The following is a 55,240-nucleotide window of genomic DNA, read 5'->3' on the forward strand; positions in this document are numbered from 1 at the left end:
ACCGGCATGACCGGGACATTGTAGCGCACGGCAAGGCCGGCCGGTGCGCCGGTGGTCATGGCACGGCGGCCGAAGAGCTGCGCCTCCAAGCCGTCATTCATTTTCTGGTCGGTCAACATCGCAACGAAGCGGTTCTCCCGCATCAGACGGACAATGGCGCGCGCGCCGGTGCCGCCTTTCGGGATCTGCATCGCGCCGCCCGTGGCGCTGTGGCGCAACGACACCATCCATTCGTTGACGAAGGGATTGTTGGCATGGCGATAGACATCGCCGCCTTCGAACCCTTCGAGATGCATGACCAGCGGCAAGAGCTCCCAATTGGCGAAATGACCCGATACAAGAACGCCGCCAAAGCCTGCCGCCGCCATCGCGCGCAGGGCCTCGGCATTGACGACTTCGATGCGATGTCGCTGATCGGCCTCGCCGAAGCGTTGCAGATGTGCATATTCGCCGATGGTGCGGCCGAGATTTTCCCACATATCGACGACGATACGCTCGACCTCCTCCGCCGGCCGTTCCGGCATCGCGCGGCGGATGTTGGCGCGGGCCCGGTTGGAAATACCGAGCTTCGGCCCGACAAAGCGGGCGAACCTGCCGCCGGCCGTCGAGGCACGGTCAAGGCCCATCGCGCCGAAAACCGCCAACGAGGCTTTCAGTCCCGCATATTCCAGCAGGTGTATGAGCGTGTTCTTCCTGGCCATGCTTCCTAAAATACCATCTCAGCTTCGACGACGGCGCGCACGTCTCGTGGCGTCGTCGACCAGTGCCATCAGCGTGTCGATGTTGGCGATCAATGCCCGAACAGGCAATTGCAGCGCCGCATCGCGAAGCCGCGCGCGGGTGCTACCGGCGGGCGCATGGGTCAGGCGCGCAGCATCCTTCTCGGTCGTTATCAGACGCGCGCCGCGTTCACGCGCCCGCACAAGGAGGCGCAACGCGTCGTTCTCGGTATAGATATGATGATCGGCGAAATCGACCGTCTCCACCACCTCGGCGCCCAGATCGGCGAGCGTCCGGTAGAATTTCTCAGGCCGTCCGATGCCGGCAAAGGCCAGAAGCGGCGTGCCACCAAGATCGGGCGGGGTTGCCGGTCTTGTGACAGCGCTGAAAACCGGCAAGCCGCGCGCACGCGCGCGCGCCGCGATCCCGTCCGCCGCATGACCGCGGCCGTTGATGACGATGGCATGCGCGCGTTCGAGGGCGTCGTCAATGCGCTCGCGCAAGGGTCCGGCCGGCAACAAACAGCCATTGCCGACACCGGTCGCCGCGTCGACGACCAGTATCGAGAAATCCTTTGCCAGATGCGGGTTCTGAAATCCGTCGTCCATGACAATGAGCTGTGCGCCACCGCGCACCGCGGCGGCGGCGCCTTCGGGACGCCGCGCCGAGACCCAGGTCGGCGCCACCGCGGCAAGGAGCAGCGGCTCGTCGCCGACATCCGCCGCGCCATGCCGCGCCGGATCGACGCGGATCGGGCCGCGCTCGCGTCCGCCATAGCCGCGTGTCAGGAAGTGAACTTTCTCGCCCGAACCGATGAGGCACTCGGCGACGGTCATGGCCACCGGCGTCTTGCCGGCGCCACCCACCGTCAGATTGCCGATGCAAATGACGGGCACGGCCGCCCGCTCCGGCGTCGCGCGGCGACGCCTGATGTGTCCGGCAAGACCGTAGAGCCAGCCCATGGGCGCGAGCAGGCGCGAGGGCAAAAGCGGCGTTGCACCGCGTCGCGAGGGATACCAGAAGCGCGGCTCACGCATGGGGGCCATCTCCCCGAGCGTGCAGAAGCGGCAGCAGCGCATCGAAAACACGCGATGTCGCGCCGCTATCCGCACTTGCGGTCGCCTGCGCTGCCGTGCCCATCCGCCGCCGCTCCCTGTCATCGGCAAGGAGCTCCCCGACCGCCGCGGCCAATTGCACCGGATCGGCAATGCGCCGCATCGCCCCTGCTGTCTCGAATGCCGCATAAGCTTCCGCGAAATTGAAATCGGACGGCCCCGCGATCAATGCGGTGGTCAGGCGTGCCGCTTCGAACGGGTTATGCCCGCCCGCCGGAATTAGCGTGCCGCCGACAAAGGCGATCTCGGCCAGCATGTAATAGAGGCCCATCTCGCCCAATGTGTCACCGAGATAGATATCGGTGGTCGCTTCGATCCTGCCGCTGTGGCTGCGACGCGCGACGTCGAGACCCAGCGCCTGGCATTCTTTCCCGATCGACGCGCCCCGCGACGGGTGACGCGGCACAATGATCGTCAGGAGTCCGGGATGGGCAGGTGCAAGCCGGCGATGGACCTCGGCGGCCGCCGATTCCTCTCCCTCATGCGTATTGCTGGCAAGCCATACCGGGCGGGCGCCGATCTCGGCACGCAAACGTGCAAGCTCGGCGGCATCGTGCGGGAGCGCCGGCGCATCGTGTTTGAGATTGCCGGGACACTGCGCCGAAGACGCGCCGAGGGCGCGCAAGCGATCGGCGCTGGCGGCGTCCTGCGCCATCAACACCGAAAAGCGCGCCAGCAAGCCGGAGATCAACCGCGGCGCGCGGCGCCACTTCCGGAAAGAGTGTTCGGTGATGCGCGCATTCACCAGCGCCAGCGGCAATCCATGCCGATGGGCGGCGACAACGAGATTCGGCCAGAATTCGGACTCGACCCAGATCGCAAGATCCGGCCGCCAATGGCGGAGGAACCGTTCGCAATAGTCGGGGTGATCGAGTGGCACGAACTGGTGAACGGCGCGCGGGGGCAATCGTTCGGCCATCAGCTTGGCTGACGTGACGGTGCCGGTTGTGACCAGAACCGACATATCCGGCGCCACACCCAGCAAGCGCTCGATCAGCGGCAGAATGGACAGGGATTCGCCGATGCTTGCTGCATGGAACCAGACGAGCCGTCCCGGCTGCCGCTGTCGCGACGCCAGGCCGAAGCGCTCGCCGAGCCTTGCGGGATCTTCCTTGCCGTTTGCAATCCGGCGCCGCAGCAACAGGGGGGCAACAGGCGCCACCGCGCGCGTCAACAAGCGGTAGAGAAGGAGGCCAGGCGATGCCGGGAACGACGTCATGGTCGAAAGGCGCCGTTCAACGCACCACCGCCTCTGTATCCTGCAGAGGCGGCGCGCGGCCGACCAGCCGTTCGGCTTCGGCGGCCACCGCATTGAGGCCGTCTTCGACGCGCTGCCGCGCCGCCTCAATTTCTTCGGGGCTTGCGTCACGTTCGACATATATCGGCTCGCCCCATACCAGCGCCCCTTTCGAGAAGGGGAGATTGATGGTGAACCGGTCCCAGTTGTCGAGTTTGATGCGTGCGCGGGTCGTTGCCGCAACCGGCACGATCGGCCGACCGGACAGACGGGCCAGCATGACGATACCTTCTCCGGCCCGCCGTGCAGGGCCCGGCGGGAGATCGGCTGTCAGGCCGATTGAAATATTCTCGCCCAGCGCGCGCACCATGGCCCGCAAGGCGCCGGCGCCGCCTTTTCCCTTGTGCTTGTAACTGCGCTCCTCCCCCTTCGGTACGCCCGCACCGCGGATCGTGCTCACGCCCAGATGGTGCATGACGCCGTCGACAATTTCTCCGTCGCCATGCTTCGATACGAGGATGCGCCACTCCCGCCAGTTGTGCCAGAAGGGCGGCAGGATCAGGTTCTGGCCATGCCAGGTGGCAGCGACAAACGGCTTGTCGACATTCCAGAAGCTCGCGGCAATGTCGCCGCGTCTGATCTCGAAACGGCAGGTGCGCCGTACCAGACGAATGTACAGCGCGATCAAAAAGGCGATCGTTCCCGTCAGCGCCGCGCTTTTGAATATCTTCTTCCCGAGCGACATCGACCCTTTACTCTCCCGCCAGCGCCGGTTGTGGCGTCTCATCGTTCACGGGAGCGCGCGTATCCGCCGTGTCCTCTATGAATTGCGAGCGCGACAGCTCTGCATAGAGCCCGCCTTGAGCCACAAGCTCTGCATGGGTGCCGTGCTCCACAACGCGACCGCCATCGATGACATAGATGTTGTGGGCGTGCTTGATGGTGGACAGGCGGTGCGCAATGACAAGCGTCGTCCGGCCCTCCATAAGCCGCACCAGTGCCTTCTGCACCTGCATCTCGGAGGCTGTATCAAGCGCCGATGTCGCTTCGTCGAGCAACAAGATCGCTGCGTCCTTCAGCATCGCACGGGCGATGGCGATGCGCTGGCGCTGGCCGCCCGACAGCTTGAAGCCGGCTTCGCCGACCCGCGTCTCGTATCCAGCCGGCAGGGCCGAAATAAAATCATGCGCCGCCGCGTCGCGGGCTGCCTGCTCGATTTCGGCATTGCCGGCTTGCGGCGACCCATATGCGATATTGGCGCGGATCGTGTCATCGAAGAGAAACGGCTCCTGGGTGACCAGCGAACTTGCACTTCGGAGTGAAGTCAACGTGACCTGCGACACGTCCTGTCCGTCGATCAGGACGCGCCCGGAATTCGGGTCATAGAAGCGAGTCACCAGGTTGAGGATGGTGCTCTTGCCGGCGCCGGACGGGCCGACAAGGGCCACTGTATGCCCTTTTGGCACCTCGATCGAAATGCCGTTGAGGGCCGGTGTGCCGTCGCCATAACGGAAATGCACATCCTCAAAACGAATAGCTCCATCGCTGACCTTGATCGGCCCCGCGCCGGCCGGCGCACGAATACCGGGCTCGATGTCAAGAATCGGGAACACGCGAATGGCGGCCGCAATGCCCTCCTGCATCAGCGTCTGGGTGCTGGCGAGTTTCTTCAAGGGTTCGTAGGCGAGCATCATCGCCGAGAGGAATCCGCCAAGGTCGCCGATGGTGAGGAGCCCGGTCTGCACACTGCGTCCGCCGAAATAGATCACGGCGGCAATGCCGAAGCCGGACAAGACTCCCGTGACCGGGCTCGCTGCCGCGCGGCTCTTCAGTGCCCGCAACGAATGCCGCAATACCTCGTCGATCGCGCGCGTCGCGCGCGCGATCTCGGTGGCTTCCTGATCATAGGCCTTGACGACGCGAATGCCGCCAAGCGCCTCGGAAATAACCGCCGACAGATCGCCCGACCCCCGCATGGTCTGTTTGGCCGCCTTTCGCGAGCGGCGGCCGAGCTGGCGCACCAGGATGGCGACGAAGGGAATGACCGCTGTGCCCATCAGCGCAAGCTGCCAGTTGAGATAGAACATGGCGCCAATCAGCGCGATCACCGTCAGCAGATTCTGTCCGAGATCAATGACCGTCGTGGTGATCGAGTCGCGAACGCGACTTGCGTCGTAGAGAAAGCCGGAAATAAAGCGGCCCGAATGCGTGCGCCCGATCCATGCAAGATCGGCGTGCATTATGCGGGCGAACATGCGTCGCTGGATTGTCGAGACGATATATTGCCCGATCGTGCTCATGTTCACTTTGGCGAAATATGCAGCGACCGCCTGTACCGAGGTTGCAACGATTGCGCCCACGGCAACCAGCAACAGCATCCGCGCATCCGACCCGACAATGTTGTCGAGCGCCTGTTTGATGAGAAGCGGCAATACGCCGGTCGCCGCCGCGACAACCACGCTTGCGAGGAGCGCGGTGGCGGCGAGACGCCAATGCGGCCGCAAATATTCGCGCGCCATCCGGCCCACGACCTGACCGGTGGTGAGCTCTGCCGGCTGGGCCGGGCCGTTGAGGCGGGACGAATCCGGGCGGGCGCCCGGTTCCCCCGTGCCGGGATCGGCGGCGGATTTCTGGCTTGGCATCTGGCCTGTCTCGTTCGGGCCCGTCTGTCTGGTCCGGGATCGCCCGGACCATATCACGGCACGCTATTGGCCGCCATAAAGGCGGCAAATGGTAAATGCTTCATTCAATTGACCTTTTGACCGATTTGCCGACCGCTCGTCAATTCAACAGCGCGATGCCAATCGTCAGATATGTGGCAAATAACGTCCAGGCGAGATAGGGCAAAAGCAACAGCCCGGCGAGCCGATCGACTTTCAGAAACGCCATGAACGTCAGAAGGATCGCTCCGTCGAGCGCCAGAACCACCAAGACGGCGAGAGCCGGACTTTTCAGCCCGAAGAACACGATGCTCCAGGACAGGTTCAACGCAAGCTGAATGCCGAACAGTGCGAGCTGTCCTCCGGCCTTGTCGAAACTTCCGACCGCCCGCCAGACAAGCCATGCCGAAATTGCCATCAGGAAAAAAAGGAAATTCCAGACTACTGGAAATATCCATTTGTCCGGGTTGAGCGGCGGCTTGGCGAGCGCCTCGTACCAGTCGCCGACGCTCGTTGCGGTTACCGCGCCGCCGGCCCAGCCGACAGCAAATATGACAATCAGAAAGCCAAAAAGGCCGGCCAGTGACAGCAGCGCACCTGGACCGGGCGACACTTTTGCGACAGTGCGGGGCGTCCGGCTTTCAGTGGTCATGGTCACCCTCCTCATCGGGATCGAGAAACCGATGCAGATGCACAATGAAATAGCGCATATGCGCATTGTCGACCGTTCGCTGAGCCGCGGCCTTCCATGCCCGATGCGCTTCGGCGTAGCCGGGGAATATGCCGACAACATCAAGGGCGGTCGTATCCTTGAACTCCTTGCCTTCCAGATGTGTCAGCTCGCCGCCGAACACGAGATGGAGGAGCTGCTTTGACATATTGGCCTCTGGGGGGAAGGAGCGTCGAACGTGGGGCGAATCCTAGCACGGCGGCAGGGCCCAGCGAAGAAGCGGACGTCATTCGGGCAGCCGTATGGCGCCCAACTTGGCATATAATGCGCTGTAGAGAGCCGGACCGGCGACGAGCAGGCTCCTGTGGCGCGTATTTTCGCGATTGTAGATAAATGGCTTGCCATCATGGCTCGTCATCCGGCCTCGCGCCTCATGGACGATGAGATCGGCCGCCGCAAGGTCCCAGTCGCTCTTGCCATTGAGCGCCAGCGCAGCGTCGGCTGCGCCGCAGGCCACAAGTGCGATTCGGTATGCGACCGAATTGCGCTCCAGAATTTCCATTTCAGGCCAGGGCGCGATGCCGGCACGGGCCCAGCCGGAATGTTTGAACATCGGCGCAAAGGCAGCAATCCGGCACCCCTCGATCTGAGCGCAATCGCTGACGCGGATCGGAGCGTCGTTGAGCCGCGCGCCGCCGCCCGACGCGGCTTCGAAGAACTCGTCGGTTGCGGGATTGAAGAGCGCCGCGAGTACCGGCCGCCCTTCCGCCACCAGAGCGACCGATATGACAAAATGGGGCTTGCCCTGAGCGAAGGCACGCGTGCCGTCGATCGGGTCGACCACCCAGGTCAACGGGCACAAAAGACGCGCCGGGTCATCTTCGGTTTCTTCCGATAGCCAGCCATAGCCGGGCCGCGCACCACTCAATCGCGCCTGCAGGAGGTCGTTGACGGCGATGTCGGCCTCGGTGACCGGGCTGTTGTCGGAACCTTTCGACCACGCCCTGATGTCGGTCCCGAAATAGCGCATGGCGAGAACGCCGGCCTCCCTGACAGCCTCTATCAGCAGGGCGCGATCGCCGTCAGGTGCCTGCAACGATCATCCCCTCGACGCGAACGGTCGGCGCGTTGGTACCGTGACGGAATTCGAGGTCATCCGCCGGCGTCATATTCAGGAACATATCCTTGAGATTCCCCGCGACGGTGATTTCGCTCACGGGATAAGCGATTTCTCCGTTCTCGATCCAGAAGCCTGATGCGCCGCGGCTGTAGTCACCCGTTACGCCGTTGATGCCCATGCCGATCAATTCGGTGACATAGAGCCCCTGTTTGATGTCTGCGATCAGTTCCTTCACGCCGAGGCACCCGGCTTCCATATAGAGGTTGGTCGATGCGGGCGACGGCGGTCCGCCGGTGCCACGCGCCGCATGGCCGGTCGAAACAAGCCCGAGTTGGCGCGCCGTCGCGCTGTCGAGCAACCAGGTCGTCAGGCGGCCGTCATCGATCAGCATCATGCGCCCGTTCTTGACGCCTTCGCCATCAAAGGGTTTCGAGCGCAGGCCGCGTTTCATATGCGGATCGTCCACGATTGAAATGCCGGGTGCGAAAACAGAGCGACCCATATCGTTCTTGAGAAAGCTGGTGCCGCGTGCGATCGACGCTCCGGAAATCGCACCGGCGAAATGGCCGACAAGGCCACCCGAGACACGCGGATCGTACACGACAGGAACAGCTTGCGACCGAACCTTGCGCGGATGCAAGCGTCGCACAGCCTTCTCGCCTGCCCGCCGGCCGATGGCGGTTGCGCCTTCGAGATCGTGCCCGTGTCGCGCGGTCGTGTAATCGTAGTCGCGCTCCATTGCCGTCCCTTCGCCGGCCAGCACCGAACAGGAGATGGAACAAGATGTGCCCGCATAGCTGCCGGCAAATCCGCCGCCAGCGGATGGACGGGTGACGAGCGCCACGCCCGAGCGCCCCCAGCCAGCACCTGCGCCGCTCGAATTGGAGACACCTTTTACGGCAAGCGCCGCTTCCTCAGCCTCGGCGGCGAGGCCGGCAAGCTGTTCAGCGGTCGGCGGTACACCCGTGTCCTCAATATCGAGATCCGGCCAGTCCCGTGCCAGCAGCGTCGCATCGGCCAGCCCACAATACGGGTCTTCCGGCGCGGCGCGCGCCATCGCCACCACACGTTCGATCATCGGCGCGAGCGACGCCTCCGACAAATCGGTGGTGGAAACGCTTGCCTGATGCTTGCCGATAAAGACACGCAAGCCGACATCGCAACCTTCGGAGCGCTCGACATCCTCGAGCTTGCCCAGCCGCCACGAGACGCCAAGCGAAATGCCTTCCATGGCGATCGCTTCGGCAGCCTCTGCGCCTGCCCGCAAGGCGCGGTCGACCAAGGACGCAGCCATATCGAGCGTCGACAATCGCTTATCGGCCTCCGCCGGTCTTGTCATGATTGTCGTTCCCGCAATCGAGTTACCAACTAGATGAACACATAGTAGAGGCAGGCGACGCCGGCAACGAGCTGCCCGATCCATGTCAACAATGTCCCGACAAGCCGGGGCGGCGTCGAAGCGCCGGTGCGCGAGACGCCGATTGCATGCAGCACGCGACCGATCGTGAGCGCGAGGCCAACAAAATGCAGCACATAGATCGAGGCCGACAGCATATGCAGCACGACGAGGCCGATCAGCCCGATCGGCGTGTACTCGACATTCGTCACATGAGCACGGCTGGCGTTGTACAGCTTCTCGTCGTCACCGGTGCCGGTCATTACATTGGTGCGCACGCGATTGGCCGAGACGCGATAGGCCAGAAACAGGTTGATGAGAATGTTGAGGCCGGCATAGACGCCGACGATCGCCAGCGAGATTGAATAGAATGTCATCGGGGCACCCTCCCTTTGGCCTGACATGGCATGATTCTTCGTGTCAGCCGCAAAGCTAGCACGGGCGGCATCCTGCATGACAGCACAGGAAAGACATCTTTACAGTGGAAATCCTATCTCAATCGTCGGTCGATGGGCGCCCGCCGCGAAGCCGCTTGGTTGTGCCGCGCTTGACCTTTTCCTCGACGCGCTTCTGCCTGGCCGCACGGCTCGGCTTTGTCGGCACCCGAAACTTCGGCTGATGCGCCGCCGCCGCGATCATCTCGACAAGCCGCTCGATGGCGTCGCGGCGGTTTGCCTCCTGGGTGCGGAATCTGCTGGCCGTTATGACGATGACACCATCCTTGGTCAGCTTCGCGCCAGCGATGCGTTCGAGCCGCGCCTTGACGCGCGCATTCAGCGACGGCGTGTTACGTACGTCGAAGCGGAGCTGCGCTGCCGTCGACACCTTGTTGACGTTCTGGCCGCCTGGCCCGCCCGCGCGAATGAAGCTGATCGAGATTTCACCTTCCTCGATGACAAGCTTGTCGGTGACGGGGATCATGAACTCACTTCCAGATCGGCTTGCCCGTGCCCGGCAGGCCGAGCTTCGACCATTTCTTCGTCACCGTGTCGATCACGTCCTGGTCCATGCGGATCTGACGGCCCCATTCGCGCTTCGTTTCCGGCGGCCATTTGTTGGTGGCATCGAGGCCGATCTTGCCGCCGAGGCCCGACTCCGGCGAGGCGAAGTCGAGATAGTCGATCGGCGTGTTCTCGATCAGCGTCACGTCGCGCACCGGGTCCATCCGTGTGCTGATCGCCCACATGACGTCTTTCCAGTCGCGCGCGTCGATGTCGTCATCGACCACGATCACCCATTTCGTGTACATGAACTGGCGCAGATAGGACCACGCCCCCATCATCACGCGCTTGGCGTGGCCGGGATAGGCCTTCTTCATCGAGATGACAGCGATGCGATAGGAGCAGCCCTCAGGCGGCAGCCAGAAATCGACGATCTCGGGGAATTGCTGCTGCAGCAGCGGAATGAAGACTTCGTTGAGCGCTTCGCCCAGCACAGAGGGCTCGTCGGGCGGGCGGCCGGTGAAGGTCGAGAGATAAATCGGGTCCTTGCGCATGGTGATGGCGCTGACGGTGAAGACCGGGAACTTTTCGACCGAGTTGTAGTAGCCGGTGTGATCGCCGTATGGGCCTTCGTCCACGTAGTCTTCCAGCGAGACATGGCCCTCGATGACGATTTCGGCTTCGGCCGGCACTTTCAGCGGCACGGTCTTGCAATCGACAAGCTCGACCTTCTGTCCGCGCAGCAGGCCGGCGAACTGATATTCCGAAAGCGTGTCGGGAACCGGCGTCACCGCGGCAAGAATGGTGCCGGGATCGGCGCCGATGACGCATGCCGCCGGCAGCGGCTCGCGCTTCTCGGCTTTCCAGCGCTGGTGGTGCTGCGCGCCGCCGCGATGCGCGAGCCAGCGCATGATCGTCTTGTCGCGGCCCAGCACCTGCATCCGGTAGATGCCGAGATTGAAATCGTCCTCGCGTCTCGTGCCCGGCCCCTTGGTGACCACGAGCGGCCAGGTGATCAGCGGCGCGGGCTCGCCCGGCCAGCAGGTCTGGATCGGCAGATCGTGGAGATTGATGTCGCTGCCTTTCAGCACGACTTCCTGGCAAGGCGCGGACGAGAGCGTCTTGGGCTTCATCGCCATCACGGTCTTCAGCAGCGGGAGCATTTCAAACGCTTCACGGAAGCCGCCCGGCGGTTCCGGCTGCCGGAGGAACGCCAATGCTTCGCCAACCTCGCGCAGGTCTTTCGCGTGGCGACGCTCCACGCCCCCCATCGTGACCGCCTGCGCCACCCGTTCCACGGTGCCGAAGAGATTGACCAGAACAGGCATCGGCGAGGCCCGGCCGTCGGCCATCAGCGCCTGCTCAAAGAGCACTGCCGGGCCCTGCTCGGCCAGAAGCCGGGTCTGGATTTCGGTCATCTCCAATACGGTCGAGACCGGCTCCCGGACGCGCGCCAGGTCGCCGGACGCATCCAATTTCGACAAAAATTCGCGCAGCGAGGCGTAGGACATCGGTTTTCCGGGCTTTTTCGCGGTTTTCCGGGGCGGAGGCGTCCGGGCGCGCAGAATGCCGCATTCCCGCATTCCTGCCAAATTGGCCCGATCCGTTAACAGGGCGCCAACCGTTCGGCGCTTACGCTCAATGCCGGAAGCCAAGGCAGGAGTGAGTTGTTTGATTACGGACGGAACAGCATCCCGGCGACACGCCCCGCGCATCTGGCGCGGCGGCGAGATCGACGCCGACCCGTTTCACCTGCCTCAGTATGTCGCCGTCGCGGCAACGGAATTTTTGCCGCGTGCCTTCGGTTTCATCCGCTTTGCGACCATCCATGCCGATGCCGTGACCGCAAATGACTCGTCGCCCATTCTCGGCGTCTTCGAGTGGTCCGAACCGATCAATGCCTATGAGGGCGTCGCGCTGCGGGTCGTGGCGCGCGATCGGCGCGGCGCCGACAAGGTCCTTCTGGTCGAGCTCACCCACGCCACGAATGCAAAGCGCAATCTTGTCGTTCATGCCTCGCATGACGGTCTCGATGCTCCGGCGCGCTGGCGGTCATGGGGGCGGGTGCTCCACCTGCCGCTGCTGATCGAGGACCGCGAAGGAACGCTCCATCCGGCCGAACGCCGGCTTGGCGCGCTCCATGTCGGCGATCCACATCCCCATTCGGGCGCCAATCCGCTTTCGGCTCGCCGACCGCTTTCCTTCGGTCAGTCAGGCCAGCCGCGCCTGTGGGGCGAGCGCCTCGTCGGCGGCGCACGTCCGCCGGCCTATTGAGCCTCAGCCGACCTTCGAGAAATCCGGCGCGCGCTTTTCAAAAAAAGCGCTGATCGCTTCTTTTACTTCGTCGGAACGAAGCTGCGCCCCGAAGACGCGGGCCTCGGCCTCACGCGCTTCGCCGACCCGCGGACGATCATTGTCCTTCAGCAGCGCCTTGGTTGCCCGCACCGCATTGGGTGCCTTCGCGGCAAGCGCCTTGGCGCGCGCAAGCGCTTCCACGGGCAATTCGTTGTCAGGGAAGACATCGGCGACGAGTCCGATGGCTTCTGCTTTTTCCGCGCCAATCTTCTTGCCGGTGAGGAAAAGATCGGCCGCCTTTTGAAGACCGATCTGACGCTGCAGCAGGAAGGTTGAGCCCGCTTCCGGCACGAGGCCGAGATTGACGAACGGCATCTGGAAGGTCGCGCTCGCGCCCGCATAAACGAGATCGCAATGCAGCAGCATGGTGACGCCGACGCCGACGGCAAGCCCGTTCACCGCCGCCACGACGGGCTTTTCGGCATTGGCGAGGTTTTCGAGGAAGCGCGTCACATGCGGCTTTTCCTTCGGCTGTTCGCTCACGGGCGTCGTGCCCGCCTTGGCGAAGTCGGCAAGATCGTTGCCCGCCGTGAAGGAGCCGCCGGTGCCGGTGTAGTAGGTGACGCGGATTTTCGGATCGGCATCGGCCGTCTCGATCGCGTCGGCCAGTACCTTGTACATCTCCGCCGTCAGCGCGTTTTTCTTGTCCGGGCGGTTGATGGTGACGATCTGGACACCGTCTTCGACGGTCACGAGTACATGATCGGTCATCGGGCGATCCTTCGATTGAGCGTTGCAATTATGTCAGTAAGTTCTTTTTCGGAATTTACGGCCCGGCGCCACCGCGCGCAAAGCCAATCCACGCAAATCGCTGTGCGCAGGACAAGGGTCGTCTGAACCAATTTGAACAGCCTCAATCGGCCAGCACCCGCCATACACTGGTGTTGCGGACGTCGGTATCCTCAAGCTCCCGTGTCGTTTTCACCGCATAGGAGACCAGTTTTTCCATCCCCGTTTTCGGCAAGTAGGTGCGCCCCGGATCGCCGATCAGCACCGGCAATTCCTCGCCGGCAAGCGTACGAAGCCACGCTTCGATGCGCGCCGAAAGCGGCCCTTCGTAGCACACATCGCCGACAAGAACGATGTCCCAGCCGCGATTGCCGACGCCGATGAGATCGTCCATTGTCACCGCAATAACGACACCATTCGTCGCCGCGTTGAGTGCAATTGCAGCGGCCGCGAAGGCGTCGATATCGGCGGCAAGCACCGAAGCCGCACCCGCCTTCATCGCAGCGATGCCGACAAGCCCCGAACCGGCGCCGAAATCGAGCACGTGACGGCCATGCACGATCTCGGGATTGTCGAGAATATAGCGCGCCAGCGCCTGTCCACCCGCCCAGGCAAAGGCCCAGAAGGGCGGCGGCAAGCCGCTCTTTTCGAGTTCCGCCTCGGTCATCTGCCAGATCGGCACGATCTCGCTGGCGAGGTGCAGCCTGATTTCGGGAATGAGTGGCGGCTCGAGAAGCCCGGTGTTCTCGCGAATGAAGCGCGCGGGATCGTTCATTCGCCGGCGGAGAGCGCCGCGAGAACCGCGCGCGCTCTTTCGCTGTCCTTCGCGATCTGCGCCTTCAGGCTGTCGAGGCCGTCGAACTTCTGTTCCGGACGCAGATATTCGATGAAAGACACCGCCGCGTGCACACCATAAATGTCGCCATCGAAATCGAAAATATGGGCCTCAAGCAAGACATCCTGCTTGTCGAAGGTCGGACGCCGGCCGACATTCGCGACGCCGTCATAGAGGCCTTTGTGCTCTCCGTCCTCGATCTCGACTCTCACCGCATAAACGCCAAGTGCCGGTTCCACATGATCTTCGAGCGGCAGATTCGCGGTCGGAAAGCCGATCGTGCGGCCCCGCCGATCGCCCGGCTGAACATGCGTTTCGACCGTCCACCAGTGGCCCAGCAGCTTGGCCGCACCACGCGGGTCGCCGCTGGCGAGAAGTTCGCGGATGCGCGTCGATGAATAGGCCTCGCTGCCATCACGCACCTCCTCAACGATGCTGACGCCCAGGCCTTCCATCTCGCCCATATAGGAAAGCGTTGCCGCGTCGCCGCCGCGCCCCTTGCCAAAGCGGAAATCATACCCGGCCACCACATGAACCACACGAAGTCCATCGACCAGCACGTCGAGAACGAATTCCGGCGCGAGTTTCTGCGACATGCGCTGGTCGAATGGCAGCGCTGCCAGAATGTCGACGCCCAGTTTCTCCAGCAGCCGTGCCTTGGCGCGGAAGGGAGTCAGCCGGAAGAAGGGACGGTCGGGGAAAAAGAATTGCTGCGGATGCGGTTCGAAGACGAGCACGCCAATTGGCACGCCGAGCTCATTCGCCACCCGTGCCGCTTCGCCGATCACCTTCCGGTGGCCGAGATGCACGCCGTCGAAATTGCCGAGCGCGTAGACGCCGCCTTGCAGGCCGGGCGGCACTTGCTCGTGATGGCGGATGATCTGCATCTCAGGGGGTCGAAGCTCCGGGGTATCCGTTTGGATAAAGGTGATGGCGGATCGGTCCCCATGCGTCAAGTGCGGGGGCAGACAGGCGCCTTGTGCATTACCAGACAAGCCGCGGCATGGCGCTGACCGCCGTCACGCCGGCCCGTGCCAGAACGACGGCGACGCGAGGGGCTTCCGGCGTTTCGGGCGTGGGCCCGCAATCTGCGGCGGTGATACCGCCGGTGATGAAAAGCGCGTCGACCCCGGCGTCATTGGCCCCCATGATGTCGGTCATCGGACCATCGCCGACGGCCAGAATGCGCGCATCGGCGACGGGCGTACCGGCAATTTCCGCCAGACGGCGGCGCGCCACCTCGTAGATCGGCCGGTGCGGCTTGCCGAAATAGACGACCTCGCCACCCAGTTCCTCGTAAAGCGCCGCCAGCGCACCGGCGCAATAAATGTGTTTCGTGCCGCGCTCGACAATGATGTCAGGATTGGCGCAGATCAGCGGCAACTTGCGCGCGACGAGTCTTTCGAATTGCGCGCGGTAGTCTTCCGGTCCCTCCGTTTCGTCGTCGAACGGTCCCGTCACCAGAATGAATTCGCCATCCGCTTCGCCAACACACACAACGCCCGTTCCGTCGAAGAGGTTCAGATCGCGGTCGGGTCCGATGTAGTAACAGGCCGCGCCCAGCGTCTTGCTCGCCAGATAGGTGCGCGCCGCGTCGCCCGATGTCAGAATGCCGTCATAGACATCGTGGGGGATGCCCATGCGTTCGAACATCTGCGGCAGCGCTGTCGACGGGCGCGGTGCGTTGGAGAGCAACAGTACATGCCCGCCCTTCGCCTGGAAATTCGCCAGCGCCTCGGCGACACCGGGGTACGCCTCGCGTCCGTTGTGAAGCACGCCCCAGACATCGCAAAGCAGCGCGTCGTATTTGTCGGCAATGGCGGAGAGACCGGAAATCAGCAACGGCACGTTCCTTCGGCAACGAATGAGTGTCAGGTGGGCGCCCGCATGAAAACGATCTCGGTGACGCCATAGCGGCGACGGTCGAGTTCCTCGAAGCCATCGGGTGCGACGAAATCGGAGGTCACGGCTTCTTCGACAACGCAAAGCGCACCGGGTTCCAGCCAGTCGCCGTCATGTGCCGATGCGAGCGCCGCTTCACCGAGCTTCCGCCCATAGGGCGGATCGGCGAAAACAAGCGAGAAGGCGGGGCCGACGCTGCCCGGCCGCGGGCCGAGCACGATCGCGTCGCGCTTGTAGAGCTTCGCGTGGCCATTGAGGCCGAGATGCTCGAGATTTTCGCGAATGGCGGCACGGCTTTCGGCGTGGTCATCGACAAAGAGCGCAAAAGATGCGCCACGCGACAAGGCTTCGAGCCCCAGCGCGCCCGAACCGGCGAAGAGATCGAGCACGCGCGCGTCCTGGAGTTCGAACTGGCCGAAATCGGCATGGGCGAGAATGTTGAACAGCGCCTCGCGCTGGCGTTCTCCGGTCGGGCGTACGCGGTCGCCTTTCGGCGCGGCGATGGCCCGGCCCTTATGGGCGCCGCCGACGATCCGCATGGCGCGCCTTTCCCTTGCCGGCCGCGTCGGCCTTTTTTGTCCGGAAGGTTTTCAGCCTCGGCTTCGTGCCACCCGGTTTTCCTGCGGTCTTTCCGTCCTGTTTCTTGACGGGGCCTGCGGCGGGCTTCTTCTCCGCTGCCCGGGCGGGTGACGCTTCGGCTGATGTGAACTTGTCGGCATGCGCGCCGAGTTGGTCCATCAGCACCCGGTTCGGCACTTGGGCGACCTCACCCTCGGCAAGATCGCCGACCTGAAACGGTCCGAAGGAAAGCCGGATCAGCCGATTGACCTTGAGGCCGAGTGCGCCAAGCACACGCTTTACCTCGCGATGTTTACCTTCCTTCAAACCGACCGTCAGCCAGACGTTAGAGCCCTGTACCTTGTCGAGCTTGGCCTCGATCGCGCCGTAGCGAACGCCATCAACGGTAATGCCGTCTTTCAGCTTGTCGAGATCGGCCTGCGTGATCGCGCCCCAGGCGCGCACGCGATAGCGCCGCGTCCAACCGGTGGCCGGCAATTCGAGCAGCCGCGCCAGCTCGCCGTCATTTGTCAGCAGAAGAAGCCCCTCGGTATTGATATCGAGGCGGCCGACCGAGACGACGCGCGGCATGCCGGCGGGCAGGCGCTCGAAAACGGTGGTGCGGCCCTCGGGGTCTTTTGCCGTCGTCACGAGGCCGGCCGGCTTGTGGTAGCGCCAGAGCCGCGTCGGCTCCTGCTTCGGCAATGCCTTGCCGTCGACGACGATCGCTTCGCGGCCGGTCACGTTGAGCGCCGGACTTTGCAGCACCTTTCCGTCAACCGTCACGCGACCGTCGACGATCAGTTGTTCTGCCTCGCGGCGCGAGCAGATACCTGCCCGCGCGATCACTTTGGCGATGCGTTCGCCCTGGGGCGTTGTCTCGGAAGCTGGAGCTTTGGGGCGAGCGTTCATGCCCCCTCTTTATCAGGCGCTTTGCCGAACCGAAAGCCACTGCTTGACGGAACCGCCGCCGCGCGGGCAGGGTCCCGCCCATGACTGCCGATGCGACCACCCAGCCCCCGCCGCGCCCCATGGATATGGCATTTGCCGAGGCCGAGGCCGCGGCCGCGCGCGGCGAGGTGCCGGTGGGCGCGGTGGTGGTCGATGCGGCCGGCATGATCCTCGCCCGAGCCGGCAACCGGACGCTGGAACTGAAAGATCCAACCGCCCATGCCGAAATGCTGGCGATCCGCGCGGCCTGCGCGGCTCTCGGCTCCGAGCGGCTCATCGGCTGCGATCTCTATGTAACGCTGGAACCCTGCCCGATGTGTGCAGCAGCGATCTCGTTTGCGCGATTGCGCCGGCTTTACTACGGGGCAGCTGACGAAAAGGGCGGCGGCGTCGACCACGGTCCACGCATTTTCGAGCATCCGACCTGCCACCATCGGCCGGATGTCTATGGCGGCATAGGCGAAATGCGGGCAGCCGCGCTTTTGCGTGTGTTTTTTGCGGCGCGGCGAGATTGAAAGGCCTTAGCGGCCCTCGCGGCTTTCCGCGTGATTTGCGCGCGCCAACCCGTTAGAGTGCCTCCATTCGTCATTGAGATGGAGGCCCAAAGCCTCCAACCCACAAGAAATACGAAGGGGAGACCTCATGAATTTCGAACATACAGACAAGGTCAAGGAACTGCTCGCCCGGCTGGAGCGGTTCATGGACAAGCACATCTATCCGAACGAAAAGACCTATGACGACCAGATGAAGGCATTCCGCGATGCCGGCAATCCCTGGCAGGTGCCGCAGATCCTCGAGGACCTGAAGCCGAAAGCCCAGGAAGAAGGCCTGTGGAACCTGTTTCTGCCGGAATCCGAGCGTGGTGGCGGGCTCACCAACCTCGAATATTCGTCGGCCTGCGAAATCATGGGCCGCGTCGGCTGGGCGTCGGAAGTCTTCAACTGCTCCGCGCCCGACACCGGCAACATGGAAGTGCTGGAGCGTTACGGCAACGAACGTCACAAGAAGGAATATCTGGAGCCGCTGTTGCAGGGCAAGATTCGCTCCGCCTTCCTGATGACCGAGCCGGACGTTGCATCCTCGGACGCCACGAACATCGCGACGCGGATCGAACGCGACGGCGACGAATATGTCATCAACGGCCGCAAGTGGTGGTCGTCGGGCGTCGGCGACCCGCGCTGCAAGATCGCGATCGTCATGGGCAAGACCGACCCAAAGGCCGACACCTATCGCCAACAGTCGCAGATTCTCGTGCCGCTCGATGCCAAGGGCGTCAAAGTCGTGCGCATGCTGCCGGTCTTTGGCTATGACGATGCGCCGCACGGACACGCTGAAGTCATTCTCGACAATGTTCGTGTGCCCGCCGAAAACCTGTTGCTCGGCGAAGGCCGCGGCTTCGAGATCAGCCAGGGCCGCCTCGGGCCTGGCCGCATTCATCACTGCATGCGCACGATCGGCGTTGCCGAGCGCGCGCTTGAGAAAATGTGCCAGCGCCTGCTGACGCGCGAAGCCTTCGGCAAGAAGATCGCCGATCACTCCGTGTGGGAGCAGCGCGTCGCCGAAGCACGCACAGAGATCGAGATGTGCCGCCTGCTGACACTGAAGGCCGCCTACATGATGGACACGGTCGGCAACAAGGTTGCCCGCACCGAGATCGCCATGATCAAGGTTGCCGCGCCCCGCATGGCTTTGAAGATCATCGACGATGCCATTCAGGCCCATGGCGGCGGCGGCGTTACCACCGATTTCGGTCTTGCCAAGATGTATTCGGGTATTCGCACTCTGCGTCTGGCCGACGGTCCCGACGAGGTCCACAACCGGACCATCGCGAGACTCGAGTTCAAGAAGTACCAGGAAAAACTTCGCGCGGCGGCCGAGTGATCGCGACGCGCGCAAATATCGCTCGCGGGTACTGCGCCTGCGGCTGATATAAATCCGGAACGGCCGGCCCTGTAAAACGGGGCCGGCCGTTTTCGCGACCGCCCGGCGGGCGAGATCGAAAAACGAAGAGTAGCGGAACGCAGCCCATGACGTCTTCCCCGATGAAACTATACAACGCGCAGCTCTCGCCTTTCGCGGCACGGTGTCGCCTGTCGATCTATGCAAAAGGTGTCGACGTCGAGATGATCGATGTCGGACCGGGCGCCGTGCCGCCTGAGCTCGATACGCTGACGCCAATGCACAAGGTGCCGTTGCTGGTGCATGGCGATGTGGTGGTTCCGGAGTCGGAAACGATTTGCGAATACCTGGAAGATCTCAACCTGGGCGCATCACTGCGCCCGGAAGGCGCGGCCGCAATGGCACATATGCGGCTGCTTGCGCGTATCGGCGATCTCTACATCATGGAGCCGATGGGCGAGCTGTTCGGGCAAATCAACCCGCAAGGCCGCGATCAGGCACTCGTCGATCGCGAAATGGCCGAGCTGGTGAAGGGCATCGGCTGGCTGGAGCACTATCTCGATGGTTCGCCCTTCGCTGTCGGCGACCGTCTGAGCCTTGCCGATTGCGCTTTGGTGCCGATGCTGTTTTTTTTCGATCGGATCGGTCCGATGTTCGGCGAGGCGAGCCCGCTGAAGAAGTTTCCTTCGACGAACGCTTACTACCAAGGCATCCAGAACCATCCGGCAGCAGCAAGAGTCATCGCCGAGCTTGACGCAGCTTTGCGCCGCATGATGGGAAGCTAGCGCTCAACCGCCAGCCAGATTAGCGAGAGCGCGATTGCTCAGCGGGTCGTTTGTCGGGCGTTCGTCCGGATCCATGTGTGGCACCGGCACGATGCAATGCGGTGTGAGCGGCAGCGTCACGGTCACGACCGTGCCCCGATCGACCTCGCTTTCGATCACCATGGCCCCGCCGTGGAGTTCAGCCAGCGAACGCACCAGCGCAAGGCCAAGGCCGGTGCCTTGCTTGCTCAAGGCAGCATTTGTCGCCACCTGCTCGAAGGGTTTCCCCAATCGCGCGATCTGGTCGTGCGGAATGCCGCGTCCGTTGTCTGACACGGCGATGCTTATTCCGATTGTTGTTTCCTTCACCGACACCGACACCTTGCCGCCCGAAGGCGTAAACTTGATCGAGTTCGAGAGCAGATTGAGCATGATCTGCTTCAGTGCACGCTCGTCGGCAACAATCTCGTCGACCATCAGATCGGGTGCCACATTCATAGTGAGCCCGATGCCGTTCTCCTCGGCGCGACCGCGCACAAGGCGCAGGCTCGAATCCAGCAGGGAACGCAAGTTCACAGGCTCCAGATGGAGGTTGTATTTTCCAGCCTCAATCTTGGACATGTCCAGAATGTCGCTGATGAGATCGAGAAGCAGCGCGCCGCTTTCATTGATGAGTTGCGCATATTCGAGATAACGCGCATGGCCAAGCTGGCCGAACATCTGCATCCGCAGAATTTCCGAGAAGCCGATAATCGCGTTGAGCGGCGTCCGGAGTTCATGGCTCATATTGGCGAGAAAGCGCGATTTGGTGCGATTGGCCGCTTCGGCGTGCTCACGCGCGTCCATCAGCTCCTTTTCATGCCGCTTGCGTTCGCCGACATTGCGGCTGATGCCAACGATCTCGGTCGTTCGTTGACCGGCCGCGTCGCGCGCGGCGCTCATCGTCGTTTCAAGCCACACGTAGGTGCCATCCGCGTGCAGGAAACGATAGTCGAACTGTACCTGGCGACCCTTGACGGCACACTCGATGAAGGCAGACCGGACGCGCGGAAAATCGTCCGGATGAATCATTGCCTCTTCGATGGGATTGCCGATGAATTCCTCAGGGGCCCGGCCCAGGATCGACTCGACGACCGGCGAAATGAAAATGACGCGCGCCTCCGTGTCGTAATGCGCGACGATGTCCGATGCTTGCTCGGTCATCAAGCGGTACCTGGCTTCGTTGGCTCTCAGCGCGAGCTCGGCTTCGATTTCCTCCGTCACATCTTCCGCAAGTCCTACCAACGCGCCGATCTCACTGTGGGCGTCGCCCTCGGCATAGGCATGGGTCTTGATATAGCGATAGTCGCCGTCGTCGGCGCGGAACCGCGTGACGCAGTTGACCGGCTCCTGCGTTTCGAAGGCATCGAGAAATTTCGACAGCAGTTCGTCGCGGTCGTCGGGATGCACGAGATGCTCGTACCAGTCGCCGCCACGCGGCAACTGCGTTTCGCCGCGCCCGAGTATGCGGGCAACGCCCCGCGACCATTGTGGCGCCGGTTCGCCCTTGACCCAGCGCCAGATTCCGAATCGCGCCAACTGCTCGGCTTCGCGCAATTGACTCTCCAGCCGGTGTGTTTCCGTGACGTCGCGTGAACAGCAGAGAATGCCCGCGACGTCCGGATCAGCCAGCAAATTTCGGGCGCGCACTTCCATGCGGCGCCATGTGCCATTCGCATGCGGCAGACGAACAATCTCCATGGTGGAAGATTCGGATACACGGATACATTCTTCGAATCGTTTTTGCAGCCGTTCACGATCATCGGGATGGACCAGATTGAAAATGGAGTACCCGATCAGATGTTTTTCCGAGGCGCCCACGACTTCGCGAACCGCGGGACTTTGGTACGTGATTAGGCCATCGCGATCCAGAATCGTCAGGATGTCGCCGGCGTTCTCAACAAGGGCGCGATAGAATCGTTCGACGGAGCGCGGGCCATCGCCGGTGCATGCCGAGATGCGCCCGTCGTTAGCCGGCTCCTCCTCGGCGGAACGATCCATGCCTGCTCCCTAAATCCGGCTCCTGCCGGCCACCGTCACACGACCGATCGGCTCAAGCGTGACGGGTAGATGCTAGGCTGATTTGTTTAACGTTCTCTTCTGTCGGACTTGCAGATTCACGCGATCTTAACCGTGTTTTGTGGCCGCTTCAGTCCGTCCGCTGCACAATCTCCCAGGCGTGGTCCGCCAACATGCGGCAGGCATCGCCCATGGTTTTTGCGCGCTCCGAGCTTGCGTTGCCGTCGAGGCCGCGCTTGTAGACACCCTGCGCGATGGCCGCGAGGCGGAAGATTGAGAAACCGACATAGAAATTCCAGTCCGCGATTCCGTCACGGCCCGTCCGCCGGCAATAGTCGGCGACATAATCCTTTTCGCGCGGGATGCCGCTCGTCTCGAAATCGACGCCGACCAGCGTGCCGGCCGTGCCTGTGTGATAGAGCATGCAATTATAGCCAAGATCGGCCAGCGGATGGCCGATGGTCGACAATTCCCAGTCCAGCACCGCGATCATCCGCGGTTCGGTCGGATGATACATGCTGTTTTCGAGCCGGTAGTCGCCATGCGCGATGCTGGTCGAATCGTCGGCCGGAATGTGATCCGGCAGATAGGCGATCAGTTGTTCCATCGCCTCGACATTGTCGGTCTGCGAGCCGCGATACTGTTTGATCCAGCGTCCTATCTGGCGCTCGAAATAGTTCCCCGGCCGTCCATAGTCGGCAAGGTCGATCGCCGCATAGTCGACATTGTGCAGCCGCGCGAGATTTTCGTTCATGTTGTCGTAGATCGCGGCGCGCTCTTCGCGGCTCATGCCCGGCAGCGTCGGGTCGCGGAAGATGCGGCCTTCGAGAAATTCCATGATGTAGAAGGACGTACCGATGACGCTTTCGTCCTCGCAGAGCGCATACATATGCGGCACGGGCACGTCGGTTTCGGCAAGCGCCTTCATCACGCGATACTCACGGTCGACCTGATGGGCGCTTGCCAGCAATTGTCCCGGCGGCTTCTTGCGCATCACATAGCGCTTGCCACCGCCCGCGCCCGCCGTCGTCAACATGAATGTGGGGTTGGATTGCCCGCCTTCGAACTGACGCACTTCGAGCGTGCCGCCAAAGCCCGCCACGGCGTCGCGACACCAGGTTTCGAGACGCTTCACATCAAAGCGATGTGCCTCGCGGATTGCCGTCGTTTCGTCGGCGGCCTGATTTGAGACCTCATTGTCGGCCATGAGCGTTGTCTCCCCTCTTCCGAATAACTGTTGGGAGAGACTTAGCATGCAGGCCCGGATGGGCAAAGACAGTGTGCCTTAGGCGGCGTCCTCGGCGGGCTTGAAACCCTCGCCCATCGTGCCGTCGACCCGGCGCTTGCGGGCATTATGCACGAGGTCGCCCGGGCGATCGTCGGTGTCCGGGCGCGACGTCGCCATGCGGATCACGTCGGCGTAGCTTTCCTTGGTCTCGATCCGCGGTCCATAGCCGTTGGCGATCAGAAAGGCACGGGCCTTGGGCAGATTGTAGCAAGGCACCCACATCATCAGATGATGCTCGACGTGATAGTTGACCCAATAGGGCGCAACAATGGCGCGCGCAAGCCAACCTGCCTTTGTGGTGCGGGCCTGACGGAACGGGTCATTGTCGTCGGGCACCATGGCATGTTCGGCGATGTTGCGGATGCGCGTGATCGCCTGCTGCCAGGTCAGGAAGGGCACCAGCCAGAGAATGAAATAAAGATACCAGTGGCCTGCCGCGGCCAGCACCGCGAAGATCGCAAGCTGCGCCGCCGTCGCGCGGCCAAGCTTGCTCCAATAGTGCTGCAGACGCTGCTTGAGCGGCCATTCGGACTTGCCGAGCGCATTGAGAATTTGCGCCTTGCGCTGCTGATAACCGGTCTGGCCCGTCAGGTCGCGGATCATCTTGCGGCGGAAGCTCTTGCGCGTGATCGGGAACGGGGCGGACAACACAAGGTCGGGGTCTTCGGGTTGCTGCGTATGTGCGTGATGCTGCAGGTGATAGCGGCGATAGGCCAGCGTCTCTGCCATCATCGGATAGGCGCAGAGCCACTGACTCAGAAACATGTTGAGCTTCTGGTTGTGCGTCAGGATGCCGTGGGCGCCGTCATGCATCAGGATCGCGAGGCCGAGCTGGCGCGCGCCGATGATCATGACCGCGAGGATGTAGGTCAGCGGATTGGGAAAGGCGACGAAGACCGCCATCGCGCCGAAGATGACGGTCCATGCGTGCACGACCTGAAAGGTACCGCGCCAGTCCGAACGGTGCCGGACGATGGCAAGCTGCGCGGGGGTGAAAAGTTCTTTCGCCGTGCTCATACCGTTGCTCTCCGTTCGATCTTTCTGGCTTTCCGGTCGGGCTGTGCCACGCCGACGCCGGCGAGGCAGAAGGCGACAATTTCGTCGACGATGCGTTCGGGGTCTTTGTCGAGGTCCTGCGATTGCGGCGCCAGCGGACCGATCAATGCCGTCGGGATGGCGCCGGCGATGCAGGCGGCGGCGATCTTCGCATTCATCGGCGGCAGCTCGCCGGCCTCGATCCCGTCTTCGAGGATGCGGGAAAAAATTTCGGCATGGGTGCGGCGGAAGAAGGCGCGCTCCTCGGCCAGATTGGCGTCGACCGGTTCGGCCAGCAGCGCATAGGCAAGCCTGCGCCCCTTGACAGCGCGGCCCGCGAATGTGCGCAGGACTTTCACAAGGCGCGTTCGCGCCGGCTCGTCGCCGCTCGCGATGGTCGCCAGCAGACCCATCTCCTGCGACGAGACCTCGCGAAAGATCTGGCGGCAGAGCTCTTCCTTGGACGAGAAGTAGCGATAGATCGTGCCGGTGGCGACGCCGGCGCGGCGCGCCACTTCGCTCACCTGCGCGGCGGCGAAACCGCCTTCGGATACGAGATCGCGCGCGGCATCGAGAATGCTGCGCCGCGTGTCGGCAAGCCGGGCTGAAACCTTGTCTGTCTGGCGATAGGCCAAGATATGAACCTCAATTCATTTCAAGAAATGAACCATGGTTCACGCCCCCCTGTCAAGCGTTCGGGGAGCGTCGATAGAGCTCAATCGGCCGCGCGCAGGACCGGGCCGAAGCCGCTCAAGGGCTTGTTCTGTTTGGCTTTTTCCGGCGCAACCTGCCGCACCTCAACAAGATCTGCCCAATGGGGCTGACCGCTGAAGGCGGCCGCGGCGATGGCGGCCTGATGGAGCCATTCTCTCAGCATCCTGTTCATCGATGCCTCCTTATGTTGCGTTGCAGCATATCTAACCATGCAGTGCAGAAATTCAAGTGGCACGGACTGCGTCAAAAGCGCATATCGGGTTGCACGGGAAAGGCAGCGACTCGCTTATGGTTCTGCGGCATAACCCGGAACTCCGAATGCCGGTCCGCCCATGAACCCCGCCGCGCCCGATCATCCGTCTACAGAAGAGGACAGTGCCGCCGCGCTGTTCCGGCTGCGCGATTTCCGGTTTTACATTTCGGGGCGTTTCCTCGGCACGCTGGCGATGATGATCCAGTCGGTGGCGGTCGGCTGGCAAGTCTACGACATGACCGAAAGCGCGATGGCGCTCGGCATGGTGGGGCTGGCGCAATTCCTGCCGATGGTGCTGATCACCCTGCCCGCCGGCGACGTTGCCGACCGCGTCGACCGGCGGTTGATCGTCGCGGTGGCGGCGGCTCTGGAAGCGGCGGCGGCCGGCTGGCTGATCGTGCTCTCGCTGCTCGGCACGAATGAGGTGATCTGGTTCTACGCGGCGCTGGCGCTGTTCGGCACCGGCCGCGCCATCATGGCGCCGGCCTCGCGCAGCTTCGTGCCGCTGATCGTTTCGAGCCGGCAGATGCCGCGCGCCATCGCGGTCAGCTCGTCTTCGTTCCAGATATCGGTGATCGCCGGGCCGGCGCTGGGCGGCTTTCTCTACCTCTTCGGACCGGTGGCGGCCTATGGCACCGCCTTTACCGGTTTCCTGATCGTCGCCGTCGCCTTCCTTGCGATGAAGGTACGGCCGGCGCCGCTGCCGGAAGGGCCCGCCGTCTCGGCCATTCACCGGCTGACGGCCGGGATTTCCTTCATGCGCCGTTCGCCGATCGTCTTCGGCGCGATTTCGCTCGATCTCTTCGCGGTGCTGCTGGGCGGCGCGACGGCGCTCTTGCCGATCTTTGCGCGCGACATTCTGGCGGTCGGACCGCAAGGGCTCGGCATCATGCGAGCGATGCCGGCGGCGGGCGCCATCGTCGTCAGCCTGCTGCTGATCTGGCGGCCGATCCGCGCGCGCACCGGACATGTCATGTTCGCCTGTGTGGCGGTGTTCGGCATTGCCACCATCGCCTTCGGCCTGTCGCGCGATTTCGGATTGACGCTGATGGCGCTGGCGCTGATGGGCGCCTCCGACATGATCAGCGTCAATATCCGTTCGACGCTGGTGCCGCTGGCAACGCCGCAGCCGATGCTGGGCCGCGTGTCGGCGGTCGAGATGTTGTTCATCGGCGCTTCGAACGAGCTTGGCGAGTTCCGTGCCGGCGTGTCGGCGGCGCTGTTCGGCACGGTGCCGGCGGTGCTGATCGGCGGTATCGGTACGCTTGGCGTCGTCGGCCTGTGGATGTGGCTTTTCCCGGCGCTGCGGACGGTCGACAAGTTCGAGGACGTCAAACCGAAGCAGAGCGGCTAGAGGAATTGTCCGGCGACGATGGCGGCAAAGAGGATGAAGCCGAAGTCGCGGTTGCTGCGAAAGAGCTGCAAACAAAGGGACGGATCGTCGATGTCGAGACGCCGGATCTGGCGGACGAGATGCGCCGCGGCACCCGCCAGACCGATCCAGAAAAGAATTCCGAGGCCTGCCAGCGCGCCGGCGGCCGCGAAGCCCAGAAGCGCCGCGCCGTAGAAGAGCCACATCCATTTGTATGTTGCGGCACCGAGCCGAAGCGCGCTCGAACGGACGCCGACGATCGCATCGTCTTCGCGGTCCTGATGGGCGTAGATGGTGTCGTAGCCGACGGTCCAGAAGACCGCACCGAGATAAAGCGCGACGGGCGCCAGCGAAAGCCCGCCCGTCACCGCCGCCCATCCCATCAGCGCGCCCCAGTTGAAGGCGAGGCCCAACACGATCTGCGGCCAGTCGGTGAGGCGTTTCATGAAGGGATAGATCGCGACCAGCGCCAGCGAGGCGAAACCGAGCCATATGGCATAAGCATTGAGCGCGAGCAGCACGGCGAGGCCGACAAGACATTGTGCGACAAGGAACGCCCATGCGGCGGGCAACGAAATCGCGCCCGACGGCAAGGGCCGCGACCGCGTGCGCGCAACGGCGGCGTCGATGTCGCGGTCGACGATGTCGTTATATGTGCAGCCGGCGCCGCGCATGACGATGGCGCCGAGGGCGAAAAGCGCCAGCAGCCAGGCGTTTCGCCAATCCTCCGTGGCCAGAGCAACCGACCACCAGCAGGGCAGCAGCAAGAGCCAGGTGCCGATGGGACGGTCGGCGCGGGCCAGGCGCAGAAAGGGGCGCGCGAAGGCGGGCGCGCTTGTGTCGACCCAGTTTTCGGGCGGCGCATCGGCGACGGGAGCGGGAGCGGAATCAGTCATCGGACACTCGGCTGGGGCTTCGATTCGGCATGCCGGCATGATGCCACGGCGCGCCCGAACGGGGATTTGTGACAGCGATTGTGACAGCGGAATCGGGCTCAGACCCCCCCTCTGTCACGAAACTGTCATAAAACTGTCACAAACGGATTTATCCCCGACTTATCCCGCAAACGGCGCCAAATTCATGCTGCAGTGCAGCGCGGAGGTTCGACACGGCGCGAACTTCATTTTCGATGGTTTGCCGTGAAGGCAACAGGTGGACGCATATTCGAGAGTCGATTTGCACCCACGGCAATGAAATTTGCATTGCCGGGGCGGCAAGTTTCTCATGGGTCGATCCGGATGAGGCCCGACGGGGGAGCGGATTCGAGCAGCGCCGGCAGGTGACGCTTCAGCGACGAGGGAAAAAAGATATCCCCGCTCGCCTGGAGGGCCGGCAGCGCCCACCAGCGCAGCTCGCGGATCACCTCGCGCTCGAGACCGGTCCAGCCGGCGGTGGCGAATTCCGATTTGTCGGTATGGGCGACGAAGAAGGTCTCCTGCAGCAGCCGCTTCTCGCCGCGGACGGTCAGAATATGTTCCGTGTACCACACGGGGCGCCCGAGGCGGGCGTCAGCGAGGCCCGTTTCCTCGGTGAGTTCGCGGCGCGCCGCCACTTCGAGCGCTTCGCCGGGCTCGACGGCGCCGCCGATCGTCACCCAATAGGCGTCGCGCAAGACCGCGCCGTCGGCGCCACCGACCGCGGGGTCGTGCATGCGGATCAGCAGCAGGCGCTTTGCAGCGTCGAAGAGCAGGATGCGGGCGGTGAGACGGGGGCGCATGGGCAAGACGGTAACGAAGTTGGGCGGGCAAGGGTATGTGGAAGAAGAAAGGGGTTCACGCAGAGACGCAGAGGGGTTTTGGTTCTATATACGTCATTGCCTTGCTTGCACGCGCAATGACGATCCATGAAAACGACGCCCCATGACCCGCCCCGCCGACCCCGACACTGACGACAATCCGCGCTGTGCCAGCGGCAAGGCGCGGCTTTTTGTCGAGGGGGAATTGCGCGCGGGTGCGGCGCTGACGCTCGACGCCGATCAATCGCATTATCTCATCAATGTGCTGCGCATGGGCGCGGGTGACGGCGCGCTGCTGTTCAACGGGCGCGACGGGGAATGGGCGGCGCGGATCGCGCAAGCGCACAAGAAGCATTGCGTGCTGGAGCTCACCGCGCGGACGCGGGCGCAGGAACCCCTGCCCGACATCTGGCTGCTCTTTGCGCCGGTCAAGAAGGCGCGGCTCGATTTCATCGCCCAGAAGGCGACCGAGATGGGGGCCGCCGTCATCCAGCCCGTCGTCACGGCGCGAACCGTGGTGACGCGGCTGAAGGATGAGCGGCTGCAGGCCAATGCGGTGGAGGCGGCCGAGCAATGCGGGCTTGTGGCGGTGCCGGAGGTGCGCGGGGCGGCGAAGCTTGGCAGCCTGCTGGAGCGCTGGGACGCGATCGCGCCGGGGCGGCGCATTCTCTTCTGCGACGAGGGCACGGCGCCCGGCGGCGCGCGGGCGGCGCTCGAGCGGCTTGCGGGCGACGGCTGGCGCGGGACGCCGCTGGCGGTGCTGGTGGGGCCCGAAGGCGGGTTTTCGCCGGAGGAGCGGGAGATGCTCCGCTCTCGGAGCGATACGGTGGCGCTGTCGCTCGGGCCCCGCATCATGCGCGCCGACACGGCGGCCATCGCGGCGCTGGCGGTGGTGGGGTTGATGCTGGGGGACTGGTGAGAAAAAATTGGTCGGCGTGGCCCGGTATCCCACCCGCCCCTGGGGGGCGGGTCGAAAAATTCGAGCTTGCGAAGAATTTTTCGGGGAGGGGGAAGCGTTGTGTCGCAGAATATCTCGCGCGCGCCGAACATGACGCATGCGCCGCGCCCCCGCCCCGAAATTTGTTTCGCTGACGCTCCACAAATTTCGACCCGCCCCCCAGGGGCGGGTGGGACGTGACTGCCGACCTGCGAGCCCCTACTCTCCTCTTCGCTTCCTGCCCCTACTCTTTCGTTTTCCTCCAACCCGCCGACAGAGAAAATGACATCCATCCAATCCCTCACCATTGCCGTTGCCGGACTGGGGCAGCGGATTGCGACCGTGATCCGGCATCTTCATGCGGCGGCGCCGGGGGTGCGCGTTGCCGGTTATTGCGATCCGGCGCCGGTGGGCCTCAAGTCGCTCGAAAAGCGCGGCATTGCGGCCGGCGAAAGTTTCGCCAGCGTCGAGGCGATGCTGGCGGCGGTGAAGCCCGACCTGCTGATGGTCGGCTCGCCCAATCATCTGCATCTTCCGCATATCAAGGCGGGGCTTGCGGCCGGTGTGCGTATCTTTTCCGAAAAGCCGGTGGTGCGCAGCGAGGAGGAGACTTGGGAGCTGGCGCGGCTGCTCGCGGGTCATGGCGAGGCGTCGGTGATTGTCGGGCTGGTGCTGCGTTCCTCGCCGCTGGTCGCCGCCGTGCGCAAGCGGCTGTCGGAGGCGGCGTTCGGACGGCTGGTCAGTTTCGAGGGCAACGAGCATCTGCATCCCGAGCATGGCGCCTTCCTGATGCGCGACTGGCGGCGGCACGAGCGCCACGGCGGTTCGTTCCTGCTCGACAAATGCTGCCACGATTTCGATCTCTACCGGCTCTTTGCCGGGGCGCTGCCGGCGCGCGTCGCCAGTTTCGGCGGGCGGTCGATCTTCACCCCCGACAATGCGGGGATGGCCGAGCGGCGCTATGCGAGCGGCGATCCGGCCTATGCGCAGTGGCGCGCCGGCTGGAACAGCGGCAATGACGCCTTTGCATCGGACGCCGATGTCGCCGACAACCAGGTGGCGCTGGTCGAATATCAGAACGGCGTGCGGCTTGCCTTTCACGCCAACACGCATGCGGGGCTGATGCAGCGGCGCTGGTATTTCGCCGGCACGGGCGGGGCGATGGAGGCCGATCTCGTCACCAATCGCCTCACCTTCCGCGACGCGCTGGGCGCCGACGATCCGCAGACGGAAGATATGGGGCTCGGACCGGAGGCACATTACGGCTCCGACCCTGCGATGGGGCGCGACCTTGCCGCGCATCTCCTTGAGGGCGCGCCCTTCCCGGTGCAGGTGCGCGACGCGATGGTGGCGGGGCTGACCGTGATGGCGGTCGACCGTGCGATGCGCGAAGGGACGGTGGTCGATTGCGGGGCGCTGTGGGAGAGGCTGGCGACGGAGATGGGGCGGGGGTGAGATTTTCGGGCGGCGGGTGGTCGTCTAGTCGAATGCCGGAAGAAGATCGTTCCGCGGTTCTCTCAACGCATGCCAGATCGTTTCGACAATCTCGTCTGTCTTGAGCAGCACGTCATTGTTCCAGAAACGCAGCACCGCATAACCCTCATTGTTGAGCCAATTCGTTCGGCGCGCATCGCGCGCAAGGCCCGTCGGCTCATTGTGCTGTCCGCCGTCGACTTCGATGACAAGCTTGCGCTCGAGACAGACGAAATCCGCGACGTAATTTCCGATACGATGCTGGCGTCTGAAATGGAATCCCAGCGCGTTGCTCCGCAATCGGCTCCAGAGGCGGCGCTCCGCGTCCGTCATACTTTTTCTGAGATGACGTGCCTGTGCATCGGGCATGTCGTCAATCTACCACCCTCCCCTTGGGGGAGGGTGGAAGTGAAGTTCAGCGGAGACTTTGTGACGCCCTCACGCGCTTCGGCCCCGCGCCTCGATGGGCCAGATGTCGACGAGGGTGTCGCCGCGGACGACGTGGTAGGCGTCGTAGAGGTTGACGGTCGGGTCGCAGTGCGGGGTCATGGCCGTCAGTGTACTGCCGATTTCGAGCCGGGTGCCGTCGGGGAGCAGGATGCCGCCCTGTTCGTCGCCGAAGAAGAAATAGCCCGCCCCTTCCGGCGCGCCGGAGAGCAGTATGGGCGGGTCGGCGTCGGTCGAGAAGGATTTGAAGCCGGCATCCGTCGTCGCCAGGTTTTTCGTGTTGGCGGAGACCACCGTCATCTGCACCGAGAGCGCGGTTTCGAAGGGGAAGCTCGCGCCATTGCCCTGCGCGACGTCGTGATACTGCTTGTCCATGAAGATGTAGGAGCCGCCCTGCAGCTCGGTCAGCACATTTGCTTCCGGGTCGATGTTGTAAGTGCCGGTGCCGCCGCCCGAGACGATGTCGCAGGGCAGGCCCTTTTCCTTCAGCATGTCGCGCATCTCGCCCAGCACCTTCATCGCGGCCAGCGATTTTTCGCGGCGCTCGGCGAAGTCGTGAATATGCATCAGGTGGCCGGCATAGGCCTGGAGGCCTTTCAGTTCGAGCGTGTCGGCGGCGTCGGCCAGTTCGGCCAGCGCCAGCGCGTCGGCGCCGGGGCGGATGCCGGTGCGGTGCAGGCCGACATCGAGATCGATCAGCAGTTTCAACGGGCGGCCGGCTTCCGCCGCGGCGGCAGCCAGCGCGCGGACATTGAGCGGATTGTCGACGACGACCATGAGGTCTGAAATTTTTCCGTTGAGCGCCATCAGCCGTTCGATGGCTTGCGCGGTGACGACCGGCGAGGTGATCAGGATGCTTTCAATTCCGCCTTCCTTGTCTTTTGCCGCCATCGCTTCGGCCTCGCCGAGCTTGGCGCAGCAGATGCCGATGGCGCCGGCGGCGATCTGTGCCTTTGCCACCGCCAGCGATTTATGCGTCTTGGCATGAGGACGGATCGCCAGGCCCGCGGCCTTGCCGTGTTCGGCCATGCGGGCGACATTGCGCTCGAAGGCGTCGAGATCGAGCACGAGGGCCGGCGTCGCCAGCTTCGCGCGCGATCCCGGCTTGCCAATCAGGGCCCTGTTCGTTTCCAATGCGCCGTTCATGCCGTTCTCCCCCGCCGGTTGCCGGGGCATCCTAAGGGGGGCGCGGGCGCGGCACAAACGGGCGCTGCCGGTGTGGATGCGGGAATTCCGGGCCTGCCGGTTTTGGCCTGCCATGTGCAAAAATGTTAGCGTCGGGCGGTTGTCCATTCGAAGGGGGAGACAAATCATGGATACGATCACGCTGCCGGCCCTGATGGTGCTGGCCTCGCTTTCGGCCGGGGCGCCGGAAGCCGAGATCAGCAAAATACCGGCGCCGCAGCAGTTCGCTTCGGCAACCTGTTCGCTGAGCGGCCAGCAACGGGTGGGCCCGCGCAAATACTGCTATTACGATTGTGGCGGGACGACGCGCACCATCGTCGTGGCCGCCGGGCGCACCTGCGCCTTCACCATCCGGCGATAGGCCAGACGAAAGATCATGGCAAAAGCTCAAGGCGCGGCGGCGCAAAAGGCGGCGGGACCGGACAAGCGGGAACTCATTGTCTCGGCCGCGCTCGACCTTTTTCGCCATTACGGCTACCGGCGCACCTCGATGGAGGATATTGCGCGGGCCGCCGCCGTCGCCAAGGGCACGCTCTATCTCTATTTCAAAAGCAAGGACGAGCTTTTCGAGGCGATCTGCCGCTCGCTGGCCGAACAGATCGCCGAGGGCGTGACGGCGGCCGAGGCGCTTGAGCTGCCGCTGGAGCCGAAACTGACCGCGCTGATGGAGGCGAAATTCGGTTTCGCCTATCGCTGGGTGCTCTCAAGCCCGCATGCGGCAGAACTGATGGAATCGAGCAGCCGGCTTTCGACCGATTTCTTCGAACCGGTGACGCAGCAGTTCCGCAATGCGGTGCTGAAGCTGATCCGCGAGGGCACGGCACGCGGCGAACTCAACCCGAAAGCCGCCGGCCTCACCCAGGAAGCCGCCATGGACGCCCTGATCGCGGCGGCCTATGGCGCCGAGAAGTCGCCCGACGAGGCCACATTCAAGGCGCGGCTGGCCGCCATCATGCGGCTGACGCTGCGCGGCCTCAGGGCCTGAGGCCCTGTGCGGGCTCCCAGCCCGCGACATCGAGTTCGGGATTGACGGCCCAGCGGCCGGGCGCCCGGCCCGCTTCGCGATGGGCCTTCAGGACAGCGGTGAATTCGTCGCGCGGAATTTCGCGCATGCCGAGGGCCGCCAGATGGCCGGTCATCGCCTTGCCGTCATTGAGGACGAAGCCCCATTCGGCGAGATGGCGATTGAGGGTCACGAAGGCGATCTTCGAGGTGTCGCGGGCATGCGCGAACTGGCTTTCGGTGAAGAATGTGCCGCCCGAAGCGACGCCATAGAGCCCGCCGGCCAGATTTCCCTCGTCGTCCCAGACCTCGACCGAATGCGCATGGCCGGCGCGATGCAGCGCGCTGTAGGCAGCCATGAAGCGCGGCGTGATCCAGGTCAGCACCGGTCGGCCCGGCCGCGGCGCGGCGCAGCCTCGCATCACCGCGTCGAAGGCGGTGTCGAAGGTGACGGTGAATTTCTTCTGGCGCAGCACGCGGCGCAGGCTTTTCTCGATGCGGCTTTCGCCAAGGAAGAGGACCGCGCGGCGCGCCGGCGTCCACCACTTGACCGGGCCGATGTGGCACCAGGGATAGATGCCCTCGGCATAGGCCGCGACAAGGCGATCAACCGACATCGGCCCGCCGATATCGACCAGGCCGTCCGGCAGGGTCAGCGCCTTGTCGGGCCGGCGCTGGAAGGGCGCACCGGGGACATGGACCAGCTTTTCGGCCGCCAGGCGCAGAAAGCCCAGCGGATGGGCCAGGCGGTGCGGCCGCGCCGCATAGGCCAGCGCCATCACTCCGTTGACGAGCGGTTTCAGGACATCGGCCCGGTCCATCCGTTTCAAAGTGACACGATCGATCGCCTGCATGGCTGGCCTCCAAATTGCTCCCCGTATCCATTCAAGAGCGAGGCCACTTCAAGGGGGCAAGGACAGCATGACAAAGGCACGGAGCGATCCCGAACAGGTAAACGCCGTGTGGCTGCGGCCTTTCCGGCTGTCGGTGCTGCTGTGGCTCGCCTCCTTGGCCGTGATCGCGGCTGGAATTTTCCGCGAATGGTATGTGTTCCAGTTCGGGACCGAGAGTTTCCTGAAAGATCTCCGGCATATCGCGCTCAATGCCGAATATTGCCTGCCGGCCTGGTATTCCTCGCTGCTGCTGATCGCGGCGGCCGGGTTGCTGGCGCTGGCAACCGCCTCGGCGGCGCGCAACCGCGAGCGCTACCTGTTCCACTGGGCGGTGCTGGCGATCATGTTTGTCGGCCTGTCGGCCGACGAGGCGACCGGCGTGCACGAGGTTCTGATCGAACCGATGCACGCGGAGATGGGTCTCAGCGGCATCTTCCATTTCGGCTGGGTGATCCCCGGCGCGATCCTGGTGGGCCTGGTGGGGCTTGCCTATCTCCCCTTCCTGCTGGCCCAGCCCGGCCGGACGCAGGCCGTCTTCTTTGTGGCCGGCGCGCTTTATGTCGGCGGGGCGCTCGGCATGGAGATGGTCGGCGGCTATCTGCTGACGCTGTATGGCGAGACAAGCCTGGCCTATATCGCCGCCTTCACGGTCGAGGAGAGCCTCGAAATTCTCGGCGCGACGCTGTTCGTGACCGGGCTGATGGGACATCTCAAGCGACAGTATGGCGGCGCGGGGCTGGTTATTGCCTGACCTCGGCCTGACCGCCCCCCCCCCTGAATCGGGCCGCAGGCGCCGCGGCGGCGCTTGACAGCGGGCCCGCGGGCTCCTATCTGTCCTTTGCGCCTTTGGCACTCATTGCGTCTGAGTGCTAACAGAGCCAAAAAATCAAGAATTTTCCGCAGTTTAGCGGTTTGAGATACAGGAGAAGCCAGAGATGAAATTCCGTCCTCTGCATGACCGCGTCGTCGTTCGCCGGGTCGAGGAAGAATCCAAGACCGCCGGCGGGATCATCATCCCGGACTCGGCGCAGGAAAAGCCCTCGCAGGGCGAAGTGATCGCGGTGGGCCCGGGCGCCCGCGGCGATGACGGCAAGATCATCGCGCCGGACGTCAAGGTCGGCGACCGGGTGATCTTCGGCAAGTGGTCGGGCACCGAGGTCAAGATCGACGGGGAAGACCTGTTGATCATGAAAGAGTCCGACATCATGGGTGTGCTGGAAGGCGCGGCCAAGAAGAAAGCCGCTGCGTAAGGCTCGCAACCGGATACCGGTCGCGGGCTTTTTTTATGGCCCTCGCGACCGCTCGTTCCGTTTCATGAATTCAGAAGGATCCAGACAAAATGGCTAAGGAAGTCAAATTCGGCCGCTCGGCCCGCGAGAAGATGATCCGCGGCGTCGACATTCTCGCCGATGCGGTGAAGGTGACGCTCGGCCCGAAAGGCCGCAACGTCGTGATCGAAAAGTCGTTCGGTTCGCCGCGCTCGACCAAGGACGGCGTGACGGTCGCCAAGGAAATCGAGCTTGAAGACAAGTTCGAGAACATGGGCGCGCAGCTCGTCAAGGAAGTCGCTTCGCGCACCAATGACACGGCCGGCGACGGCACCACCACCGCGACCGTGCTGACGCAGGCGATCGTGCGCGAAGGCGCCAAGGCCGTTGCCGCCGGCATGAACCCGATGGACCTAAAGCGCGGCATCGAGATCGCCGTGCGCGCCGCCGTCGAAGACATCACCAAGCGTTCGAAGAAGGTGAAGTCGAACGACGAAGTGGCGCAGGTCGGCACGATTTCGGCCAATGGCGAAAGCGAAATTGGCGCGATGATCGCCGAAGCGATGGCCAAGGTCGGCAATGAAGGCGTCATCACGGTGGAAGAAGCCAAGTCGCTCGACACCGAGCTCGAGGTCGTCGAAGGCATGCAGTTCGACCGCGGCTACCTGTCGCCCTATTTCATCACCAATGCCGACAAGATGATCGCCGAGCTCGAAGAGCCGCTGATCCTGCTGCACGAGAAGAAGCTGGCGAGCCTCCAGGCGATGCTGCCGGTGCTCGAAGCCGTGGTGCAGTCGGGCCGTCCGCTGCTGATCATCGCCGAAGACATCGAGGGCGAGGCGCTGGCCACGCTCGTCGTCAACAAGCTGCGCGGCGGCCTCAAGGTCGCGGCCGTCAAGGCGCCGGGCTTCGGCGACCGCCGCAAGGCGATGCTCGAAGACATCGCCATCCTGACCGGCGGCCAGGTGATCTCCGAAGATCTGGGCATCAAGCTCGAATCGGTGACGCTCGACATGCTCGGCAAGGCCAAGCGCATCTCGATCACCAAGGATGACACCACGATCATCGACGGCTCGGGCAAGAAGAAGGACATCGAAGGTCGCGTCGGCCAGATCAAACGGCAGATCGAGGACACGACGTCCGACTACGACAAGGAAAAGCTGCAGGAACGCCTGGCGAAGCTCGCCGGCGGTGTGGCCGTGATCAAGGTCGGCGGCGCCACGGAAGCGGAAGTGAAGGAGCGCAAGGACCGCGTCGACGACGCGCTCAATGCCACCCGCGCGGCCGTTGAAGAAGGCATCGTTCCCGGCGGCGGCACGGCGCTGCTGCTGGCCTCGAAGGCGGTCGGCAAGCTCGTCAACGAGAATGCCGACATCCAGGCCGGTATCGCGATCATCCGCAAGGCGCTCGAATCGCCGATCCGGCAGATCGTCGAGAATGCCGGCGTCGAAGGCTCGATCGTCGTCCAGAAGGTGCTTGAAGCCAAGCAGGCCAACTGGGGCTTCGATGCGCAGAAGGAAGAGTATTGCGACCTCGTGGCCGCCGGCATCATCGACCCGACCAAGGTCGTGCGCACGGCGCTCCAGGACGCAGCCTCGATCGCCGCGCTCCTCGTCACCACCGAAGCCATGATCGCCGAAGCGCCGAAGAAAGATGGCGGCGGCGCCGGCGGCGGCATGGGCGGCGGCGGCATGGGCGGCATGGGCGGTATGGGCGGCATGGACTTCTAAGTCCGGCACTCAAACGCCTCGGAAATGCGAAGGGCCGGTGGAAACACCGGCCCTTTTGCTTTGCGACGGACGGCCGCTAGACTGCCGCCAACAGAAATTCAAACCGGGGTGGCCGCCAGATGGACTTCTCCTTCTCCGAACAGGACGAACAGTTCCGCATCAAGGTGCGGGACTTTTTCGAACATGAATATCCGCGCGCGACCGTCGAGAAGATGGCGCGCGGGGCGTCGCCGGCGAAAGCCGATTACCAGACATCCGAACGCGCCATGGCGGCGAAGGGCTGGCTCGCCGTCAACTGGCCGAAGGCCGATGGCGGCACCGGCTGGACGGCAAACCAGAAATATATTTTCGACGAGGAGCTCGAGCGCGCGGGAGCGCTGAACGTCGTGCCGATGGGCCTCCTCTATGTGGGGCCCGTGATCTATACGTTCGGCACCGAGGAACAGAAGCAGCGCTTCCTGCCCGGCATTCTCGACAGCAGCATCTTCTGGGCGCAGGGCTATTCCGAACCCGGCTCGGGCTCCGACCTCGCCTCGCTGCAGGCCAGTGCCGTGCGCGCGGGCGCGGACTACATCGTCAACGGCACCAAGATCTGGACCAGCCTGGCGCAACATGCTGACTGGATTTTCTGCCTGCTGCGCACCTCCCACGAAGAAAAGAAGCAGGAGGGCATCAGCTTCCTCCTGATCGACATGAAAACGCCGGGGATCACGGTGCAGCCGATCATCACCATCGACGGCAAGCATTCGCTCAACAGCGTGACGTTTGAAAATGTGCGCGTGCCGGCCGAGAACCGCATCGGCGAGGAAGGCAAGGGCTGGCATTACGCCAACTACCTGCTGGGGCATGAGCGCACGTCCTACGCGCATGTGGCCGGCAAGCGGGCGCAGCTTGCCGATATTCGCGCCGCGGCACAGGCGCGGGGGCTGCTCGACGATGCGGCTTTCGCGCGCAAGCTCGGCGATCTTGAAACGCGGCTCGACGCGCTTGAAATCACCGTGCTCAGGACGCTCTCCTCGGTTGCCGAGGGCGGCGCGCCGGGAAACGAATCCTCGATCCTGAAAATTATCGCGACCGAGCTGGCGCAGGACATCACCGAGCTTGGCATGGAGGCTTACGGGTTCTATGCCCTGCCCGCCTTCCCCGATGCGGTGGCGCCCGACTGGACCCACAACACGGCGTTGCCGGCCGGCGCGGCGCCATCCGTCGCGCGCTATCTCGGGGCGCGGGCGCAATCGATCTATGGCGGCTCCAACGAAATCCAGAAGAACATTATTGCGAAGCGGATTTTGGGGCTTTGAGGCGAGGGAATTGACTCGCGGCGCGCGCGGGTCTTAACTCCCCTCACTTCCGGTCGTACATATCTTCCGCGCGACTGGCGATATCAGATGGGTCACCATCGGGGAGCGCGGAGACTGATCTTCAGCCGATCGCCTGGGCAGCACTTCAAGATGCTGGCCGGGCGTTTTTGTTTTCAGGCTCGAAGGAGACGACCCATGACCGCCTCACCCGAACGCGCAAGACTGGCGCAATCCGACAACGAGATTTTCCTGGCGCTGAAAGGCGAAGAGGCGCGGCAGCGCGCCGAGCTCGAACTGATCCCGTCGGAAAACTACGCCTTTCCCGAAGTGCTGACGCTGCTCGGTTCGGCCTTCACCAACAAATATTCGGAAGGCTATCCGGGCCGGCGCTACTATGGCGGGCAGGAATTTACCGACCGCATCGAAAACCTCGCCCGCGACCGCGCCAGGGCCCTTTTCCGCGCCGAACACGCCAATGTGCAGCCCTTGTCGGGCTCGCCGATGAACCAGGCGGTTTATCTGGGGCTGCTCGAACCCGGCGACACAATTCTGGCAATGGATCTTTCGCATGGCGGGCATCTGACGCATGGGGCGCCGGTTTCCCATATGGGCCGGATCTTCAACTTCGTGCGCTACAAGACCGATCCTTCGAGCGGCGCCATCGATTTCGAAGCGCTGCGCGATGTTGCCCGCGCGACGCAGCCGAAGCTCGTCGTCTGCGGCTATTCCTCCTATCCGCGCGATTACGACTATGCCGATTTCAAGCGCGTGGCGGATGAGGTGGGCGCGCTGACCATGGCCGATGTTTCGCATATCGGTGGGCTGATCGCGGCCAATGTGGTGCGCAATCCGCTCGATGCCGGCTTCGATGTGATGACGACGACGACGCACAAGTCGATGCGCGGTCCGCGCGGCGGGCTCATTCTCTGTAAAGAGCAGTTCGCCAAAAAGATCGATGCCTCGGTGTTTCCGGGCTTGCAGGGCGGCCCGCACATGAACCAGGTGGCGGCGACCGCGCTGACGCTGAGGCTCGCGGCGATGCCGGCCTTCCAGGATTATGCGCGCCAAGTGCTGACGAACGCCAAGGCGCTGGCCGCCGCGCTGATGGACCGGCAGGTCAAGCTCGTCACCGGCGGCACCGACAATCATCTGCTGGTGATCGACACCGTGCAGAGTTTCGGTCTCGACGGCGCCAAGGCCGAAGCGGCGCTCGACCGCGTCGGCCTGACCGTCAACAAGCAGGTGATCCCCGACGACCCCAACCCGCCGATGCGGCCCTCGGGCGTGCGGCTCGGCACGCCGGCGCCGACGACACGCGGCATGGGGCAGACGGAAATGGAAGAGATTGCCGCGATCATCGCCGAGACGCTGGCGGCGGGTGGCGAGGCGGCGGCCGAAACGAAACTCGCCGCCCGCACGCATGCGCTGACAGCAAGGTTTCCGGTGCCGGGGCTTTAGGCGGACAGAAACCCGCCGACTTCGCCCTGCAGCAAACGGCGATATTCGGCCAGCAGCCGGTCGCCCTCCTTGCGCTCGACGGCGATCGCAAGGCGGACGGCGGCGCCGGTCAGTTGCATGGTCAAAAAGCAGACGGTGGAGAAGCGCGCGCGCTCCTTGCGCGGCACCAGATGTTTCAGTGCTTCGGCGACGACGCGCGCATTGGCGCGGCTGTCCTCGATGTCGAGCGCCTGCAGCGCCTTGTCGGACTGCGTGCCCGACCAGATGTCGCGCACCACCGGCTCGTCGAGAAAAATCGCGTAATAATCGACGAGCAGACGGTCGAGGCGCAGGAGCGCCTCATCGCGCGTGGCGACGTTTGCCAGGCTTTCGGCAATGCCGGCGCGCACGCGCTCGGTGATGCGCTCGGCCAGCGTTTGCAGGATCGCCGCCTTGTCCGGGAAATACTGATAGAGCGAGCCGATGGGCACGCCGGCGCGCTCGGCGACCTCGGTCATGCGGACCGCATCGCTGCCGGTTTCGGCGATCAGATCGCTGGCGGCGGCCAGAATCCGCTCGACGCGTTCCAGCGCCCGGGCCTGGGTCGGCTTGCGGCGCCGGGCTGTGACCTCGCTCATGCTGGTTTCCGTTTTCACTTTGCGCTTGCGCGCCAAAATATGAGGGTCTATCACTTATCACAAATATGAGGATTATTCACTTTATTCGGGAGCGGGCGATGAGCGAAACAGGCCGGGTTTGCGTGATCGGCGGCGGACCGGCGGGGCTCGCCCTGGCGCGGAGCTTCCTGCGCCACAGCATTCCCTTCGACGTCTATGAGCGGCATTCGGATGTCGGCGGCTTGTGGGACCGGACCAATCCCGGCTCGCCGGTCTACGATTCGGCGCATTTCATTTCGTCGAAAACGCAGTCGCATTATCACGACTTCCCGATGCCCGAGAGCTATCCCGACTATCCCTCGGGGAAACAGATTCACAGCTATATGCGCGACTTCGCCGATGCCTACGGGCTTCGCGATCACATCCGCTTCGGCGTCTCGGTCGAGCAGACCGCGCTGCAGCCCGACGGCTCATGGCAGGTGACGCTGTCGAGCGGCGAGACGAAGCGCTACGCGGCGCTGGTCTGCGCCAATGGCACCAACTGGCATCCGTCGATGCCCGACTATCCGGGTCATTTCACCGGCGAGATGCGGCACGCCGTCACTTTCAAGTCGATGGACGAATTCAAGGGCAAGCGCGTGCTCATCATCGGCGCCGGTAATTCCGGTTGCGACATCGCCTGCGATGCGGCGAAGGCCGCCGACAAGGCTTTCATCAGCCTGCGCCGCGGCTATCACTTCCTGCCAAAGCATCTTTTCGGCATTCCGGCCGATGTTTTCGCGCATGAGGGGCCGCATCTGCCGATGTGGCTGACGCAGCGCATCTTCGGCCTCATATTGCGCATCCTCAATGGCGACCTGACGCGGCTCGGCTTGCAGAAGCCCGATCACCGGTTGTTCGAGACGCATCCGATCCTCAACACGCAATTGCTGCATTATCTCGCGCATGGCGACATCGCGGCCAAACGCGACGTGGCGCGCTTCGAGGGCAAGACCGTTCATTTCCAGGACGGCACGTCGGAAGAAATCGACCTCATCATCTGCGCCACCGGCTACACTTGGAAAGTGCCTTATGTCGACCCGGCACTCTTTTCGTGGAAGGGCGGCAAGCCCGATCTCTATATGAACCTGTTCAGCCGCACGCAGCCGACGCTTTACGGCCTCGGCTTCATGGAAACCAATGGCGGCGCCTACAAGCTCTTCGACGAAATGGCCGATCTGATCGCCCGCACCATCATGGCGCGCGCGCAAGGCAATGCGGCGCTCGACACGCTGATCGCAAGCGACCGGCCGGACCTTACCGGCGGCATCAAATTCGTCGGCTCGGACCGCCATGCCACCTATGTCGAGATCGACGCCTACCGCAAACAGATGACCCGGATCCGCAAGCGCTTCGGCTGGCCCGACCTCGCGGATGGCTGCTTCGACGGCTTGCGCGTTCGCGGCGCAAAGCAGGCGGCATGAAGGCGCTGGTCACCGGGGCGGGCGGCGGCATCGGCGCGGCGATTGCGCGCGCGCTCGATGCGCGCGGCTGCCGCCTGATCCTTGTCGACCGCGAGATGGCGCTGCTCGATACAGTGGCCGCCGGGCTGAAGACGCCGCCTGAGAAGCTCACCTGCGACCTCTCCTCGCGCGACAGCGTCGAGATGCTTTGCGCCGCGATCGCGCGCGATCACGCCGATCTCGACGTGCTGATCAACAATGCCGGCATCGGCATACCGGGCGCCGTCGCCGATCTCGATCAGGACCTGCTCGACCGCCATCTTGAAATCAACCTGCGCGCGCCGGTGCGGCTGATGCGTGCGGTGGCGCCCCTGATGATCGCGCGGGGCAAGGGTGCGATGGTTGCGACCGTCTCGCTTGGCGGCATCATTTCGCTCAAGGACAGCGCCATCTATTCGGCCTCGAAATTCGGGTTGCGCGGGTTTCTTGCCGGCTTCCACCAGGAAATGACCGCGCATGGCGTCAAGGTGTCGGGCGTCTATCCGGCGGCGGTCGACACGCCGATGCTGCATCACGAGGCGCTGCATGGCGGCTCGGTGCTGAACTTCGTCGACAAGGTGATGACACCGGAGGCGGTGGCTGCGGCGACATTGCGCGCCATCGACAGCGGCAAGCTCGAAATCTATGTGCCGTGGAGCGCCAGCATTCTCGCGCGCTTCTTCGGCACCTTCCCCTGGATGATCAAGCCGCTGCTGCCGCTGATGGAAAGGATCGGCGAGAAGGGCCGCCTAAAATTCATCGCGCGCAAGGGTTTCTCAGCCGACTAGCAGCGTCAACCCGCGCGCGATCAGAATGGCGCCGAGCACGAAGAGGATGTAGCGGCTCCAGCTCTTGAACTGGCCGTCATTCATGCGGTCGAGCGCGATCTTGCCGAGCGTCGTGCCGAGCATGGCGAGTGGCGCGACCATCACATAGACCCACCACGGCAATCCGGCTTCGGGCAGCAGATGCACGGCCAGCGCGCCGAAATAAAGCAGCTTGGTCAGATGCTGCAGCGTCTGCGTGACGGCCTTGGTGGCGACGATCTGGTGGCGCGTCAGCGGACTGCGGACAAAGAAGACATCGAGGATCGGCCCGGCGACGCCCGCCGTCAGCGTCAGCGCGGTGACGACGAAACCGCTGGCGACCGAAACCATGCGCTTTGTCACGTCGAGGCCCCAGCTGGCCGGGATCGCAAAGGCGACAAAGGGGATCGCGCCCAGCACCAGCAGCACCGTCGCCTCGTCGGGCACGAAGCTCACCAGCAGGAAGAGCGCCAGCGCCGCGGCGGCGCCCACCATGTTGGTCGCAACGATCGACCAGACAATGTCGCGCCGGTTGATGACCGCGCGGTAGCCATTCGACACCGCCTGGGTCACGCCATGCAGCATCATCGCCGCGCCGACCGGGAAGGCGATCACCAGAAAAGCCATCAACACCATGCCGCCCGCCATGCCGAAAATGCCGGATAGCGTCGCCGTCACGAGGACCACAAGGGCGGTGACGGCGGCAAGCATGGGTGTCATTCAGGTCAGCTCCGGGATTTCAGCCGTTCGAGCAACCGTTCGCGCAACGGGTTTTTCGCTTCAAAGACATAATCGGCGCGGGCGGCGGTCACGGTTTCGCGGCCCTTCGCATTGAGGTAGGCGACGAGATCGTAGAGCCGGTCTTCCGGGCAGTGGACGATGCGCACCGGCGCAGCACCGGCACCGAAAGGCACGCTGGTGGCGAAGCGCTTTTCGAGATCGGCCAGCAGCTTCGCATCGTCGCTGCCGCCGGCAAAACGCACCTCGACGGTTTTCGCGGCGCGCGCCTGGGCCGAAACGCGATCGAGAATTTCGCCGGCCGCCGCAAGCGCCGTCTCGCTCCAGTCGGCGCCGAGCGCGGCGACCAGATTGGCCTGGCTTTTCAGTATCGTGCCGTCGTCGAGCACTTTCAGATTGTTGGCGACAAGCGTCGCCCCGGTCGAGGTGATGTCGACAATCACTTCGGCCGTGCCGGCCGCCGGCGCGCCCTCGGTGGCGCCGAGGCTTTCGACGATGCGATAATCCGTCAGCCCGTGGCTGGCGAAAAAATCGCGCGTCAGGTTGAAATATTTGGTGGCGACGCGCAGCCGCCGTCCGCGCCTGGTGTGGAAAGCCAGCGCCACATCGTCGAGATCGGCCATGGTGGCGACATCGATCCAGCTTTGCGGTACCGCGACCACGACATCGGCGTGACCGAAGCCGAGCGGCAACAGCAATTCGACATCGCGTTCGGGCGATGACAATTTTTCGCGGATCAGATCCTCGCCGGTGACACCGAGGTGAATGATGCCCTGCTCCAACTGTCCGGCGATTTCGGAAGCCGACAGGAAAGCAATTTCGACATTGGCGACGCCGTCGAGACGGCCGGTATAGCCGCGGCCGCCATCCTGCCTGACTTTCAGCCCGGCACGGGCGAAGAAGGCGCTGGCGTTTTCCTGCAGGCGGCCCTTTGAGGGCAGGCCGATCGTCAGTTTGCCGCTCATTTGCCCGCCTCCCGGTTGAGGGCCATCAGCAGGCGTTCGATGCCGACCGCGCAGCCGACCGCCGGCACCGGCGCCTTGGCGCCGAGCGCCCCGAGCAGGCGGTCATAGCGGCCGCCGCCACAGATCATCGCGTCTTCGCCCAGCGCCGCGACGCGGAACTCGAAAACGAAGCCGGTGTAATAGGCCATGTTGCGGCCGAAGCCGGTGGCGAAACGCGCGCGGGAGAGATCGAGCCCGGCCTTGCCGATCAGATCGAGACGGCGCTCGAAACGCGCGATTGCCGCATCGAGCGAGACGCCGGCGGCCTTGGTCAGTTTGGCGATGCGGGCGATGCTGTCGGCGGGTGCGCCCGAGACGGCAAGGAAATCCGAAATCAGCTTCGCCGCTTCGCGGGGCACGCTGCTCGCCGCAAGCTCGGCCTGTTCGAGCAGACGCTCGGCAACCTCGCCCACCGTGCGGCCGCCGACCGGCGCGATGCCGGCCAGTTTCAGCACATCCTCGATCACTTCGCGGGCGCTTTCCTCGTCGAGGCCGGCAATGGCCGAGATCAGCGCCGCGCGGTCGCCGGTTTCGTCCTTGACGCCGCCTTCCGCAAGTTGATCGAGCAGCTCGTGGAAATAATCCGGCCGCCAGAAGTGACGCTTCAACCGCGCCCGCCAGCCCGGCGGCAGGCCGAGCGCGTCGACCAGCGCGTCGAACAACGCCAGGTCGCCCATTTCGATCTCGTAGTTTTTCAGCCCGGCATCGGCCAGCGCCTTGGCGGCCAGCCCGACCACCTCGGCATCGCCGGCTTCGGCATCCGCCGTCCCCAGACATTCGAGGCCGGCCTGCGTGAATTCGGTCAGCTTCGCCGAGCCGCGCTTCTGGTAGCGATAGACCGCGCCCAGCGAACAGAGGCGTTGCGGACCGCCGCCACTTTCGAGATAGAGACGGCAGACCGGGATCGTCAGTTCGGGGCGCAGGCAAAGCTCGTTGCCGCCCGGATCGGCGAAGACATACATGCGGCGGCGAATATCCTCGCCCGACATATCGAGAAAGATATCGGCCGGCTGCAGGACCGGCGCGGCGACGGGTGCATAGCCGGCGCGCTCGAAACCGGCGCGCACATCAGCGCCCAGCGCCTCGCGGGCGCGCAAGCTTTCGCCTTCCGTTGCTGCAATCGATGGCGGCATCTGAATAACCTTCCGGGCCTCCGCCGTTTCCGGCGCGCCCCTGTCTAGCATGAAAATGGTAAATATCGGGAAGCGGGAATTGCTGCGGCTCAGCCGCGATGGAACCCCGAATGGAGGCCGTGCCGGGCGAGGATCGCCTTCACTTCTTCCACCAGCCGGGCACGCGGCACGGAAACCTGCGCCGGCTGGCCTTCGCGCCAGGCCGTGTTGTCGGCGATTTCCTTCGACATTTCACTGCCGAGGATCAGGTCCTTCAGCGTGATTTCGCCGGTCGCCCGCTCGTCCTCGCCCTCGATGACGGCGACGGGGGCGCCGCGCTTGTCGGCATATTTCATCTGCGCCTTCATGCCCGAACCGCCGAGATACATCTCGGCGCGGATGCCGACTTCGCGCAGTTCGCTGACCATCTGCTGATAATCGGCCATGCGGGCGGCGTCGAGCGTCAGCACGACGACGGGGGCCGCCACCGCTTCGAGGTCGAGCTTGCCGAGCAGTTCGAGGGCGGCCTGCAGGCGGCTGACGCCGATCGAAAAACCGGTCGCCGGAACCTTGACGCCCTTGAAGCGTTCGACGAGGCCGTCATAGCGCCCGCCGGAGCCGACCGAGCCGAAGCGCACCGGATTGCCGGCGTCGTCCTTCACCTCGAACAAGAGATCGGATTCGAAAACCGGGCCGGTGTAATAGCCGAGGCCGCGCACGATCCATGAATTGAATTCGATACGGTCGAGACCGTAGCCCGCCGCCTCGAACAGCGCGTCCATTTCGGCAAGCTCGTCGAGACCTTCGGCGCCGATGGCGCTGGCGCCGACGATCTTGCGCCAGCTTTCGAGCACCAGCCTCCGCGTCGTCGCGCCTTCGCCAAGGCCGGACTCGACATAGTCGGCAACGGCCGTGATCTGCGAGGGCGAGAGCCCCGCGCCTTTGGTGAAGTCGCCGGACTCGTCCTTGCGGCCCGCGCCCAGCAGCAATTCGACGCCCTTGCGGCCGAGCTTGTCGAACTTGTCGATCGAGCGCAGCACGGTCGCGCGCGTCAGTTCATTGGCGTCGCCGCCAAGGCCGATGGTTTCGAGCAAGCCGTCCAGCACCTTGCGGTTGTTGACGCGGATGCGGTAGTCGCCGCGCGGAATGCCGAGCGCTTCCAGGCAGTCGGCGCCCATCATGCACATCTCGGCATCGGCCGCGACGCCGGGGGCGGCCACCGTGTCGGCGTCGAACTGCGTGAACTGGCGGAAGCGGCCCGGCCCCGGCTTCTCGTTGCGCCAGACGGAGCCGGTTTGATAACGGCGGAAGGGCTTGGGCAGGCCGTCGTAATTCTCGGCGACGTAACGGGCCAGCGGCGCCGTCAGATCGTAGCGCAGCGACAACCATTGTTCGTCGTCGTCCTGAAAGGAAAACACGCCTTCATTGGGACGGTCTTCATCCGGCAGGAACTTGCCCAGCGCATCGGCATATTCGATGGCGGATGTCTCCAGCGGGTCGAAGCCGTAGCGCTCATAGACCTCGCGAATGCGCGCAAGCATCCGCAGCTCCGCCCGGACCATGCCGGCGGAGAGGTCGCGCAACCCCTTCGGCACGCGCGCCCTGGGGCGAAAGGTCTTCGGGCTCTTGCTCATCTTTCGTCTGGATTCTCAAGGGCTTCCGGGCGCTTCGGGCCCGTATTTGCGCGAAGGATCCGGCGCGGGCGCATACCTAGCCCATCGCCTCTCCCGGAACAAGCAGGCCTTTAACGGTGCCCATTAGTGCCTGCCCCGGAATGGAACCACCAAATCCGGTGCTCCTTTACCTTCTGTTTACCAAATGAGCGGATTCTGGACACAGACAAGACTGGAATGATTCGCGCCGGTCTACGTGTCTGGTTGCCGAGGCCCTTTGGGGGGGCAGAGAGAGTGAGTTGAACGTGGCACGTCAAGGTATCGCCATGAATCGGCAAATCGGTCCCCTCGACGCCAGCGGCAAGCGGCCGCTGCCGCCGCTTGCCGTCCATGTCGTCAGCATTTCGACGCCGCTGTGCAATTCACTGCGCGGTCTTGCCGCCTCCGGCGCCGCCGGGCCGATCAACTTCAGTTTCTCCCATCCCGAAGACGGCATCGACCCGTTGCTGGCGCCGGGCATCGACGCGCTGATCGTCGATATCGGCGCCGGCGAGCCGGCGGCACTCGACTTCCTGCGCCGCGCCGTCACGCTCGGCCCCAACGCGCCGGTGCTTGCCGTCGGCCATGAAGATGCGGCGCTGCAAGCCGATGCCATCGAGGCGGGGGCGGAAGATTGCCTCGCCGCCGACACCGACACGCCGCGCGCGCTCGGTCTCGCGCTGCGCCGCGCGATCAAGCGCCGGCTGGCGCGGGACGAGCGCCCGGTATCCGCGCGTATCGATGCCGAGGCCCGGCCGCGCGTCACGCTGGTTCAGGAAACGCCCGAGGCCATCGTCATTCTCGACAGCGCCGGGCTGGTGCGCTTCGCCAACAATGCGGCACGCGAGCTGCTCGGCCGCGACGGCGACGATCTGATCGGCCGGCCTTTCGGCCTGCCCAGCGATCCGGGCGAGCACGATCTTTCGATCACCCGGCCCGACGGCGATAACCGCTTCGTCGAGATGCGCGTCATCGACACGCGCTGGGGCGGCGTGCCGGCGCGCGTCGCGGCACTCAACGACGTGACGGTGCGGCGCAAGCTCGAAAGCACCATGCAGGCGGCCGAGGCACAGAGCCACGAGACGCGGCGGCGCAGCCAGAGCTTCTTTTCCAACGTCAATCATGATCTCAGGACGCCGCTGACCCATATCATCGGCTTTTCGGAGATGATGAAGAACGAGCGCCTCGGGCCGGTCGGCACCGAGCGCTACAAGGAATATGCCAGCGACATCTATTCGAGCGGCACCATGTTGCTCGACATGATCGAGGATCTGCTCGGCATCGCCGAAGCCGAAATGGACCAGATCGAGCTCACCAACGAGATCTGCAACCTTGCTCAGCTCGCCGAGATCGCGGTCGCCAGCCAGCGTCAGCATGCGGCAAGCGAAGGTGTGACGATCGAGGTCGATTGTCCGCCGCACCTGCCGGGCCTCAGGGGCGATGCCAAGCGCCTCAGGCAAGGGCTTTTCCGCCTGCTGGCCGAAGCCGTTCATTGCGCGCATCGCGGCTCGACCGTTCACCTCGCCTTGCGGGAAGAAGATGGCGGCCTTGCGGTGACGCTCAGCGAACGGCGCAACCGGACCGCCGAACAGAGTGCGCTTCCCTGGATGACCGAGATCGACGATCCCTTTGTCAGCGCCGAGGACAGCGGCGTGCCGCGCGAGGAAAGTCTCGCCCTGTCGCTGACGCGCAAGGTGATGGAGCTGCATGGCGGCAGCCTCGATATCCACCGCGCCGAGGGCACGGCCGGCGGCGCGGTGGAAGCGGGCATGGAAATCGCGCTGCGTTTTCCGCTCGACAGGGTGATGCGCTGAGGCGGGCGCCTTATTCCCCGGTCAGTTCGAAAACAATCGGCTGTACGACTTCAAGCGATACGGCGTTGAGGCCCGGCGGGAAAGGCGGCAGGGGCGCGGCGCGCGTGACCGTCGCCGACAGCTCGCGGTCGAGAACGACCGAGCCGGTGCCACGCACAATCCTGAAATCGATCAGCGTGCCATCGCGCGCGACGTGAATGAGCACATGGCCCTCGCCCTCGATCCTCTGGCGTTTTGCCATGCGCGGATATTGCTTGTGGCGCGCAATCCAGGCCGCGAGCGTCGCGAAATAATCCGCCTCGATCGTTTCCTGCCCGACGCCGGTTTCGGCGGCGCCCTCGCGCGCGAGGCCGGCCGGGCCGGCGGCGGCGCTTTGCGGTGGCGCCGGTACTTCTTCGGCCTGCACCTCCGCCGGTTTCGGCTCTTGCGGCGCGGCGCGGCGCACCGGCGCGGGCTCCGGTTTCGGCGGTTCGACCTTTGGCGTTTCGGGTTCCGGCTGCGGCACGTCCGCCTGCGGCGCATCACTATAGGCCGCGAGGCTGACCGTCGTGGCGCTCGCCCCCGCACTCGGTCGCTCAAGCGCGGCGACATACCATTTCAGCGCCGCTGCGGCGGCAAAGCCATGCAACGCAAGCGCGATGCCGAGAGCGATCCAGAGATCGCGCGGGCGCGTTTCTGTAATGGCGATAGTGTCGGTGCGCATCGGACTGTCACGCGCTCCTTGCCGGCATGCCGAAGGGCGAAATGCCGCGCACATGGTCCTCGACCGTCAGCCGGTGCTTCAGCGGCGGGAAGGCGCGCTGCGAACAGTCGAGCCTTTCGCACAAGCGGCAATTGACGCCGATCGGCATGGCGGCGCGTTCGTCGGCGAGATCGTAGCCCTGGCTGTAAACGAGGCGCGGCGCATGGGCGATCTCGCAGCCCAGCCCCACCACATACTGGTCGCCGGGCACGCCGATGCCGGAGCCGGCGCGGCTCACCGTGCGGGCGATCGAGAAATAGCGGGTGCCGTCTTCCATCTGGACTATCTGCGTGTAGATCTGGCCCGGAACGCGGAAGGCATCATGCACATTCCAGCGCGGGCAGGTACCGCCAAAGCGGGCAAAGTGGAAGCCTGCGGCAGAAAACCGCTTCGAGACATTGCCGGCATTGTCGACGCGGATCAGAAAGAACGGAATGCCGCGGGCGCCGGCGCGTTGCAGCGTGGTTAACCGGTGGCAGACCTGCTCGAAACTGGTGCCGAAGCGGCGCCCGAGCAGGCGGATGTCGTAGCGCGTCGCTTCCGCCGTCTTGTGGAAGGCCCCATAGGGCATCAGCAGCGCGGCGGCGAAATAATTGGCCAGCGAGACGCGGCAGAGGCGCTTGGCCTCGTCGCTGTCGAGGCCCGAGGCTTCGACAATATCCTCGATGGCGCGCGACTGTTCGAAATAACCGAGCTGATAGGCAAGCTGGAACGAACGGCCCGGCTGGTCGAGCAGTTCGGAGAGAAAGATCGTCTGGCGGTGGCGGTCGTAGCGCCTGAGTTCCTGCGGCATCATGTCGGCCGGCACGACGCGGGTCGAGACGCCATGCATGTCGCGCAGCGTATTGCGCAAGCTCACATAGGGCTCGTCGGCGCCGAGGCCCATTTGCAGATAGAGCCGCTCGGCCGCGTCGTCGAGTTCGGGGAAGTGATTGTTGCGGCTGTTGATGAAGTCGCGCACCTCTTCCAGCGGCAGACCCGGCGCCTCGGCGCCGTCCGACAGGTCGCGGTCGGCCAGGCGCTCGGCCAGCATCGAGCCGTTGCTGACGCTTTCCTGATAGGCCCGGTAAAGCCGCGCCACCGCATCGGCGGCCACCGGGCTTGCGCCGGCCATGTCCTGCAGGTCCTGCGCCGCCAGTCCGGCGTCGCGAAACAGCGGGTCGGCAAAGACCTCGCGCAGCGCCGTCAGCGCGCGGGCCTCGTCGTCGCCGCCCAGCGTCCGGAGCTCGACGTCATAGACGTCGGCCAGCTTCAGCAGGATCTGCACCGAGACCGGGCGCTGGTCGCGCTCGATCAGGTTGAGGTAGCTCGCTGAAATGCCGAGATCGGCTGCCATGCGCGCCTGGGTCAGTCCGCGCTCGCGCCGGAGCCGCCTAATGCGCGGGCCGGCAAAGACTTTTTTGTCCGAAGCCATATCCGATATCTCCCGGTTTCCAGGCAGCCTAATTTACAAGATTTACATAATCAACAGAATCGCACAGGAATCTTGTGAAGTTCTTTACTTCAATAATTTCAATCACTTAGGAAATATTGGACAAGCCGGTGTCGAGATTGTATGACCGCGCGCATTGGAACCCCGTCAAGACCGGCCAACGGAGGCAAGCGAGCATGAGCACAAGCGCAGCCACGAAGATTGCCGACGGCATCGCCGTCAAGGGCGCGATGAAGCCGGGCTATGAGCGCGTGCTGACGCCGGACGCGCTGGCCTTTGTCGCCGCGATCGAACGCAAGTTCGGCGCGCGCCGCCGCGAGCTGCTGGAGGCCCGTGCCGAACGGCAGAAGAAGTTCGACGCCGGCGCGCTGCCCGACTTCCTGCCCGAGACCAAGGCGATCCGCGAAGGCGACTGGAAGGTCGCGCCGATCCCGAAGGACTTGCTCGACCGCCGCACCGAGATCACCGGCCCGGTCGACAACCGCAAGATGGTCATCAACGCGCTCAATTCCGGCGCGCAGTCCTACATGACCGACTTCGAGGACGCGGCGGCGCCGACCTGGGACAATATGATCGGCGGCCAGATCAACATGATGGCCTATTGGGACAAGGAGATCGGCTTCACCGACGAGAGCAACGGCAAGCGCTACGACGTGGTGGCGAAGCCGGCGACGCTGATCGTCCGCCCGCGCGGCTGGCATCTGGAAGAAGCCCATGTCGAAATCGACGGCAAGCCGATGTCGGGCAGCCTCTTCGATTTCGCGCTCTACTTCTTCCACAACGCCAAGCGCCAGATCGCATCCGGTTCCGGCCCCTATTTCTATCTGCCGAAGATGGAGAGCCACAAGGAAGCCCGGCTCTGGAACGATGTTTTCGTTCATGCGCAGAAAGAGCTTGGCATCAAGAACGGCACCATCAAGGTCACGGTGCTGATCGAGACCCTGCCCGCCGCCTTCGAGATGCACGAAATTCTCTATGAGCTGAAGGACCATATTGTCGGCCTCAATTGCGGCCGCTGGGACTACATTTTCAGCTACATCAAGCGGCTCGGAAAGAACCCCAACTTCATCCTGCCCGACCGCGCGCAGGTGGTGATGGGCGACGCCTTCCTCAACGCATATTCGCTTCTCCTCGTGAAGACCTGCCACGAGCGCGGCGCCTTCGCGATGGGCGGCATGGCGGCGCAGATCCCGGTCAAGGGCGACGAGGCCGCCAACCAGGCAGCCTTCAACAAGGTCCGCGCCGACAAGGAACGTGAAGCCACCAACGGTCACGACGGCACCTGGGTTGCGCATCCCGATCTCGTCGCCGTGGCGATGGAGATTTTCGGCAAGCTCGAAGGGCCGAACCAGCTCGCCCGCCAGCGCCAGGACGTCAATGTCGGCCAGAAGGAACTGCTGACGCCGCACAAGGGCGAGCGCACCGAGCACGGGATGCGCGAATGCTGCCGCGTCGGCGTCCAATATATCGAGGCCTGGATCGGCGGCCGCGGCGCCGTGCCGCTCTACAATCTGATGGAAGACGCCGCCACCGCCGAGATCAGCCGCACACAGATATGGCAATGGATTTATCACGGCGCGGCACTCAGCGATGGCCGCAAGGTCACGCCCGAACTTTTCGACGACGTGCTGGCCGATGAAATGAAGACGCTTCGCGAAACGCTGGGCGAGGCGCGCTGGAACGACGGTCATTTCGAGGAGGCGATCGATCTCTTCTCGACCATGACCAAGGCGCAGGATTGCGAGGAATTCCTGACGCTGCCTGCCTATCGACTCATTCTCGAAAACGAAAACCATCCTTGAATCGAAACAAGCCTGAACCCCATCCTGACCCCGTCTGAGGACAGTCCCATGAGCAAGAAGACCTTCTACGATCTGATCCCGAGCGCGCCCAAGGGCCGCTTCGACAATGTGAAGCGCAACTACAGCGTCGAAGACGTCGAGAAGCTGCGCGGCTCCTTCCCCATCGAGCACACGCTGGCGACACGCGGCGCCAACAAGCTCTGGGAACTGCTGCACACGACCGATTATGTGCATTCGCTGGGCGCGCTTTCGGGCAACCAGGCCATGCAGATGGCGCGTGCGGGCCTGAAGGCGATCTATCTTTCGGGCTGGCAGGTTGCCGCCGACGCCAACACGGCCGGCGCGATGTATCCCGACCAGTCGCTCTACCCGGCCAATGCCGGCCCGGAGCTGGCCAAGAAGATCAACCGCGCCCTGAAGCGCGCCGACGAGATCGAGCATTCGGAAGGCGGCGCCAAGCGCGACTGGTTCGTGCCGATCGTTGCCGACGCCGAAGCCGGCTTCGGCGGGCCCTTGAACTGCTTCGAGATCATGAAGGCCTATGTCGAAGCGGGTGCCTCGGGCGTTCACTACGAAGACCAGCTGGCCTCGGAAAAGAAGTGCGGCCATCTCGGCGGCAAGGTTCTGATCCCGAGCCGCGCGCATGAGCGCAACCTCAACGCCGCGCGCCTCGGCGCCGACGTCATGGGCACGCCGACGCTGATCATGGCGCGCACCGACGCGGAGAGCGCCAACCTGATCACGTCGGACATCGACGAGCGCGATCACGAGTTCATCGATTTCGACAAGGGCCGCACCATCGAAGGCTTCTACCGTCTGAAGCCGGGCACGGGCGTCGATCATTGCATCAAGCGCGGCCTCTCCTTCGCGCCTTATGCCGACCTGTTGTGGTGGGAAACTTCCAAGCCCAACCTCGACGACGCGAAGCGCTTCGCCGAAGCGATCCGCAAGGAATATCCCGACCAGCTTCTGGCCTATAACTGCTCGCCGTCCTTCAACTGGGAAGCCAATCTCGACAAGGCGACGATTGCGAAGTTCCAGAAGGAAATCGCGGCGATGGGCTACAAGTACCAGTTCGTCACGCTGGCCGGTTTCCACCAGCTCAACCACGGCATGTTCGAGCTGGCGTCGGGCTATCGCGACCGCGGCATGGCGGCTTACTCCGAGCTGCAGCAGGCCGAGTTCGCCTCGGAAGCCAAGGGCTACACCGCGACCCGCCACCAGCGCGAAGTCGGCACCGGTTATTTCGACCTCGTCGCCATCGCGGCGGCCGGCGGCGAAAGCTCCACCACGGCGCTCGGCGACTCGACCGAAGCCGACCAGTTCAAGACCGGCACACACCACTAAGCCGTTCTTGCTACGGACGATACGCAAAACCGCCGGGGGAAACCCCGGCGGTTTTTTGTGTGGCAACAGGGCCTCGCGTCAGCCCGCCCGACGCACGCCGAGGAATTGCAGTTCGGCGAGGATCGCGACCGCCACCGCCTGCGCGATCACGAAGGCGACGCCCAGCGCGTTGAGGTCGAAGACGCCTAGGACGAGCACCGCAATGGATGCCACCACCCAGAGCGCGTTGCCGGCGATCACCGCCTCGACGGCGCCGGCGGCGGGGGGTTCGGCCCGGCCGATCAGCACGAGCGCCGCCACCCAGGGCATGAAGGCGATACCGAGCCAGAAGAGGAAGCCGGCGGGCAGCCCCGTCAGCTGGGCGACGAGGCCCGAGGCGGCGATGAACAGCGCGGCCATGGCGGCGCTGGCGACGGCATCGGCCAGCACGGCCTGGCGCGCGGAAATGGAATTGACGATTGCGAGGGCCATTCGAGGTCTCCTTCTTTCTGCGGGTTGGGTCTTGTTTCGGCTTCGGTATCCGCTTGCCCGCCATAATTGGGGCGCGCCTCGCGCCAAGTCGATTACGCGGCAGGTAATTGTTGCGCGGCGCAAGGGCGCATAGGCTCTTTCCCATGAACATGCACACCCCGCCCGTTGGCGAGCGCCTGCGCGAATGGCGCCAGCGCCGCCGCCTCAGCCAGCTCGCCTTTGCCTGCGACGCCGATATATCG

Annotated in this window: 56 protein-coding genes and 1 riboswitch (2 of these 57 running past the window's edge); of the genes, 20 read left to right on the top strand and 36 right to left on the bottom strand. The window is 64.1% G+C overall.

Features of this window, described 5'->3' with window-relative positions; genetic code table 11:
- The 12 genes from Q7V31_RS07615 to Q7V31_RS07670 form a co-directional block, all read right to left on the bottom strand.
- Positions 1-701, bottom strand: the 5' portion of a protein-coding gene (locus tag Q7V31_RS07615; RefSeq protein ID WP_304733441.1) for a lysophospholipid acyltransferase family protein. The gene continues 184 nt to the left of window position 1, outside the view; 701 of the gene's 885 nt are visible here — the first part of the coding sequence; its start codon is at positions 699-701; the stop codon falls past the left edge of the window.
- Positions 702-719: 18 nt separating this feature from the next.
- Entirely contained in the window at positions 720-1,757 is a 1,038-nt protein-coding gene (gene lpxK / locus Q7V31_RS07620; RefSeq protein ID WP_304733442.1) for a tetraacyldisaccharide 4'-kinase, read from the bottom strand.
- Positions 1,750-3,054, bottom strand: coding sequence for a 3-deoxy-D-manno-octulosonic acid transferase (locus Q7V31_RS07625; RefSeq protein WP_304733443.1), 1,305 nt, complete (start codon positions 3,052-3,054; stop codon positions 1,750-1,752). Before Q7V31_RS07625 ends, lpxK begins: the two co-directional genes overlap by 8 nt.
- A gap of 16 nt (positions 3,055-3,070) precedes the next feature.
- A complete protein-coding gene (locus Q7V31_RS07630) occupies positions 3,071-3,817 on the bottom strand; it encodes a lysophospholipid acyltransferase family protein (RefSeq protein ID WP_304733444.1) in 747 nt (248 codons plus the stop codon).
- Between the two features lie 7 nt (positions 3,818-3,824).
- Positions 3,825-5,714 (bottom strand): ABC transporter ATP-binding protein, encoded by a 1,890-nt coding sequence (locus Q7V31_RS07635; RefSeq protein WP_304733446.1) that lies wholly within the window; start codon positions 5,712-5,714, stop codon positions 3,825-3,827.
- A 139-nt stretch (positions 5,715-5,853) separates the two neighbouring features.
- Positions 5,854-6,384, bottom strand: coding sequence for a TspO/MBR family protein (locus Q7V31_RS07640; RefSeq protein ID WP_304733447.1), 531 nt, complete (start codon positions 6,382-6,384; stop codon positions 5,854-5,856).
- A complete protein-coding gene (locus Q7V31_RS07645; protein ID WP_304733448.1) occupies positions 6,374-6,610 on the bottom strand; it encodes a DUF4170 domain-containing protein in 237 nt (78 codons plus the stop codon). The genes Q7V31_RS07640 and Q7V31_RS07645 overlap by 11 nt, the downstream gene beginning before the upstream one ends.
- Positions 6,611-6,688: 78 nt before the next feature.
- A complete protein-coding gene (locus Q7V31_RS07650) occupies positions 6,689-7,498 on the bottom strand; it encodes a 3'(2'),5'-bisphosphate nucleotidase CysQ (RefSeq protein WP_304733449.1) in 810 nt (269 codons plus the stop codon).
- On the bottom strand, positions 7,485-8,861 hold the full coding sequence (locus Q7V31_RS07655; protein ID WP_304733450.1) for a TldD/PmbA family protein: 1,377 nt from the start codon (positions 8,859-8,861) through the stop codon (positions 7,485-7,487). Before Q7V31_RS07655 ends, Q7V31_RS07650 begins: the two co-directional genes overlap by 14 nt.
- Before the next feature lie 29 nt (positions 8,862-8,890).
- Entirely contained in the window at positions 8,891-9,295 is a 405-nt protein-coding gene (locus Q7V31_RS07660) for an MAPEG family protein (protein WP_304733451.1), read from the bottom strand.
- 118 nt (positions 9,296-9,413) lie between these two features.
- On the bottom strand, positions 9,414-9,839 hold the full coding sequence (gene arfB / locus Q7V31_RS07665; protein WP_304733452.1) for an alternative ribosome rescue aminoacyl-tRNA hydrolase ArfB: 426 nt from the start codon (positions 9,837-9,839) through the stop codon (positions 9,414-9,416).
- Between the two features lie 4 nt (positions 9,840-9,843).
- Positions 9,844-11,370 (bottom strand): UbiD family decarboxylase, encoded by a 1,527-nt coding sequence (locus Q7V31_RS07670; protein WP_304733454.1) that lies wholly within the window; start codon positions 11,368-11,370, stop codon positions 9,844-9,846.
- Between the two features lie 160 nt (positions 11,371-11,530).
- Here Q7V31_RS07670 and Q7V31_RS07675 point away from each other — a divergent pair, with 160 nt between their 5' ends.
- On the top strand, positions 11,531-12,133 hold the full coding sequence (locus tag Q7V31_RS07675) for a DUF6101 family protein (protein WP_304733455.1): 603 nt from the start codon (positions 11,531-11,533) through the stop codon (positions 12,131-12,133).
- A gap of 3 nt (positions 12,134-12,136) precedes the next feature.
- Here Q7V31_RS07675 and Q7V31_RS07680 read toward each other — a convergent pair whose 3' ends face one another.
- From Q7V31_RS07680 to Q7V31_RS07705, 6 genes are all read right to left on the bottom strand, one after another.
- Entirely contained in the window at positions 12,137-12,925 is a 789-nt protein-coding gene (locus Q7V31_RS07680) for an enoyl-CoA hydratase (protein ID WP_304733457.1), read from the bottom strand.
- Between the two features lie 142 nt (positions 12,926-13,067).
- A complete protein-coding gene (locus tag Q7V31_RS07685) occupies positions 13,068-13,718 on the bottom strand; it encodes a methyltransferase (RefSeq protein WP_304733458.1) in 651 nt (216 codons plus the stop codon).
- A complete protein-coding gene (locus tag Q7V31_RS07690; protein ID WP_304733459.1) occupies positions 13,715-14,665 on the bottom strand; it encodes a bifunctional riboflavin kinase/FAD synthetase in 951 nt (316 codons plus the stop codon). Before Q7V31_RS07690 ends, Q7V31_RS07685 begins: the two co-directional genes overlap by 4 nt.
- Positions 14,666-14,762: 97 nt before the next feature.
- Positions 14,763-15,626, bottom strand: coding sequence for a TIGR01459 family HAD-type hydrolase (locus Q7V31_RS07695; RefSeq protein WP_304733460.1), 864 nt, complete (start codon positions 15,624-15,626; stop codon positions 14,763-14,765).
- A gap of 23 nt (positions 15,627-15,649) precedes the next feature.
- Positions 15,650-16,219 carry a 16S rRNA (guanine(966)-N(2))-methyltransferase RsmD gene (rsmD, locus tag Q7V31_RS07700; protein ID WP_304733461.1) on the bottom strand — a complete coding sequence of 190 codons (570 nt, stop codon included), beginning with the start codon at positions 16,217-16,219 and terminating at the stop codon, positions 15,650-15,652.
- Positions 16,194-17,150: a pseudouridine synthase gene (locus Q7V31_RS07705; protein ID WP_304733462.1), complete on the bottom strand. Its 957-nt coding sequence runs from the start codon at positions 17,148-17,150 to the stop codon at positions 16,194-16,196. Before Q7V31_RS07705 ends, rsmD begins: the two co-directional genes overlap by 26 nt.
- Positions 17,151-17,230: 80 nt before the next feature.
- Here Q7V31_RS07705 and Q7V31_RS07710 point away from each other — a divergent pair, with 80 nt between their 5' ends.
- The 3 genes from Q7V31_RS07710 (at position 17,231) to Q7V31_RS07720 (ending at position 19,873) form a co-directional block, all read left to right on the top strand.
- Positions 17,231-17,704, top strand: coding sequence for a nucleoside deaminase (locus Q7V31_RS07710; protein ID WP_304733463.1), 474 nt, complete (start codon positions 17,231-17,233; stop codon positions 17,702-17,704).
- A 127-nt stretch (positions 17,705-17,831) separates the two neighbouring features.
- Entirely contained in the window at positions 17,832-19,070 is a 1,239-nt protein-coding gene (locus Q7V31_RS07715; protein WP_304733465.1) for an acyl-CoA dehydrogenase family protein, read from the top strand.
- Positions 19,071-19,231: 161 nt separating this feature from the next.
- Positions 19,232-19,873 (top strand): glutathione S-transferase family protein, encoded by a 642-nt coding sequence (locus Q7V31_RS07720; protein ID WP_304733466.1) that lies wholly within the window; start codon positions 19,232-19,234, stop codon positions 19,871-19,873.
- A 3-nt stretch (positions 19,874-19,876) separates the two neighbouring features.
- Here Q7V31_RS07720 and Q7V31_RS07725 read toward each other — a convergent pair whose 3' ends face one another.
- The 5 genes from Q7V31_RS07725 to Q7V31_RS07745 form a co-directional block, all read right to left on the bottom strand.
- A complete protein-coding gene (locus Q7V31_RS07725; RefSeq protein WP_304733468.1) occupies positions 19,877-21,892 on the bottom strand; it encodes a PAS domain S-box protein in 2,016 nt (671 codons plus the stop codon).
- 148 nt (positions 21,893-22,040) lie between these two features.
- A complete protein-coding gene (locus tag Q7V31_RS07730) occupies positions 22,041-23,117 on the bottom strand; it encodes a phosphotransferase (protein WP_304733470.1) in 1,077 nt (358 codons plus the stop codon).
- Positions 23,118-23,195: 78 nt separating this feature from the next.
- A complete protein-coding gene (locus Q7V31_RS07735) occupies positions 23,196-24,215 on the bottom strand; it encodes a fatty acid desaturase family protein (RefSeq protein ID WP_304733472.1) in 1,020 nt (339 codons plus the stop codon).
- Positions 24,212-24,868 carry a TetR/AcrR family transcriptional regulator gene (locus tag Q7V31_RS07740; protein ID WP_304733473.1) on the bottom strand — a complete coding sequence of 219 codons (657 nt, stop codon included), beginning with the start codon at positions 24,866-24,868 and terminating at the stop codon, positions 24,212-24,214. The genes Q7V31_RS07735 and Q7V31_RS07740 overlap by 4 nt, the downstream gene beginning before the upstream one ends.
- 80 nt (positions 24,869-24,948) lie before the next feature.
- Entirely contained in the window at positions 24,949-25,119 is a 171-nt protein-coding gene (locus tag Q7V31_RS07745; protein ID WP_304733474.1) for a hypothetical protein, read from the bottom strand.
- 160 nt (positions 25,120-25,279) lie between these two features.
- Between Q7V31_RS07745 and Q7V31_RS07750 the strand changes: the two genes are divergently transcribed.
- Positions 25,280-26,554 carry an MFS transporter gene (locus Q7V31_RS07750; protein ID WP_304733475.1) on the top strand — a complete coding sequence of 425 codons (1,275 nt, stop codon included), beginning with the start codon at positions 25,280-25,282 and terminating at the stop codon, positions 26,552-26,554.
- Here the strand turns inward: Q7V31_RS07750 and ubiA are convergent.
- Positions 26,551-27,468: a 4-hydroxybenzoate octaprenyltransferase gene (gene ubiA / locus Q7V31_RS07755; RefSeq protein ID WP_304733476.1), complete on the bottom strand. Its 918-nt coding sequence runs from the start codon at positions 27,466-27,468 to the stop codon at positions 26,551-26,553. The genes Q7V31_RS07750 and ubiA overlap by 4 nt on opposite strands.
- Positions 27,469-27,794: 326 nt before the next feature.
- Entirely contained in the window at positions 27,795-28,289 is a 495-nt protein-coding gene (locus tag Q7V31_RS07760; RefSeq protein ID WP_304733478.1) for an NUDIX hydrolase, read from the bottom strand.
- 142 nt (positions 28,290-28,431) lie between these two features.
- On the opposite strand from Q7V31_RS07760, the gene Q7V31_RS07765 reads away from it, so the two are divergent.
- Positions 28,432-29,226 (top strand): 16S rRNA (uracil(1498)-N(3))-methyltransferase, encoded by a 795-nt coding sequence (locus tag Q7V31_RS07765; RefSeq protein ID WP_304733480.1) that lies wholly within the window; start codon positions 28,432-28,434, stop codon positions 29,224-29,226.
- Between the two features lie 300 nt (positions 29,227-29,526).
- On the top strand, positions 29,527-30,699 hold the full coding sequence (locus Q7V31_RS07770) for a Gfo/Idh/MocA family protein (protein WP_304733481.1): 1,173 nt from the start codon (positions 29,527-29,529) through the stop codon (positions 30,697-30,699).
- Positions 30,700-30,723: 24 nt separating this feature from the next.
- Here the strand turns inward: Q7V31_RS07770 and Q7V31_RS07775 are convergent, their stop codons facing one another.
- Complete coding sequence (locus tag Q7V31_RS07775) at positions 30,724-31,086, bottom strand: endonuclease domain-containing protein (RefSeq protein WP_304733482.1); 363 nt, start codon at positions 31,084-31,086, stop codon at positions 30,724-30,726.
- Positions 31,087-31,155: 69 nt separating this feature from the next.
- Positions 31,156-32,310 (bottom strand): DSD1 family PLP-dependent enzyme, encoded by a 1,155-nt coding sequence (locus Q7V31_RS07780; RefSeq protein WP_304733484.1) that lies wholly within the window; start codon positions 32,308-32,310, stop codon positions 31,156-31,158.
- A 166-nt stretch (positions 32,311-32,476) separates the two neighbouring features.
- Here Q7V31_RS07780 and Q7V31_RS07785 point away from each other — a divergent pair, with 166 nt between their 5' ends.
- Both Q7V31_RS07785 and Q7V31_RS07790 read left to right on the top strand, forming a co-directional pair.
- The gene (locus Q7V31_RS07785; protein ID WP_304733485.1) at positions 32,477-32,710 is read left to right on the top strand and encodes a hypothetical protein; all 234 of its coding nucleotides are present in this window, start codon (positions 32,477-32,479) and stop codon (positions 32,708-32,710) included.
- 15 nt (positions 32,711-32,725) lie between these two features.
- The gene (locus tag Q7V31_RS07790; protein WP_304733486.1) at positions 32,726-33,334 is read left to right on the top strand and encodes a TetR/AcrR family transcriptional regulator; all 609 of its coding nucleotides are present in this window, start codon (positions 32,726-32,728) and stop codon (positions 33,332-33,334) included.
- Here Q7V31_RS07790 and aat read toward each other — a convergent pair.
- On the bottom strand, positions 33,324-34,205 hold the full coding sequence (gene aat, locus Q7V31_RS07795) for a leucyl/phenylalanyl-tRNA--protein transferase (protein WP_304733487.1): 882 nt from the start codon (positions 34,203-34,205) through the stop codon (positions 33,324-33,326). The two genes, Q7V31_RS07790 and aat, sit on opposite strands and share 11 nt — an antisense overlap.
- A 67-nt stretch (positions 34,206-34,272) precedes the next feature.
- Here aat and Q7V31_RS07800 point away from each other — a divergent pair, with 67 nt between their 5' ends.
- The 5 genes from Q7V31_RS07800 (at position 34,273) to glyA (ending at position 40,001) form a co-directional block, all read left to right on the top strand.
- The gene (locus Q7V31_RS07800; RefSeq protein WP_304733489.1) at positions 34,273-34,995 is read left to right on the top strand and encodes a hypothetical protein; all 723 of its coding nucleotides are present in this window, start codon (positions 34,273-34,275) and stop codon (positions 34,993-34,995) included.
- A gap of 184 nt (positions 34,996-35,179) precedes the next feature.
- A complete protein-coding gene (gene groES / locus Q7V31_RS07805; protein ID WP_304733490.1) occupies positions 35,180-35,494 on the top strand; it encodes a co-chaperone GroES in 315 nt (104 codons plus the stop codon).
- 89 nt (positions 35,495-35,583) lie between these two features.
- Entirely contained in the window at positions 35,584-37,242 is a 1,659-nt protein-coding gene (gene groL / locus Q7V31_RS07810) for a chaperonin GroEL (RefSeq protein WP_304733492.1), read from the top strand.
- A 119-nt stretch (positions 37,243-37,361) separates the two neighbouring features.
- Positions 37,362-38,543, top strand: coding sequence for an acyl-CoA dehydrogenase family protein (locus Q7V31_RS07815; RefSeq protein WP_304733493.1), 1,182 nt, complete (start codon positions 37,362-37,364; stop codon positions 38,541-38,543).
- 60 nt (positions 38,544-38,603) lie between these two features.
- Positions 38,604-38,689, top strand: a riboswitch (ZMP/ZTP riboswitch).
- Positions 38,690-38,738: 49 nt separating this feature from the next.
- Entirely contained in the window at positions 38,739-40,001 is a 1,263-nt protein-coding gene (gene glyA / locus Q7V31_RS07820) for a serine hydroxymethyltransferase (protein WP_304733495.1), read from the top strand.
- Here glyA and Q7V31_RS07825 read toward each other — a convergent pair.
- Positions 39,998-40,618, bottom strand: coding sequence for a TetR family transcriptional regulator (locus Q7V31_RS07825; protein WP_304733496.1), 621 nt, complete (start codon positions 40,616-40,618; stop codon positions 39,998-40,000). The two genes, glyA and Q7V31_RS07825, sit on opposite strands and share 4 nt — an antisense overlap.
- A 98-nt stretch (positions 40,619-40,716) precedes the next feature.
- On the opposite strand from Q7V31_RS07825, the gene Q7V31_RS07830 reads away from it, so the two are divergent.
- Complete coding sequence (locus tag Q7V31_RS07830; protein WP_304733498.1) at positions 40,717-42,060, top strand: NAD(P)/FAD-dependent oxidoreductase; 1,344 nt, start codon at positions 40,717-40,719, stop codon at positions 42,058-42,060.
- Positions 42,057-42,866 carry an SDR family oxidoreductase gene (locus Q7V31_RS07835; RefSeq protein WP_304733499.1) on the top strand — a complete coding sequence of 270 codons (810 nt, stop codon included), beginning with the start codon at positions 42,057-42,059 and terminating at the stop codon, positions 42,864-42,866. The genes Q7V31_RS07830 and Q7V31_RS07835 overlap by 4 nt, the downstream gene beginning before the upstream one ends.
- Here Q7V31_RS07835 and Q7V31_RS07840 read toward each other — a convergent pair.
- The 4 genes from Q7V31_RS07840 to hisS all read right to left on the bottom strand — a co-directional run bounded on the left by Q7V31_RS07840 (position 42,855) and on the right by hisS (position 47,372).
- Positions 42,855-43,604, bottom strand: coding sequence for a TSUP family transporter (locus Q7V31_RS07840; RefSeq protein WP_304733501.1), 750 nt, complete (start codon positions 43,602-43,604; stop codon positions 42,855-42,857). The two genes, Q7V31_RS07835 and Q7V31_RS07840, sit on opposite strands and share 12 nt — an antisense overlap.
- A 5-nt stretch (positions 43,605-43,609) precedes the next feature.
- Entirely contained in the window at positions 43,610-44,587 is a 978-nt protein-coding gene (gene hisG, locus Q7V31_RS07845) for an ATP phosphoribosyltransferase (protein ID WP_304733503.1), read from the bottom strand.
- Complete coding sequence (locus Q7V31_RS07850; protein ID WP_304733505.1) at positions 44,584-45,759, bottom strand: ATP phosphoribosyltransferase regulatory subunit; 1,176 nt, start codon at positions 45,757-45,759, stop codon at positions 44,584-44,586. Before Q7V31_RS07850 ends, hisG begins: the two co-directional genes overlap by 4 nt.
- 89 nt (positions 45,760-45,848) lie before the next feature.
- Complete coding sequence (hisS, locus tag Q7V31_RS07855; protein WP_304733507.1) at positions 45,849-47,372, bottom strand: histidine--tRNA ligase; 1,524 nt, start codon at positions 47,370-47,372, stop codon at positions 45,849-45,851.
- 305 nt (positions 47,373-47,677) lie between these two features.
- On the opposite strand from hisS, the gene Q7V31_RS07860 reads away from it, so the two are divergent.
- Positions 47,678-49,204: a histidine kinase dimerization/phospho-acceptor domain-containing protein gene (locus tag Q7V31_RS07860; RefSeq protein ID WP_304733509.1), complete on the top strand. Its 1,527-nt coding sequence runs from the start codon at positions 47,678-47,680 to the stop codon at positions 49,202-49,204.
- Positions 49,205-49,214: 10 nt separating this feature from the next.
- Here the strand turns inward: Q7V31_RS07860 and Q7V31_RS07865 are convergent, their stop codons facing one another.
- Together Q7V31_RS07865 and Q7V31_RS07870 are read right to left on the bottom strand one after the other, a co-directional pair.
- Complete coding sequence (locus Q7V31_RS07865; protein WP_304733511.1) at positions 49,215-49,907, bottom strand: energy transducer TonB; 693 nt, start codon at positions 49,905-49,907, stop codon at positions 49,215-49,217.
- Between the two features lie 7 nt (positions 49,908-49,914).
- Positions 49,915-51,360 (bottom strand): short-chain fatty acyl-CoA regulator family protein, encoded by a 1,446-nt coding sequence (locus Q7V31_RS07870; RefSeq protein ID WP_304733513.1) that lies wholly within the window; start codon positions 51,358-51,360, stop codon positions 49,915-49,917.
- 194 nt (positions 51,361-51,554) lie between these two features.
- Here Q7V31_RS07870 and aceB point away from each other — a divergent pair, with 194 nt between their 5' ends.
- On the top strand, positions 51,555-53,180 hold the full coding sequence (gene aceB / locus Q7V31_RS07875) for a malate synthase A (RefSeq protein WP_304733514.1): 1,626 nt from the start codon (positions 51,555-51,557) through the stop codon (positions 53,178-53,180).
- A 48-nt stretch (positions 53,181-53,228) separates the two neighbouring features.
- Positions 53,229-54,527: an isocitrate lyase gene (gene aceA, locus Q7V31_RS07880; RefSeq protein WP_304733515.1), complete on the top strand. Its 1,299-nt coding sequence runs from the start codon at positions 53,229-53,231 to the stop codon at positions 54,525-54,527.
- A gap of 78 nt (positions 54,528-54,605) precedes the next feature.
- Here the strand turns inward: aceA and Q7V31_RS07885 are convergent, their stop codons facing one another.
- The gene (locus tag Q7V31_RS07885; protein WP_304733516.1) at positions 54,606-54,998 is read right to left on the bottom strand and encodes a hypothetical protein; all 393 of its coding nucleotides are present in this window, start codon (positions 54,996-54,998) and stop codon (positions 54,606-54,608) included.
- Positions 54,999-55,141: 143 nt separating this feature from the next.
- Between Q7V31_RS07885 and Q7V31_RS07890 the strand changes: the two genes are divergently transcribed.
- Positions 55,142-55,240, top strand: partial view of a helix-turn-helix domain-containing protein gene (locus tag Q7V31_RS07890; protein ID WP_304733518.1) — the beginning only. The gene runs 693 nt beyond the window's last position; the window shows 99 of its 792 coding nt (coding positions 1-99); its start codon is at positions 55,142-55,144; its stop codon lies beyond the right edge, outside the window.

Origin of the sequence: Parvibaculum sp., from assembly GCF_030651915.1 — a bacterium.
Taxonomy (GTDB): domain Bacteria; phylum Pseudomonadota; class Alphaproteobacteria; order Parvibaculales; family Parvibaculaceae; genus Parvibaculum.

Bases quoted from the DNA above. Each gene is read 5' to 3' on its own strand.
- lpxK (WP_304733442.1), bottom strand. From the start codon at position 1,757: ATGCGTGAGCCGCGCTTCTGGTATCCCTCGCGACGCGGTGCAACGCCG.
- Q7V31_RS07625 (WP_304733443.1), bottom strand. From the start codon at position 3,054: ATGACGTCGTTCCCGGCATCGCCTGGCCTCCTTCTCTACCGCTTGTTG.
- Q7V31_RS07630 (WP_304733444.1), bottom strand. From the start codon at position 3,817: ATGTCGCTCGGGAAGAAGATATTCAAAAGCGCGGCGCTGACGGGAACG.
- Q7V31_RS07635 (WP_304733446.1), bottom strand. From the start codon at position 5,714: ATGCCAAGCCAGAAATCCGCCGCCGATCCCGGCACGGGGGAACCGGGC.
- Q7V31_RS07640 (WP_304733447.1), bottom strand. From the start codon at position 6,384: ATGACCACTGAAAGCCGGACGCCCCGCACTGTCGCAAAAGTGTCGCCC.
- Q7V31_RS07645 (WP_304733448.1), bottom strand. From the start codon at position 6,610: ATGTCAAAGCAGCTCCTCCATCTCGTGTTCGGCGGCGAGCTGACACAT.
- Q7V31_RS07655 (WP_304733450.1), bottom strand. From the start codon at position 8,861: ATGACAAGACCGGCGGAGGCCGATAAGCGATTGTCGACGCTCGATATG.
- Q7V31_RS07660 (WP_304733451.1), bottom strand. From the start codon at position 9,295: ATGACATTCTATTCAATCTCGCTGGCGATCGTCGGCGTCTATGCCGGC.
- arfB (WP_304733452.1), bottom strand. From the start codon at position 9,839: ATGATCCCCGTCACCGACAAGCTTGTCATCGAGGAAGGTGAAATCTCG.
- Q7V31_RS07670 (WP_304733454.1), bottom strand. From the start codon at position 11,370: ATGTCCTACGCCTCGCTGCGCGAATTTTTGTCGAAATTGGATGCGTCC.
- Q7V31_RS07680 (WP_304733457.1), bottom strand. From the start codon at position 12,925: ATGACCGATCATGTACTCGTGACCGTCGAAGACGGTGTCCAGATCGTC.
- Q7V31_RS07685 (WP_304733458.1), bottom strand. From the start codon at position 13,718: ATGAACGATCCCGCGCGCTTCATTCGCGAGAACACCGGGCTTCTCGAG.
- Q7V31_RS07690 (WP_304733459.1), bottom strand. From the start codon at position 14,665: ATGCAGATCATCCGCCATCACGAGCAAGTGCCGCCCGGCCTGCAAGGC.
- rsmD (WP_304733461.1), bottom strand. From the start codon at position 16,219: ATGCGGATCGTCGGCGGCGCCCATAAGGGCCGGGCCATCGCCGCGCCG.
- Q7V31_RS07705 (WP_304733462.1), bottom strand. From the start codon at position 17,150: ATGAACGCTCGCCCCAAAGCTCCAGCTTCCGAGACAACGCCCCAGGGC.
- Q7V31_RS07710 (WP_304733463.1), top strand. From the start codon at position 17,231: ATGACTGCCGATGCGACCACCCAGCCCCCGCCGCGCCCCATGGATATG.
- Q7V31_RS07715 (WP_304733465.1), top strand. From the start codon at position 17,832: ATGAATTTCGAACATACAGACAAGGTCAAGGAACTGCTCGCCCGGCTG.
- Q7V31_RS07720 (WP_304733466.1), top strand. From the start codon at position 19,232: ATGAAACTATACAACGCGCAGCTCTCGCCTTTCGCGGCACGGTGTCGC.
- Q7V31_RS07725 (WP_304733468.1), bottom strand. From the start codon at position 21,892: ATGGATCGTTCCGCCGAGGAGGAGCCGGCTAACGACGGGCGCATCTCG.
- Q7V31_RS07730 (WP_304733470.1), bottom strand. From the start codon at position 23,117: ATGGCCGACAATGAGGTCTCAAATCAGGCCGCCGACGAAACGACGGCA.
- Q7V31_RS07735 (WP_304733472.1), bottom strand. From the start codon at position 24,215: ATGAGCACGGCGAAAGAACTTTTCACCCCCGCGCAGCTTGCCATCGTC.
- Q7V31_RS07745 (WP_304733474.1), bottom strand. From the start codon at position 25,119: ATGAACAGGATGCTGAGAGAATGGCTCCATCAGGCCGCCATCGCCGCG.
- Q7V31_RS07750 (WP_304733475.1), top strand. From the start codon at position 25,280: ATGAACCCCGCCGCGCCCGATCATCCGTCTACAGAAGAGGACAGTGCC.
- ubiA (WP_304733476.1), bottom strand. From the start codon at position 27,468: ATGACTGATTCCGCTCCCGCTCCCGTCGCCGATGCGCCGCCCGAAAAC.
- Q7V31_RS07760 (WP_304733478.1), bottom strand. From the start codon at position 28,289: ATGCGCCCCCGTCTCACCGCCCGCATCCTGCTCTTCGACGCTGCAAAG.
- Q7V31_RS07765 (WP_304733480.1), top strand. From the start codon at position 28,432: ATGACCCGCCCCGCCGACCCCGACACTGACGACAATCCGCGCTGTGCC.
- Q7V31_RS07770 (WP_304733481.1), top strand. From the start codon at position 29,527: ATGACATCCATCCAATCCCTCACCATTGCCGTTGCCGGACTGGGGCAG.
- Q7V31_RS07775 (WP_304733482.1), bottom strand. From the start codon at position 31,086: ATGCCCGATGCACAGGCACGTCATCTCAGAAAAAGTATGACGGACGCG.
- Q7V31_RS07780 (WP_304733484.1), bottom strand. From the start codon at position 32,310: ATGAACGGCGCATTGGAAACGAACAGGGCCCTGATTGGCAAGCCGGGA.
- Q7V31_RS07785 (WP_304733485.1), top strand. From the start codon at position 32,477: ATGGATACGATCACGCTGCCGGCCCTGATGGTGCTGGCCTCGCTTTCG.
- Q7V31_RS07790 (WP_304733486.1), top strand. From the start codon at position 32,726: ATGGCAAAAGCTCAAGGCGCGGCGGCGCAAAAGGCGGCGGGACCGGAC.
- aat (WP_304733487.1), bottom strand. From the start codon at position 34,205: ATGCAGGCGATCGATCGTGTCACTTTGAAACGGATGGACCGGGCCGAT.
- Q7V31_RS07800 (WP_304733489.1), top strand. From the start codon at position 34,273: ATGACAAAGGCACGGAGCGATCCCGAACAGGTAAACGCCGTGTGGCTG.
- groES (WP_304733490.1), top strand. From the start codon at position 35,180: ATGAAATTCCGTCCTCTGCATGACCGCGTCGTCGTTCGCCGGGTCGAG.
- groL (WP_304733492.1), top strand. From the start codon at position 35,584: ATGGCTAAGGAAGTCAAATTCGGCCGCTCGGCCCGCGAGAAGATGATC.
- Q7V31_RS07815 (WP_304733493.1), top strand. From the start codon at position 37,362: ATGGACTTCTCCTTCTCCGAACAGGACGAACAGTTCCGCATCAAGGTG.
- glyA (WP_304733495.1), top strand. From the start codon at position 38,739: ATGACCGCCTCACCCGAACGCGCAAGACTGGCGCAATCCGACAACGAG.
- Q7V31_RS07825 (WP_304733496.1), bottom strand. From the start codon at position 40,618: ATGAGCGAGGTCACAGCCCGGCGCCGCAAGCCGACCCAGGCCCGGGCG.
- Q7V31_RS07830 (WP_304733498.1), top strand. From the start codon at position 40,717: ATGAGCGAAACAGGCCGGGTTTGCGTGATCGGCGGCGGACCGGCGGGG.
- Q7V31_RS07835 (WP_304733499.1), top strand. From the start codon at position 42,057: ATGAAGGCGCTGGTCACCGGGGCGGGCGGCGGCATCGGCGCGGCGATT.
- Q7V31_RS07840 (WP_304733501.1), bottom strand. From the start codon at position 43,604: ATGACACCCATGCTTGCCGCCGTCACCGCCCTTGTGGTCCTCGTGACG.
- hisG (WP_304733503.1), bottom strand. From the start codon at position 44,587: ATGAGCGGCAAACTGACGATCGGCCTGCCCTCAAAGGGCCGCCTGCAG.
- Q7V31_RS07850 (WP_304733505.1), bottom strand. From the start codon at position 45,759: ATGCCGCCATCGATTGCAGCAACGGAAGGCGAAAGCTTGCGCGCCCGC.
- hisS (WP_304733507.1), bottom strand. From the start codon at position 47,372: ATGAGCAAGAGCCCGAAGACCTTTCGCCCCAGGGCGCGCGTGCCGAAG.
- Q7V31_RS07860 (WP_304733509.1), top strand. From the start codon at position 47,678: ATGAATCGGCAAATCGGTCCCCTCGACGCCAGCGGCAAGCGGCCGCTG.
- Q7V31_RS07865 (WP_304733511.1), bottom strand. From the start codon at position 49,907: ATGCGCACCGACACTATCGCCATTACAGAAACGCGCCCGCGCGATCTC.
- Q7V31_RS07870 (WP_304733513.1), bottom strand. From the start codon at position 51,360: ATGGCTTCGGACAAAAAAGTCTTTGCCGGCCCGCGCATTAGGCGGCTC.
- aceB (WP_304733514.1), top strand. From the start codon at position 51,555: ATGAGCACAAGCGCAGCCACGAAGATTGCCGACGGCATCGCCGTCAAG.
- aceA (WP_304733515.1), top strand. From the start codon at position 53,229: ATGAGCAAGAAGACCTTCTACGATCTGATCCCGAGCGCGCCCAAGGGC.
- Q7V31_RS07885 (WP_304733516.1), bottom strand. From the start codon at position 54,998: ATGGCCCTCGCAATCGTCAATTCCATTTCCGCGCGCCAGGCCGTGCTG.